The following is a 55,915-nucleotide window of genomic DNA, read 5'->3' as shown; positions in this document are numbered from 1 at the left end:
CCGTAACCGCCGGAGGGGGCGGGCGCGGGGGCACCGCCGCCCGTCGGGTCGACGACCGCCTCGATCTTCCACTGGACGCTGAACTGCTCGGCCAGCGCCTGCCGCAGCACGTCCTCGCTGCCGCTGCTCGCGAAGTTGTCCCGCGCGCCCGCGTTGACGAAACCGACTTGGAGGGTGGTGCCGTCGAAGCCGGTGACCTGGGCGTTCTGGCTGAGCAGGATCCAGGTGAAGCGGCGGCGGTTCTTCACCGCCTCCAGGATGTTCGGCCACAGCTGGCGGGGATCGAGTCCGCCACCCGCGGGGGCGGGTGCGGCTGCGGGGGCAGCCGGAGCGGTGGCCCGGGCGGCGGGTGCGCTTCCCGGCCCGCCCACCGGGGCGCCTGCCGCTGCCGCGCCGGTCCCGGGCGCGGGTTGACCGCCGCCCGGTGCCGCCGCCGTGGGCCAGCCGCCGGGCCGCCTGGTCCCGGCACCGGCCGACGCGGCCGTGGGCCAGGCACCGGGCGCACCGCCCGCGGACGGACCGGCAGGCGGAGCCGCCGGGGTCGGGGAGGCGGCAGGCGGGGGCGGCGGGCCCGCGGGCGCCTCCTGGGTACGGTCACCGGCCCCAGGGGCGGCCGGAGCCTCCGGAGCCGCGGAGGCCGCGGGAGCCACGGGGGCGGCCTCCGGCCGGGCCGAGCTGCCGGGCCCGCCCGAAACACCGGCAGCACCTGGAGCACCGGGCACCGCCTGGGCACCCGAGGCACCCTGCGTACCCGGCGCACCCTGCGCCCCCTGGCCGCCCTGGGGCCCGGCGGTTCGTACCGCCGCCCTGGCCGCCGCGGGGCCTGCTCCGGACGGCACCGGACCCACGGCGGCGACCGGACCGGCTCCGCCGTGCGCCTCGGGCCCGGGCACGTAGCCCATCGCGGGCGCTCCCGCGCCTGTGCTGAAGCTCACGCCCCGCTCGATCCGGTCGAGGCGGGCCATCACGGACCGCTCGTCGCCGTACGCGGCGGGCAGCAGCACGCGCGCGCAGATCAGTTCGAGCTGGAGGCGGGGCGAGGTGGCGCCGCGCATCTCGGTCAGGCCCTCGTTGACCAGGTCGGCGGCGCGGCTCAGTTCGGCGGGTCCGAAGGAGGCGGCCTGGGCCTGCATGCGTTCGATCACGTCGGCGGGGGCGTCGATGAGCCCCTTCTCGGCCGCGTCGGGCACGGCGGCGAGGATCACCAGGTCCCGCAGCCGCTCCAGCAGGTCGGCGACGAAGCGCCGCGGGTCGTTGCCGCCCTCGATGACGCGGTCGACGACCTCGAAGGCGTCCGCGCCCTCCCCGGACGAGAACGCCTCGACGACGGAGTCCAGCAGCGAGCCGTCGGTGTACCCGAGGAGGGAGGTGGCCATGGCGTACGTCACACCGGCCTCTCCCGCACCGGCGAGCAGCTGGTCCATGACGGACATGGAGTCACGCACGGAACCGGCTCCGGCCCGCACGACCAGCGGGAGCACCCCGTCCTCGACGGGGATGTCCTCCTTCTGGCACACCTCGCCCAGGTAGTCCCGCAGGGTTCCCGGGGGGACCAGCCGGAAGGGGTAGTGGTGGGTCCGCGAGCGGATCGTCCCGATGACCTTCTCGGGCTCGGTGGTCGCGAAGATGAACTTCAGATGCTCCGGCGGCTCCTCCACCACCTTGAGCAGCGCGTTGAAGCCCGCCGACGTGACCATGTGGGCCTCGTCGATGATGTAGATCTTGTAGCGGCTGCGAGCGGGCCCGAAGAAGGCCTTCTCCCGCAGGTCACGGGCGTCGTCCACACCGCCGTGCGAAGCGGCGTCGATCTCGATGACGTCGATGGAACCGGGGCCGTTGCGCGCCAGGTCCCGGCAGGAGTCGCACGTGCCGCAGGGCGTGGGCGTCGGGCCGTTCTCGCAGTTCAGGCAGCGGGCGAGAATCCGCGCGCTGGTCGTCTTGCCGCACCCGCGCGGACCGCTGAACAGGTACGCGTGGTTGACCCGGTTGTTCCGCAGCGCCTGCTGCAGCGGGTCGGTGACATGCTCCTGCCCGATGACCTCGGCGAAGGACTCCGGTCGGTAGCGGCGGTACAGCGCGAGAGACGACACGCATACGAGGTTATAGGCGCCCACTGACAACCGGCCCGGCCCGCGGAACCCGCCGCCCCACGCAAGCGCCCCCCACGCACCCGCCAGAGCCGACCTACCCTTGCTGCCTTCCGGCCCTGGGGGAGTTCAGTCAGATAGCGCCGCGTGAGGGGCTGCCGAAAGACTACCCGATCCCGGGGCCGGGGAACGAGTTCGCGAGCACTCCTCCGCGTCATGTAATGTTTCCGGCGGAGGATTCGCCTAGAGGCCTAGGGCGCACGCTTGGAAAGCGTGTTGGGGGCAACCCCTCACGAGTTCGAATCTCGTATCCTCCGCCAGTGCCTCACCGGGCACGATGTCGAAGGGCCCCCTGGAAACAGGGGGCCCTTCGTCGTTGTCCTCAGACTGATCTGGTCGATGACCCTGTCCGGCATCCCGAGCAGCATGAGCACGGCGCCCGCGGTGTGCCGTGCGCCGTGCAGTCGCCCGTCCCGGACGCCGGCGTCTCCCAGCAGCCGCTTCCCGTCGTGGCAGTCCGTTCCCGGTGTCCGCTCCGCCCCGGTCTCCGACGCCCCCGACGCCCCGGACGGCCCGGTCCACCTGGCCCGCCCTGCCCGCCCCACCCGTCTCACCCGTCTCACCCGTCCGCGGACGGAAGACTTCCTTGCGGCCGTCCGGGACGTGGTGACCGACTCGGGGGAGAGAGGCGAGCTCCTCAGGGGGGAGGTGGGCCCCCCAGAGGGGAGGTTCGCCCCTCAGGCGGAAGGCGAGGCGGACGCGCGGGAGGGCGGGGCGGAAGCCGATGGCCTCGGCTCGTCCCGGGCGGGGTCCGGCGGGAAGGGGCGGCGCACGCGGTGGCGGGGGGCCGTGCGGCGGGGCGGACGGGTCAGGGTGATCTGGCGTACGAGCTGCTGGAAGCAGGCCAGGGACGCCAGGCCCGGCAGGGCCGCCGCCGCCATGTCCACGATCGTCTTGGGCGCCTGGACCACGCACAGGAGCATCGCGATGGACGAGAAGAGCAGCACCACGCACCACGAGTGGACGGCACGGCGGCGGTGCAGTGCGGCGCGCAGCACGGACAGCGAGGCCACCAGCCAGGGCCCGTACACCAGCAGCGGCCACCACGACGCGAGGCCGTCCTGCATCCGGGCGACGGCCACGAGGCGCAGCGGGTCGTAGGCGACCATGCCGCCGAAGAAGCTCACCGTGGAGGCGGTCACCGCCGCCAGGGCGCCGAGGACATGGCTGGCGGTGCGCACGCCGCTCGGCCGCCTGCGTTCACGGACTTTCCGGTGTCCCCGTGAGCCGGCCCGCAGGGGAGGAAGTTCCGCCGTGATTTCCTGAAGGTTCTCCAATGGCGTGTTCGGCGTTCCGCGGGAGGGCTTCACTTCGTGCGGTTCCGCCGCATTTCCCGCATTTTCCGTGCTTCCCATTGCCATCGGGGCCGCCGGGTCCGCCGAGTTCGTCGATGGCGCCGGGAATTCGGCCTCTACGGGATTTTGTGGCGACTGTCGCTCCATGGCGTCCTGGAGCATGAAAGCCAGTTCCTCGGCCGGGTCCCACGCCGAGTCCGGTGGGACCAGGGGGCCGAGGGTGCCCGAGAAGAACTGGGTGGGGGCCCGGTGCCGGCCGGTGCCGGTACGGGGGCGGGGCTCGTCGAAACCTGCCGGTTCCGCGTAGGGATAATCGGGGGAGTAGCCCGGACGTCGGTCGATACGTTCGTCATACATGCCGCGACCCGGCTATTCGGGCCGCGAGAAGACGGGGCGGCCGTCCGAGCCGACCCAGCGGCGGGCGAGGTCGGCTTCGAGTGCGCTCATCGCGTCCAGGAAATCCCGCAGCAGCGATTCGGTGGCCTTCAGTGCGACGGGGGAACCGCCCCTGCTCAGGGTGCCGTTGACGCCGGACGGCGAGCGCACGGGGGCGGGTAGGTAGGTGTAGGGACCCAACGCCACCGCGTGCCCGGCACTCGCGTCCTCGCGCTCGCGGCCCACGAGCAGACCCAAGTACCCTTCCCTGGATGCCTTAGTCATATCCCGACTAACGCCACCCGACTTCCCCGGATGCGCGGCAAACGGGTGAAGGAATTCCCTGATTAGACCTATATGTGCGATCGGATGCTTCATCCGTTCAGCCGACGAGATGGACGTCCGGCGCCGGCTCCTCGACGGTCGGGTCCCCCTCGATCGGCCGGGTATTGTTCTTCAGCACCGCAACCATGTGCCGACGGCGACGCAATTCCTCGGCGTCGACCCGCCACATTCTGCACTGGTAGGGCGGCATGAGAATAGAGCCTGCGGTGCAGGCTGAAGCACACACGACCAGCGTCCAAAGGGTGAAGTTCCACATGATTTTTCTCCGTTGGCGCGGCGGCGCGACACCCGCATAACGCCCCGGAATATGCAAGGTTACGGAACAGGAACAAAAAAGCCTCAGGTGGCCCAATTGACGGCTCGGCGAAACGTGTTCGCCCAATACGACTAATTCTTGATCCATACGGTCCTCCCCGCACTCGCCTGCTCCGGCTCCGACCCCCGCACCGTCACCCTCGCGATCCCGGCCCCGGCGATCGGAACGGTGAGGGGGCCGCCGTCCGGGCCGAGGACGACGACCTCCACGGCGTTCTGGCCGACCCTGCCCGGGCCCAGGGTGAACTGCACGCTGCCGCGACCGCCCGGCGCGCCGGCGCCGAACGGGACGCCCGCGCCGGCCGCGCCCGGCAGGACGTGGCGCCAGGACATACGGACGCGTACGGCGAATCGCTCACCACAACCCGTGCGGGCCGTCCTCCGGAGGGCGATCATCGGGACATGAACGTCACCGTGCACCTCGCCCAGGACCCCGACGCCGACGCGCTCCTGGGCCGCAGTCCGCTCGCCGCACTGGTCGGGATGCTGCTGGACCAGCAGATTCCGATGGAGTGGGCGTTCAAGGGACCGGCCACGATCGCCCAGCGCATGGGCACCGGCGACCTGGACGCGCACGAGATCGTGGCGTTCGACCCGGAGACCTTCGCCCGTCTGCTGTCGGACAAGCCCGCCGTGCACCGCTACCCGGGGTCGATGGCCAAGAGGATCCAGCAGCTGTGCCACTACCTCGTCGAGCACTACGACGGCGATCCCGAGGCTCTGTGGCGGGACGTGGCCGACGGACCGGAACTGCTGCGCCGCCTGGAGGAACTGCCCGGCTTCGGCAAGCAGAAGGCGCAGATCTTCCTCGCGCTGCTCGGCAAGCAGCTCGGGGTCCGCCCCGAGGGCTGGCGGGAGGCCGCCGGGGCGTACGGCGAACCGGAGGCCTTCCGGTCCGTCGCCGACATCACCGGCCCCGAGTCGCTCGCCAAGGTGCGGGCGCACAAGCAGGAGATGAAGGCCGCGGCGAAGGCGGCGAAATCCGCCGGTAAGTGACGCGAGGAGGCGGCGCTCCGTCAGCCGTACGGCCTACAGCGGTGGCGACCGGCCCGCGCCCGGTCCCAGCATGGACCATGACCGAGCCACCGAGCGACGGCCCCGGCGGGCCGGGCTACGACGACCGCCGCGTCCACGCGATGCGAGACCCACGAAACCCCCGAGATCCACACGAGCCACGGGAGCCAGGGGAGTCACGGGAGCCACAGGGCCCCGGAAGCGGCCGGGACCCCCGCGACCCACGTGAACCACAGGCCCCTGGGGGGCCCGGCGGCGCCGGGAGCGCCGGGAGCCCGCAGACGACGCCTCCGCCGCGCACCGATCCCCGCTACGAACCAGCGCTGGAAGGGCCCCTGCACCTGCTCTCCCGCGCCGCCTGGCAGGCAGTCCTCGCCACCGGGGTGGCCGCCCTCGTCCTGGGCATCCTCGTGCTGCTCTGGCCGAGTGCCTCGCTGCTGGCCGCCGGGATCCTCTTCGGCGTCTACCTCGTCGTCAGCGGGGTGCTCCAACTGGTCTCCGCCTTCGGCACGCACAAGTCGACGGCGCTGCGCGTGCTGGCCTTCGTCAGCGGCGCCCTGTCGATCCTGCTGGGCCTGTTCTGTTTCCGCGGCGCCATGCAGTCGATCCTCCTGCTGGCCCTCTGGATCGGCATCGGCTGGCTGATCCGCGGGATCACGCAGACGATCGCCGCCGTGCACGACCGTACGGCGCCCGCCCGCGGCTGGCAGATCTTCCTCGGCGTGCTCACCTTCATCGCCGGGATCGTGCTGATCGACTCGCCGCTCGCGTCGGTCGCCGTCCTCACCCTGCTGGGTGGCTGGTGGCTGGTCGTGGTCGGCGTCATGGAGATCGTCACCGCCTTCCGCATCCGCCGCCACGCCCAGCACGTGCCGCGCACCGTCTGAGACGTCAGCACGGCGCCCGGCGCCTACGCCGCCGCCCCGAGCGGGACGCCCACCACCGGCCCCCGCCGCCACCCGCGACCGCCACCCGCGACCGCGAAGGCGGCTGAGTCCGCGGGGTCCTTTGCGGGCCGGGCGTCGGGGTGCCGGCGCGCAGGGCGTGCTGGACGCGGTTGACGAGCTGGCCGAGGACGTCGGCGGGCACGTCCTTCGGGGTCTGGGTCACGAAGAAGACGCCGACGCCCTTGGAGCGGATGAGGCGCACCGTCTGCGTGATCGACTCCAGGAACGCCTTCGAGGCGTCGTCGAAGAGCAGGTGCGCCTCGTCGAAGAAGAACACCAGCTTGGGCTTGTCGGCGTCACCGACCTCCGGCAGGTCGTGGAAGAGGTCGGCGAGCAGCCACATCAGGAAGGTCGAGAAGAGCCGCGGCCGGTCCTGCACGGCGGGCAGTTCGAGGACGGAGACGATGCCGCGGCCGTCGGCCGCCGTACGCAGGAACTCGCTCGTGTCGAACTCCGGTTCGCCGAGGAAGTCCGCCATGCCCTGCGCCTCCAAGGCGGTCAGGGACCGCAGGATCACCCCGGCCGTCGCGGTCGACAGCCCGCCGATGCCCCGCAGTTCCTGTTTCCCCTCCTCGGAGGTCAGGAAGGCGACGACCGCCCTGAGGTCCTTCAGGTCGATCAGTTCCAGCCCCTTGGTGTCGGCGTAGTGGAAGATCAGCGCGAGCGACTGCTCCTGGGTCTGGTTGAGTTCGAGCACCTTGGACAGGAGGACCGGGCCGAAACTGGTGACCGTGGCACGCAGCGGTACGCCGTGTCCCGTGCCGCCGAGCGCGTAGAACTCGGCGGGGAAGCCGGCCGGCGTCCACTCCTGGCGCACCTCGGCGGCCCGCGACCTGATCCGGTCGTTCGCCGCGCCGGGCACCGAGACGCCCGACAGGTCGCCCTTGACGTCGGCGAGGAAGACGGGCACGCCCTGGGCCGAGAGCTGTTCGGCCACGAGTTGGAGCGTCTTGGTCTTGCCGGTGCCGGTGGCGCCGGCGACCAGCCCATGGCGGTTGAGCATCGCCAGCGGGATACGGACCTGGGCTTCGGGCAGGCAGTCGCCGCCCCAGATGAGGGCGCCCAGGTCGAGCGCGGGACCGGTGAAGGCGTATCCGGAGGCGATCCGCCGGGCCTCGGGCGGGAGCTCGGGGTCCTCGCCCGGCGCCCCGGGCGCGGTCTCGCTGTCGCTCATCTCAAGCCCCTGTTCAGCCCGTGGTCCCGATTCGCCCGGTTTGCCGCGGCTTTTCCAGCGTCGCACTGCGCTGCCGAGGCTGCGCCCGCAAGCTCTGGGCCGGTAGGCTTTCCGTGTGATCTTCAAGCGCATCGGAAACGGCCGGCCGTACCCCGACCACGGCCGGGAGAGCACCCGGCAGTGGGCGGACGTCGCGCCGCGCCCGGTCCGCCTCGATCAGCTCGTGACGACCAAGCAGCAGCTCGACCTGGAGACCCTCCTGGCGGAGGACTCGACCTTCTACGGCGACCTCTTCGCGCACGTCGTGAAGTGGCAGGGCGACCTGTACCTGGAGGACGGGCTCCACCGCGCGGTGCGGGCGGCGCTGCAGCAGCGCCAGGTGCTGCACGCGCGCGTGCTCGAACTGGGCTGAGCCGGCCGGACCTCCCCTCCGGACCGATCCGCGTCTTCGGCCCCACGACCCGGGTCTCCGGCCCGGGCCGGGCCCGGCCCCGACCGCGGCCTGCCGGGTAACGGTTTGGACCTTTCGGGTTCTACTGGGCGATATCCAATGATCATCTAGTAGGAATCGCCGCCCCGGCGCACTACGCTGCGCCCATGAGCATGCTGACTCCCCCCGGCATGGGCGGGAAGTACCGGATCACCGGGAACAAGTACCCGCGGATGCGCCGGCCCCGGCGGCACGGCAGGCTCGCGTTCGTGGCCGCCGCCTCCGTCGTCGCGCTCGGGGTGATCGGCTGGGGCACGCTGCAGCTCATCGACGTCTTCACCGGCGGTGACACGAAGGCCTCGGCGGCCGGTGCCAGGACGCACTGCGCGACCGGCGCGGCGGCCAGGCCCGGTCCCTCCCCGGCGGCCACGGCCCGGGCGCTGCCCAAGCCGGGCGGGATCACGGTCAACGTCCTCAACGCCACGCCGCGCGGCGGACTGGCCAAGCAGACCGCCGACGAGCTGAAGAAGCGCGGCTTCCGCATCGGTCACGTGGGCAACGCGGCCAAGGAGTTCGACAAGAAGGTCAAGGGCGCGGGGCTGCTCGTGGGTCCCGCGTCGGCCCTCGACAGCTCGCTTCCCGTGCTCGCCACCCAGCTCCCGGGGGCCCAGAGCCGTACCGACACACGCAAGGGCACCGACGTGGACCTGATCATCGGCGACGGGTTCAAGCAGCTGGCGTCGCGGCCGGCCGCCGACAAGGCGCTGGCCGCCCTGGCCGCGCCGAAGCAGCCGGCCGGCACACCGCAGAAGGGCTGCTGAGGCGAACGGCCGGCCACCGGCGGACGGGGCCGGCCCCTTCTTACCGCGGCCCCGCGCCCCGGCGTCCGGTTACTCGGCCGCGCCGTACATCCGGTCGCCCGCGTCGCCGAGGCCCGGGATGATGTAGCCCTGCTCGTTCAGGTGTTCGTCGACCGACGCCGTCACGACCGTCACCGGGGTGCCCGCGAGGTCGCGTTCCATGACGGCGACACCCTCCGGGGCGGCCAGCAGCACCACCGCCGTCACGTCGTCGGCGCCGCGCTTGATCAGCTCCTGGATGGCCGCGACCAGCGTGCCGCCGGTGGCGAGCATCGGGTCGAGGACGTAGACCTGACGGCCGGAGAGGTCCTCCGGCATGCGCGTGGCGTACGTGGAGGCCTGCAGCGTCTCCTCGTTGCGGATCATGCCCAGGAAGCCCACCTCGGCGGTCGGCAGCAGCCGCACCATGCCGTCCAGCATGCCGAGCCCGGCGCGCAGGATCGGCACGACCAGCGGGCGCGGGTGGGAGAGCTTGACGCCGGTGGTCTGCGCGACCGGCGTGGAGATGTCGACCTGTTCCGTCCGCACGTCCCGCGTCGCCTCGTAGGCGAGCAGGGTGACCAGCTCGTCGGCGAGCCGGCGGAAGGTCGCGGAGTCGGTGCGCCGGTCGCGCAGAGTGGTGAGCTTGTGGGCGACCAGGGGGTGGTCGACGACGTGGAGACGCATGTGCCAACAGTAACCGGGCGCTGAAGGCGGCCGCCCGCCCGCCACCGTCCTCGCGGCGACGGCGCCCGCGCCCGCCCCCTCCTGCGCCGCCGTGGCATCAAACCCGCCGCCCGGGGGAAAGCGGTAGGGACGGACGGGGGTGGTGGACCGATGCCTGACCGGCAATCCCGCAAGCATCCGTCGCCGGGCACACGGCCCGACGCGGCGGACACACCGGCGACGACGGCGCCCACGGAGACCGCCAGGACCACGGCCGGCGGGGCGGCCACGCGTACCGGTGGAGCGGGGGACACCGGTGCGGCCGGCGGCCCCGCCGCGGCCCCGGCACGCAGGAGCCGCCCGGAGGCGGGCGGCACGCGCCGCGCCGGGCTCCGCCGGAACAGCGGCGCCGGCACCGGCGACCCCGACGGGACCCGCATCGGCACCGGCCTCCGCCCCGACCCGAGCACCGGCACGGACCCCGGCCCCCACACCGACCCGGAGACCGAACGCCGCCGGCGCCGCGCCCAGTTCCTGCGCGACCTCGCCGAGGCCCGCGAGCTGCGCGACCGCGTCCAGCCCCGGCGTGCCAAGGCGGCCCGGCTGCGGCACGCGATGCGGATGCGTACGTTCCGCTGGTAGGACGGCCCGACGGGACCGCGCCGGGGAGGAGCCGGCGCCGAGGGCGCGGGAGAGACCGGGGAAGAAAGGAAACCCGCGCCGACGTTCCGTGGTGGGCCTGCGTGGCCGCCGGGCAAAGCCGCGTACGATCCGCAGGTGGCGGCAACGAGTGCGCTGGTGAGTCCTTTACCGACGAGCCGCAAAACAGCCGGACACAGGGAGCCGAAGACGTCCCCTGAACGCCTTGTTTCTGTCACGATTCCGAGTGGGTGGGGCTCGGAGCCCAGCTCTTCCCGCCCAGAACCTCCGCCGGGGGGACCCCCAACCGGCACGCCTAAGACCAGTGGGAGAGTCACGGTGTACTTCGCCGCACTGCTCGCGCGCACCGAAGACGGGTGGGAAGCGAGCGACACGGAGCTCGACGATGTGGAGACGCTGTCCGACCTGGCAGAACTGGCCCGTGAGTCCTCCGCCGAGGACGACACGGTGCTCGTCCTCATCGAGCAGGAGGACGCGTGGTTCGGTGTCGTCCGCGTGGACGGCGAGGACGACCCTCGCATCTACGTCTCGGACGCCGCCGCCGCGGCCCGCAGTTCGTACGGCGAGATCCTGCTCACCGACGAACTGCTCGGCCGGGAGCCCGGTGACGACGGCCCCGATCTCGACGCCCTCGACCTCGACGGCACGGAGGACGGCGAGCCCGCCTCCGGCGAGGACGACGAGGAGGAGCCCGGTTCCGCCGAGGCCATCACGCACAGCCCCTTGGGCGACGGCGAGATCCTCGACGACCTGGGCATCAGCGAGAAGGAGCTGCGCGCCCTGGACGCGGAGGACGCGCTGAGCGCGATCGCCGAGGTCCTGGGCGCCGCGGAGGTCCTGGAGACCGTCCGCTGACCCCGGCCCCGAACCCGGAACCGACCGACGACATGCCGCACCCGGCCGGGCCGCCCCGCCCGGCCGGCACGTCCTTTGCCGGCACGTCCGGCCCCGACGCGTCCGTTCCCGGCGCGCCGGGGCGGCCGTCCGGCGTGCCCGACCCGGTCCGCGACCGCTGGCGGGACGCGATGCGGCTCGCCCTGGAGCAGGCCGGAGCGGCCGTCCGGGGCGGGGACGTGCCCGTCGGTGCCGTCGTGCTGTCCGGCGACGGCACGACCGTGCTCGGCGCCGGACACAACGAGCGCGAGGCGACCGGCGATCCGACCGCCCACGCGGAGGTCCTCGCCATCCGGCGGGCCGCCGAGCGGGTGGGCCGGTGGCGGCTGTCCGGCTGCACGCTGGTGGTCACGCTGGAGCCGTGCACGATGTGCGCGGGGGCGGCCGTCCTCTCCCGCGTCGACCGGATCGTCTACGGCGCCCGCGACGAGAAGGCGGGTGCCGCGGGCTCGCTCTGGGACGTCGTACGCGACCGGCGGCTGAACCACCGGCCCGAGGTGATCGCAGGCGTGCTCGCCGAGGACTGCGCCGGACTCCTCACCGACTTCTTCCGCACCCGCTGACCCGCCTTCGTCCGGCACCCGTCGGCCCGCCTTCGTTCCGCACCCGCCGACCGCTTTCGTTCCGCGGCCCGCCGGCCCGCCGGCTCGCCGCCACGACCGTCGGAGGACGGTCACCGGGCCGCCGGGCGACGGGCCGCCGGACCGGCCGGGAAACGGATTTCGGACCACGGCCCCCCGTGTTGTAGGGTCTCTCTCGGTAGCGTGTCCGAGCGGCCGAAGGAGCTCGCCTCGAAAGCGAGTGTGGCGCAAGTCACCGAGGGTTCAAATCCCTCCGCTACCGCTTGTGAAGGGCCCCGTCCATCGGACGGGGCCCTTCGTGCGATCATCGTGCGATCATCGACGGCGCTCGGCTCGCAGCGGTCGACGACGGGGCGGCCGGCGGCAGGGGCAACCAGCGACAGGGGGAGACCGCGATGGCGGTGAACGCCAAGAAGATCGTCTTCTATGTGCTCGTGGTCTTCGTGCTGTACGTGATCATCACCGACCCGGCCAAGGCCGCCGACTACGTCCAGATAGGCTTCGAGGGCATATCGAACGCCGCCAAGGCCATCGGCGACTTCATGACGTGGGCCGCGAACGGAGGAAAGTGATGATCCGACACCTGGTCCTCTTCAAGCTCGACGAGGGCGTCCGGCGCGACGATCCGCGGGTCGAGGAGGGCGTGCGGGCGTTTCGGGCCCTGGGCGGCCAGATCGAGGACCTGCGCTTCTGGGAGTGCGGCTGGAACATCAGCGACCGGCCCATCGCCCACGACTTCGCGATCAACTCGGCGGTCGAGGACACCGGCGCCCTGAAGCGCTACCTGGAGCACCCGGCGCACCAGGCGGGCGTGGCCCTGTGGCGGGAGTTCGCCACCTGGGTGATCGCGGACTACGAGTTCTAGACGTACGGCCACACGGAGCCGTGCCAGGCCCCGCACCGGGATGGTGCGGGGCTTTGTCGCAGCTATACGCACCTTTAGAGCTAATTCATTCCTCAACACGTGCATATGCGGTGCTTGAACACTTAGCTCATGTCTTGTGATGCTATGACCGCTTTTGACGGATGAGTTGATCGACGAAGAGGTGGCGTTGACCGTGTCGGCCAGTACTGCGCCGCCCCAGGAGGAAGCTCCCGCGCCCGCCTCCGCCCCGGCCCCGGAGAAGCGGCGCGGCGCCGACACCCGGGCCCTCACGCAGGTGCTCTTCACCCAACTGAAGGAGCTGGAACCGGGCACGGCGGAGTACGCCCGCGTGCGCGGGGCGCTCATCGAGGCCAACCTCCCGCTCGTGCGCTACGCGGCCGCCCGCTTCCGCTCCCGCAACGAGCCGATGGAGGACGTCGTCCAGGTCGGCACGATCGGGCTCATCAACGCCATCGACCGCTTCGACCCCGACCGGGGCGTGCAGTTCCCCACCTTCGCCATGCCGACGGTCGTCGGCGAGATCAAGCGGTACTTCCGCGACAACGTCCGCACCGTCCACGTCCCACGCCGGCTGCACGAGCTGTGGGTGCAGGTCAACAGCGCGACGGAGGATCTGACGACCGCCTTCGGGCGCTCCCCCTCGACCGCCGAGATCGCCGAGCGGCTGCGCATCGGCGAGGACGAGGTGCTGTCCTGCATCGAGGCCGGACGGTCGTACCACGCGACCTCGCTGGAGGCCGCGCAGGAGGGCGACGGGCTGCCAGGACTGCTCGACCGGCTCGGCTACGAGGACCCGGCGCTCGACGGCGTGGAACACCGCGACCTGGTCCGCCACCTCCTCGTCCAGCTCCCCGAGCGGGAGCAGAGAATCCTGCTGCTGCGCTACTACAGCAATCTCACCCAGTCGCAGATCAGTGCGGAACTCGGCGTCTCCCAGATGCACGTCTCGCGCCTACTCGCGCGTAGCTTCCAGCGACTGCGATCCGCAAACAGGATCGAGGCGTAACCGTCACGAGCGAATCGCTCACCAGGGCGGATCCCGACATCTTCGGCCCGAAAGGCCGTCAGACCCCTTTCTGCCAGGGCTGATTCGCATATCGGATGTCGACATGTCACTACAGCGTGTTGCCGACATGTGACATTCTGCGGGAAGCGCGTTTGCCGTGGCTTCGGCTCCGGTATTCAGGTGAAGGCTGAGTTCTCCTCGTCAGAGAGCGCGGCCACGACCGTCCCGCGACCCAGAGGGGGTGGCATGTCCGCAGAACAGGGCAGCTCCGAGGTGCTGACGCTCACCAAGAGCGAGGCGCCTTCCCCGGCGCTCGAGCCGATCGACGCCCTCGACGACGTGACGGCCCTTCCGGCCGTCCCGGCTCCGGCCCCGGCGTCCGACGCCTCGGCAGCCATCGACACCCGCACCCTGTCCCGCTCCCTGTTCCTGCGGCTCGCCGTGCTCGACGAGAACAGCCCCGAGCGTGCCTACGTCCGGGACACCCTGATCGAGCTGAACCTCCCGCTCGTCCGCTACGCGGCCGCCCGCTTCCGCTCGCGCAACGAGCCGATGGAGGACATCGTCCAGGTCGGCACCATCGGCCTGATCAAGGCGATCGACCGCTTCGACTGCGAACGCGGCGTGGAGTTCCCGACCTTCGCGATGCCGACGGTGGTCGGCGAGATCAAGCGCTTCTTCCGGGACACCTCGTGGTCCGTGCGGGTGCCCCGGCGGCTCCAGGAGCTGCGCCTCGCGCTGACGAAGGCCAGCGACGAGCTGTCGCAGAAGCTGGACCGGTCGCCGACCGTCGGCGAACTCGCGTCCGTGCTCGGGGTGTCGGAGGAGGACGTCGTCGACGGCCTCGCCGTGGGCAACGCCTACACGGCCTCCTCGCTCGACTCCCCGGCCCCCGAGGACGACGGCGGCGAGGGATCGCTCGCCGACCGCCTCGGCTACGAGGACACGGCGCTGGAGGGCGTGGAGTACCGCGAGTCGCTCAAGCCGCTGCTCGCCAAGCTGCCGCCGCGCGAGCGCCGGATCATCATGCTGCGCTTCTTCGCCAACATGACGCAGTCGCAGATCGGCGAGGAGGTCGGCATCTCGCAGATGCACGTCTCCCGGCTGCTGACGCGGACCCTGGCCCAGCTGCGCGACGGGCTCATCTCCGACTGACCCGGACCACCCCTGGCGTGCCGATGGCCGCCGAGGCGCCGCACGGCGCGTCGGCGGCCATCACGCTGTCCCGCCACGTCCTCGACGCCCGTCGGCGTCCTCTCCCCCGCTTCCGTCCGCGCTCGAACAGTTTCCGTCCGCGCTCGAACGGCTTCGGCGCCTACTTCAACGCGAGCCAGGCGACGGCCGCGACGACGATCACGGCGACGACGACACCGACGATCAGACCGACCCGCGGGCCGGCGGGCGCCGCCTGCTGCTGCCTCGCCTGGGGAGCGGCCTCGTCGACGAACGCGCGGAACATCTGGGTGCTGCCGGCGGGGTCGTGGTGGCCCTGGGGGCCCTGGGTGTTAGCCATGCCCCGAGACCCTAGCGAAAACGCCGGGCGCTCCCCAAGTGGGGGCCCGTTTCGTCCCGTTGCGGAAGGCACGGCCGGGCCGGTGACACCGCCCCGGCGGCCGGTTTGCCCCGTCCTGGGGTGAACGGCGCACCCCGGCGCCCACCTCACCCACCGTCACCTGCGTATTTACGCTCGCAATACTTGCCTTTGCCAAGTTTTTGCGCCGGCCGACCCCGGTTTGTTTGCCTGCAGCAACCAACCGAACGTATGGTTGCCCCAAGCAACGATTACGGGAGGTGCGATGGCCGAGCAGGCGCAGTACGAGGAGCTTGCGCGTCAGCTCAGTGCCGTCGGCGCCGTGAAACGGGACATGGGGCGGATCCTGCCGCCCGACTGCCCGGCCGGCTCCGCCGCCGTGCTGACGCTGCTGGGCCGTCACGGGGACATGCGCATGAGCAAGCTCGCCGAGCTGCTCGCCGTGGACCTGTCGGTGACCAGCCGCCATGTCGCGCACGTCGCCGCCCGCGGCTGGATCGACCGGCTGCCGGACCCCGCGGACAAGCGCTCGCGCATCCTGCGCCTGACGCCCGCCGGCCTCGACCGGCTCGACGACCTGTCCCGGCGGACCACGCACCTGCTCGCGGAACGGCTGAGCGACTGGACCGACGACGAGGTCGGCCAGCTCATCCGGCTGATGACCCGGCTGCGCGACAGCTTCGGCGACTGCCGGTCCACCCCGGTCCGGCTCCCCGAACCCGTACTCGAAGAGACCACCCGTACACCCGCAAGCACGTAAGCAAAGGAAGCCCATGGCAACGACCACACCAGCCGGTGTGCGGGCTCACGCCAAGCACGGGGGCGCGTCCCCGGACGGCGCTCCGATGTCGCACCGGCAGATCATGGAGGCGCTCTCCGGGCTGCTGCTCGGCATGTTCGTGGCGATCCTGTCGTCCACGATCGTCTCCAACGCACTGCCGAAGATCATCGGTGACCTCGGCGGCGGCCAGTCGGCCTACACCTGGGTGGTCACCGCCGCCCTGCTGTCGATGACCGCCTCCACTCCGCTGTGGGGCAAGCTCGCCGACCTGTACAGCAAGAAGGCGCTCGTCCAGATAGCCCTGATCATCTACGTCGTGGCGTCGATGGCGGCCGGGCTCTCGCAGAACCCCGGCATGCTGATCGTCTGCCGCGTGGTCCAGGGCATCGGCACCGGCGGTCTGTCCGCCCTGGCGCAGATCGTCATGGCCGCGATGATCTCCCCCCGTGAGCGTGGGCGTTACTCCGGCTACCTCGGCGCGACGTTCGCCGTCGCCACCGTCGGCGGTCCGCTGCTCGGCGGTGTCATCACCGACACCTCCTGGCTGGGCTGGCGCTGGTGCTTCTACGTCGGCGTGCCCTTCGCGATCCTCGCGCTGATCGTCCTGCAGAAGACCCTGCACCTGCCCGTCGTCAAGCGGAACGTGAAGGTCGACTGGTCCGGCGCCACCCTGGTCGCCGCGGCCGTCTCACTGCTGCTGATCTGGGTCACCTTCGCCGGTGACAAGTACGACTGGCTGTCGTGGCAGACCGGCGCCATGGTGGGCGGCTCGGTCGTGCTCGCGCTGCTGTTCGTGCTGGTCGAGTCCAAGGCCACCGAGCCGATCATCCCGCTGCGGCTGTTCCGCAACCGCACGATCACGCTGGCGTCCCTCGCCTCGCTCTTCGTCGGTATCGCGATGTTCACCGGCACGGTGTTCTTCAGCCAGTACTTCCAGCTGGCCCGGGGCAAGACCCCGACCATGTCGGGTGTCCTGACCATCCCGATGATCGGCGGCCTGTTCGTGGCCTCCACCGTCTCCGGCCAGTTCATCACCCGCACCGGGCGCTGGAAGGCGTGGCTGGTCAGCGGTGGCGTCCTGGTGACCGCCGGCCTCGGCCTGCTGGGCACCATCCGGTACGACACGGCGTACTGGAAGATGGCGATCTTCATGGCCCTGCTGGGCCTCGGCATCGGCATGATGATGCAGAACCTGGTGCTGTGCACGCAGAACCAGGTCGACCCGGGCGACCTCGGTTCGGCCAGCTCCACGGTCACCTTCTTCCGTTCCCTCGGCGGTGCGGTCGGCGTCTCGGCGCTCGGTGCCGTGCTGGCCAACCGGATCACCCACTACGTCAAGGACGGCCTGGCCGCCCTCGACCCGAAGTACCAGGCCGCCATGGGCTCTTCCGGCTCCAGCAGCAGCATCCCGGACGTCGCCAAGCTCCCGGCGCCGCTGCGCACGGTCGTGGAGGGCGCCTACGGGCACGGCATCGCCGACATCTTCCTGATCGCCGGCGCCATGGCGGCCATCGCCTTCCTGATCACGCTGTTCATCAAGGAGGTCCCGCTGCGGACCCGCGGCGGCCTCGCGCAGGCCGCCGAGGGCGAGCCCGCGCCGGTGGACCCGGTGGCGGCCCCGGCCGTCGCCGAGGCCCAGGAGCAGGCCGCCGTCTTGGCCGCCGACCAGTTCTCGGCCCCGGCCGAGGACAAGGCGCCCAGCTGGGCGTCGGCCGCCTCCACCACCGAGGCCGCTCCGGCGGGCACCCAGCGCCTCGCGGCCGTCGCCACGGTGGCTCCCGACGCCCAGGCCTCCGGTCCGGGCGGGGTCCCGGTGCGCGGCTTCGTCCGGGGCGCCGAGGGCGCGCCGGTGCCGCAGGCCGCGGTGACGCTGATCTCGCTGGCGGGCCGCCAGCTGGGCCGCTCGGTCGCGCAGGGCGACGGCGCCTACACGGTGGACGCGCCCACAGCGGGCTCCTACGTCCTGATCGCCTCCGCCGACGGCTTCCAGCCGCAGGCGTCCACCATCGTCGTCAACGACGAGCCGGTGGCGTACGACATCCTGCTCAGCGGCACCAGCGGACTGAGCGGTGTGGTGCGGGGCGCGGAGACCACGCTGCCGGTCAAGGACGCCATGGTGATCGTCACCGATGTGCGCGGCGACCTGCTGGCCACCGGGACCACCGGTGAGCAGGGCGAGTTCTCCTTCGCCGAGCTGGTGCCGGGCGTGGTGACCGTCGCGGTGAACGCCGCCGGGTACCGGCCGCGGGCCCTGCCCGTCGAGGTGGGCGGCGCCGGTGTCACCCGCATCGAGGTCGACCTCGACTCCGGTGCGCAGCTCCAGGGTGTCGTCCGGGCGCCGCACGGCCCCCTCGCCGACGCCCGCGTGACGCTCGTCGACGCGGCGGGCAACGTGGTCGGCACCGCCACCACGGGTACGGACGGGGCGTACGCCTTCACCGACCTCAACAGCGGCGAGTACACCGTCATCGCGACGGGCTACCCGCCGGTGGCGACGGCCCTGACGGTCTCCGGCCGCGGCGTCGACGACCACGACATCACGCTCGCCCACCCCGGCGAGTAGTTCGAACCCGGCCCGTGGCGGGGCGCGCTCCCCAGCGGAGGCGCCCCTGCCGCGGGCCGGTCACTTTCCGACCAGTTTGTCAGGCTTTTCAGGGAGAAAACGGGATGGGACTGACCGCGAGGATCCGCACCCGGGACGGATGGGCCGTGTCGCACGCGGTCGTCACGGTGACCGACATGACCGGCACGCAGGTGCTGCGCGCCGAGGCCGACCACGAGGGCGCCGTACGGGACACCACCGAGCTGACGCCCGGGGCGTACACCGTCATCGTCACCGCCGTCGGGTACGCGCCCGCCGCGTCCAGCGCGATCGTGACCGCCAGCGGCCGGGCCGAGGTGGGCACGGTCACGCTGGCCCGCCAGGGCGGCACCGAGCTGCCGCCGCCGGGGCCGTGGACCATCGACCCCGCGCACTCCTCGGTCGCCGCGGTCGCGCAGCACCTGGGGATCTCCAGCGTGCACGGCCGGTTCACGGAGTTCGGCGGCACCATCGAGATCGCCCCGGACGACGTCACCAAGTCGCGGGTGGAGGCGGTCATCCGGGCCGGCTCCATCGACACGGGCAACGGGATGCGCGACGGGCACCTGAAGTCCGGGGACTTCCTCGACGTCGAGCAGTACCCGGAGATCACCTTCCGCTCCACCGGCCTGACCGCGGCCGGTTCGGACCGCTGGATGGTCAGCGGCGAGCTGACGATGCACGGTGTGGTCCGCCCGGTCGACCTCGACCTCGCCTACCTCGGCACCGGCGCCGACCCGTGGGGCGGCACCCGCGCCGCCTTCCGCGCCACCACCGAACTGCGCCGCGAGGACTTCGCCATGAACTACAACCAGGTCCTCCAGGCGGGCATCGCCGCCATCGGCACCACCCTGCGGGTGGAACTGGACATCCAGGCGGTCCAGGGCGAGTCCCTGCCCGCGGCCTGACGGTCTCCGGCACCCGGGCCGCCCCCGCCGCCCGTCGTCACGTGCCGTTCTTCGTGTCGACGATGCGGCGGGCCAGGTCGCGCAGTTTGACGTTCTCCCGCTGCGAGGCGCGCACGAGGCTGTCGAAGGCCTCGGCCGCGTCGATGTCCAGGCGTTCCATGAGGATGCCGGTGGCCTGGCCGATCAGGTCGCGGGTGCGCATCGCCTCGGTGAGCTGCTCGCGTACGGTCGCCGAGTCCAGGGCGAGACTCACGTGCGCGGTGAACAGCCGGCCGACCCGGGTCGCCGCCGCGTCGAAGGCGCGCGGCTTGCCGGAGTAGGCCGTGAGCACGGTCAGCCGCCGCTTCTCGGCGCGCAGCCGCAGCGCGAGCGCCGAGCGCAGCCCCGCACCGGCCAGTGCCGCGCAGCCCTCCTCGGTCTCGCTGTCGGTCACCCGCACCACGGGCGCGTGCCACAGCCCGTCCCAGTACGGCGTCGGCTCACGGCCGTCGCCCTGCAAGGCACCGGCGGCGCGGACGACGTCGTCGCTCCAGGCGACGGCCTGGCGCGGGCCACCGCGCTCGGTCACCGAGATGTCCGCGTGCTCGGCGCCCGGCAGCAGGTGCACCGCGAGCCGGACGGCGGTGCGCATGGTGCTGTGCGGGCTGTCCGTGTCGTGCAGTTGCTGAGCCGCGACCGTCAGGGCTTCGGACAGCTCGATGTCCCCCGGAAAACGGGGCAATTCAGAAAAGTCGGACGCAGGCACCACGAACCTCTTCGGCATGCACGGCATTACGGCCATGCGCAGGAGAGCTCCGCAGCACATTCCCGACTGCGAGCACAGGACGAACAGAACCTTATCTCGTCTTTCCAGGTGTCTTACGCCTGGTGGACGCTCGGCCCCGGCCTCTGGGAACCGCCGCTCGGCAGTGGTGCAATGGAGGACGACGGGTCAGGAAGCGGCCCCGTCCAGCGTCTGTCCGGCGGACAGGCCTGGGCCGGACGGATGTCTGCCTACTTGCAGGTGAGTGCCATGACCCACTTCCCGAGCCCGTGCCGGGTGCGTGACACGCCCGCACGCGCACTGCTCGTCCTGCCACCGGAGATCGACCTGTCCAACGCCCCCGCGCTCTGCTCCCGGGTGCTCTCCTTCGCGACCGCCCGCGCTACGCGGTTGCGCCTGCTGGTCCTGGACCTCACCCACACCGACTTCATGGACTCCCAGGGCGCCCGTCTCGTGATCGACGTACGCGACCGGCTGCCCCCGCCCGTCCGGCTCCGGGTGGCGGCGGTCCCGTACGGCATCCCCCGCCGCGTCCTGGAGGTCACCGGCGTGCGCCGGGACGTTCCCGTGTACGACGACGCGGAGCAGGCGCTGCGACGCTGAGCGGGGGCGGACGCGGTCTTGGGTGAGCCGTCCGGTGGTAGGCACGAGGGGGACACCCGCCGGACCGCCGCCGGCGGCCGACAGGACCTAGGCTGCCCGCATGGCACCCAGCATCGCGACCAACACGCGCGTCTCGCGCGAGGAACTCCTCGACTTCGTCCGCCCGCGCCACCGCGCCCTGCTGATGACCCGGCGCGCCGACGGCGGCCCACAGGCCTCCCCGCTGACCTGCGGCGTGGACGACTCCGGGCGGATCGTCGTCTCCACCTACCCGGAGCGGGCCAAGACCCGCAACGCCAAGCGGGACGCCCGCGTGAGCCTCGTCGTGCTCAGCGACGAGTGGAACGGGCCATGGGTGCAGATCGACGGCACGGCCGAGGTCGTCGACGTCCCCGACTCCGTCGAACCGCTCGTGGAGTACTACCGCAACATCGCGGGCGAGCACCCGGACTGGGACGAGTACCGGCAGGCGATGCTCGACCAGGGGAAGTCGATCATCCGCGTCACACCGGAGCGTTGGGGTCCGGTCTCCACCGGCGGATTCCCGGCCCGGCCGGCCCCCGAGGAGCAGTAGCGGGCGCGACGGCGGGGCTCAGCCCCGGGCGACCATGGCCTCGATGCCCGCGATCAGCAGGTCCAGCGCGAAGGTGAAGTCCCGGTCGAGCATCTCCGCGACCGTGTCACCGCCGCGGGCGTCCATGAGCTCCTTGGACTCCCGCAGGAAGTCCGCCGTCGGCCCGTGCTCCAGCACCGAGCGCATCGCCTGCCCGTAGTAGTCGTCCGGGCTCATGCCGCTGTCCGCTGTCCGGGACAGGAACTGGCCCTCGATCGTGCCGTAGCCGTAGACGAACTGGAAGACGGCCGAGATGGCGCTCGTCACCCGGTGCGCGGGCAGCCCGGTGCGGCGGATGACGCGCTGCACCGTGTGCGAGAAGGCCAGGTGGTTCGGGCCGATGTTCAGGTAGCGGCCGGCCAGCGGGGAAAGCCAGGGGTGGCGCACCAGCTGCGCCCGGTACGCGGCGGCCAGCCCGCGCAGCTGCTCGCGCCAGTCGGTGTCCGCGTCCGGCGCGGGCAGCGCGAACTCGCCGAAGGCGGCGTCGAGGGCGAGTTCGAGGAGGTCGTCCTTGGTGTCCACGTACCAGTACACGGACATCGCGGTGACGTTCAGCTCGGCGGCGAGCCGGCGCATGGAGAACTTGGCCAGCCCCTCGGCGTCCAGCAGCCGCACCGTGGCCTCGGTGATCCGGTCCCGGTCCAGACCCGACGGCTGTCCGCCCCCGCGCCCGCCCCGGCGTTCCTTGCCCGCCAGCCAGACGCTGGTACGGGCCGCGCCCCTGGCCCCGGCTTCCTTCACCATGGCGCACCTTCCTCAGTTCTCCCGACGCCGGTCATGCTAGATCCTGTCCAACGGATCAAGCTCCGCCGGTCTCGGCAGCCGCCGCCTGCGAGTCTGCCCGCTCGGCCCTGCGCAGCAACGCGGCGGCCAGCAGGCCGCCGAGCAGCACCGCGACGGCCCCGACCAGCTGGCTGGTCGACAGCCCCGACGAGTAGGCGTCCAGGACCCGCCCCTTCTCTGCCGGGTCGTGCGCGGCGGCCAGCGCGGCGGGCAGGGAGGTCGCGGCCACCGGGACCAACGCCGCGAACCGTGAGGTCAGCACCGCTCCCAGCACGGCCACCCCGAGCCCGTTGCCGAACTCCGACAGGGTGCCGTTGACGCCCGCTCCGACGCCCGCCTTGTCCGGTGGGATCGCGCTCATGATGGCGTGCGCCATGGCCGGACCGGCGACCGCGGTGCCCGCGCCGATCAGCAGCAGACCGAGGAGCGTACCGGCGTACCCGTGCCCGGCGAAGGTGGCGATCGACACCAGGCCGCCGGAGAGCAGCACCATGCCCAGCAGGATCGAAACCGGCGTACCGAGCCGCACCGTCGCCTTGGCCGCGAGCCCCGAGAAGTTGAGGACCACGACGGTGAGGGCGAGCGGCGCGGTGCGCAGGCCGGCCTCCAGGGGACCGTAGCCGAGCACGAACTGCAGGTGCTGGGTGAGCAGGAACAGCGACCCGCCCATGCCGAAGGCGATCAGCACCGCCCCGGAGACCGCTCCCGTGAAGCGGCGGTCCCGGAAGAAGTGCATGTCGAGCATCGGGTACGGGATCCGGCTCTCGTAGAACGCGAAGGCGGCCAGCACCACCACCGCCACGGCCGCCGTGACCAGCACCCGCGCCGACGTCCAGCCGTGGGCGGGGCCGGAGATGATCGCGTAGACCAGCGCGGCCATGCCGATCGTGGACAGCAGCGCGCCGAGCAGGTCGGGACGGTCGCCCCGGGGGCTCTTGGACTCGGGGACGAGGGCGACGACCGCGACCAGGGCCAGCGCCGCGACCGGCAGGTTGATCAGGAAGATCGCGCCCCACGAGAAGTGGTCGAGGACGAAGCCGCCGATCAGCGGGCCGGTGGCGAAGCCCAGCGCGCTGACCGCGCTCCAGATGCCGATGGCCTTGGGGTGCTCGTCCGGCGTGAAGATCTGCATCACGACGGCGAGCGTGGTGGTCAGCAGCAGCGCGCCGCCGACGCCCATGCCCGCGCGGGCCGCGATCAGCTGGCCGGTGGAGTGGGCGAGTCCGGCGGCCAGCGAGCCGGTGCCGAACAGGGCCAGTCCCGCGATCAGCATCTTCTTGCGGCCGTAGCGGTCGGCCGCGCTGCCCGCGGTCAGCAGCAGCCCGGACTGGACGAGCGAGTAGGCGTTGATCATCCACTGGATGTCGGAGGTGGCCGCGTGCAGCTCGCGGGTGAGCGAGGGGATCGCGACGTTCAGCACGGTGTTGTCGAGCAGCACGGTGAGCTGCGCCAGACAGATGACGCCCAGGATCAGCCAGCGCTGGGAGTGGCCCTGGGGCTGCGGCCGGCTCGGGGCCCCGGTCAGTTCCGGGGAGGCGGTTGACATGCCATACACCGTAGAACTATTCCCATACGGTGTACAAGTACATTTCCGCGCGGGTACGCCGACAGGGGCGGCGGCCGTTCTCCGGCCACCGCCCCTGTCCGGGCCCGTGCGAAACGGCCGTCAGCCGGTGCTGGTCCTCCGGGTCAGGTCGTAGAAGGTGGCCGAACCGGCCGTGACCTTCTTGAAGTTCTTCTCGACCCACGAGGTGATCTGGGAGGCGGTGCCGCTGCCGCCCATGCCGCCGCCCATGCCGCCACCGGCGATGAAGTAGTGGACACGCCCCTGCGTCACGTACTTCTGGAACTGGGCCAGGGTCGGGGACGGGTCGGTGCCGTTGAAGCCGCCGATCGCCATGACCGGGGCACCGGTGGCGAGCTGGTAGCCGGCCGCGTTCTGCGAGCCGATGGAGGCGGCGACCCACGTGTACGCGGACGCGTTGCGCTCCAGCAGCGCCTTGGCCGCCGAGGAGACGCGGGCCCCGTCGAGCAGGCCGCCCATGCCGCCACCGCCGCCCATGCGGCCGCCTTCGCCCGTCCGGGCGCCGGGGCCGGGGAAGTTGTTGCCGTTCTGGCCGTTCTGGCCGTTCTGGCCGTTCTGGCCGGGCATGCCGCCTCCGCCGGGGAAACCGCCGGTGCCGCCGCCTGGGAAGCCGTTGCCGTTCCCGTTGCCGTTCTGACCGTTCTGACCGCCCTGGCCGTTCTGCTGCCCCTGACCGTTCTGCTGGTTCTGGCCCGGCATGCCGCCTCCGCCGAAGCCGCCCCGCACGCCGGGGCCGCCCCGGCCGCCGAAGCCCCGCATGCCCGCGCCCGCCGGACCGGCCGTCGGGATGGAACCGGTGTGCGCCGAACGCACCGTGCTCAGCGTGTACGCCGTCGGTCCGGCGAGGCAGGTGAGAACGCCCGCGGCGGCCACGACGACGGCGAGCCGCCGGCCGATCCGCGCCACGAAGACCAGGCCCAGGGCCGCGGCGAGACCGCCGACCAGGACCAGCCACCTCAGCCACGGCAGGTAGGAGGGCGTGCGGTGGAGCAGGACGTACCCCCACGCGGCGGTCGCCGTGACGGCGGCGGCCAGCACGAGCGGGACCCAGGCCCGGGACCGTTCCCGCCACAGCGCGGTCACGCCCATGCCGACCACGGCGGCGAGGTAGGGCGCGAGGGCGACCGTGTAGTACTGGTGGAAGATGCCCGCCATGTAACTGAAGACGCCCAGGGTCATCAGCAGCGAGCCGCCCCAGGCGAGGAAGGCGCCGCGGGCGAGGAAGGCGTCGCGCGTGAGGTCGGCGCGCCGGGCCTTCCCGGTCAGGACCAGACCGGCGACCAACAGGATCAGCGCGGCCGGCAGCAGCCAGGAGATCTGGCCGCCGATCTCGGAATTGAACATCCGGTCCCAGCCCGTCTCGCCCCACTGGCCCGAGCCGCCGCCGCGTCCGCCCGGGCCGCCACCGCCGCCGACGCTGCCGGTCTCGTCGCCGTTGATCCGGCCGAGGCCGTTGTAGCCGAAGGTCAGGTTCAGGAAGCTGTTGTTCTGCGAGCCGCCGATGTAGGGCCGCGAGGAGGCGGGCCACAGCTCGACGATCGCCACCCACCAGCCGCCGGAGACGACGACCGCCGCCGTCGCGAGGGCGAGCTGCCCCAGCCGTTTGCGCAGCGCCACGGGCGCGCAGACCCCGTACACGAGAGCCAGCGCGGGCAGGATGAGGAAGGCCTGGAGCGTCTTGGTCAGGAAGGCGAAGCCGACCGCGACGCCCGCCCACAGCAGCCACTTGGTACGCCCGTCCTCCAGGGCGCGGACCACGAAGTGCACGGTGAGCGCCATCAGCAGCGCGAGCAGCGCGTCCGGGTTGTTGAAGCGGAACATCAGCGCTGCCACCGGAGTGAGCGCGAGCACCGCACCCGCGATCAGACCGGCGGCGGACCCGAACCGACGGCGGACGGAGGCGTGGACCACGGCGACCGTGAGCACCCCCATGACCGCTTCGGGGACGAGGACCGCCCACGAGCTGAGGCCGAACAGCCGTACCGACAGCGCCATCGGCCACAGCGCCGCCGGTGGTTTGTCCACGGTGATGGCGTTGCCCGCGTCCAGCGAGCCGAAGAAGAACGCCTTCCAGGAGGCGCTGCCCGCCTGCACCGCCGCCGAGTAGAAGGAGTTGGCGTAGCCGGAGGCGCTCAGGTCGTAGAGGTAGAGCAGGGCGGTGGCGAGCAGCAGGGCGAGGAGGGCGGGGCGTGCCCAGCCCGGGTCCTGCGGCCTGCCCCGCCACAGGCGCCGCGGCAGGGACTGCCCCGGCCCGGCGCCGGGTACGGCGTCCGGCGGCGCGGGGGGCTCGGCCGTCGCGACGGCGCCGAGAGGGGTGGCCGGGGGTGCGGCCGGGGATCCCGTCGCAGATCCGGTCGGGGGTGCGCTCGGGGGTGCGCTCGGGGGTGCGGTCTGGGGCGGGCCCCAGGAGGAGGGTCCCGTACCCGCCTGCCGGCTGCTCCGGTCGTGATCGGTCGTCATCGGAAGTCCTTGGGGTCGGTGGCGTACGGGGCCGGAGTCGGGGCCGGGGCCGGGGCCGGGGCCGGGGCCGGGGCCGGAGTCGGGGCCGGGGGCGAACCGGCGGTCGAAGGGAGGTGGATGTGCGGGTGCGGGTGCGGGTACGGCTCCGGAGGTACCGGCATCGGCGGTACGTCCCGGGCGACGGCCGCCTCCGCGGGCGTACCGGCGGGCAGGTCGTGCCGCTCGGGGAAGACCCAGGCGCGGAAGAGCAGGAAGCGCAGGACGGTGGCCGCGAGGTTGGCCGCCACCAGCACCGCCAGCTCGGTGGAGTGCGCGGGCGAGCTGGTCGCCGCGTTGAGGGCGGCCAGGGAACCGCTGGTCAGCGCGAGGCCGATGGCGAAGACGACCAGACCCTGTGCCTGGTGCCGCACCGCACCGCCCGGCCCGCGCACCCCGAAGGTCAGCCGCCGGTTGGCCGCGGTGTTGGCGACCGCCGAGACCAGCAGGGCGAGCGCGTTGGCGATCTGGGAGCCGGAGAACTGCCGGAAGAGGCTGTAGAGCACCAGGTAGAAGAGCGTGGACAGGACACCGACGACACAGAACCCGACCAGTTGCCGGGCCAGCCCCCCGGGCACGTCCGGCAGGTCCCCCTCGCGCGGGTCGTCCCCGAAGGGGCGGGCGAGCCGGTCCAGCGGCAGCGACCCGGTGGCCAGGGCCTTGCCGACCCGCCACACGCCCTTCAGATCCTCGGTCGCCGTCCGCACGATGTGCACCGTGGAGTCCGGGTCGTCGACCCAGTCGACGGGCACCTCGTGGATGCGCAGACCGGCCCGCTCGGCCACGACCAGCATCTCGGTGTCGAAGAACCACCCGGTGTCCTCCACCAGCGGCAGCAGCACCTGGGCGACGTCACGCCGGATCGCCTTGAAACCGCACTGCGCGTCGGAGAAGCGGGCCTGGAGCGAGCCGCGCAGGATCAGGTTGTACGAGCGGGAGATGAACTCGCGCTTGGCGCCGCGCACCACCCGCGAACTGCGGGCGAGCCGGGAGCCGATCGCCAGGTCGGAGTGGCCGGAGATCAGCGGCGCCACCAGCGGCAGCAGCGCGTTGAGGTCGGTGGAGAGGTCCACGTCCATGTAGGCGAGGACCGGCGCCTCGGAGGCCGACCACACGGCCCGCAGGGCCCGGCCCCGGCCCTTCTGTTCCAGCCGGAAGCTGCTGACCGCGGCCAGTTCCGCGGCCAGTTCCGCCGCGATCCGCGGGGTGCTGTCGGTGGAGGCGTTGTCCGCGACCGTGATGCGGAAGGCGTACGGGAAGGTGCGGGTGAGGTGCTCGTGCAGGCGGAGCACACAGGGCCGGAGGTCCTTCTCCTCGTTGTAGACGGGGATCACCACGTCCAGTACGGGCGTACCGGCATCCATGGCCGGGAGGTGCTCCCGAGCCGGGAGGTTACCGGGGGCAGAGTCGGTTCGCATGGCGGCGACTCTCCTCAACTGCCCTGTCGCACCCATGTGGTGACGCTGTGCTGGGCCTATGAGTAGGACTGGGATCGGGGCAGGGGCTGGGACGGAGACGGGGGCGGGGTCCGGGGGCCGGCCGCCGGCAGGGTGGCGGGCCCGGGCAGGGGGGCGGGCAGGTGCACCGTGAAGGCGGTCCGTCCCGGCACGCTCTCCACGGTGACGGTGCCGCCGTGCGCGGCGGCCACGGCCCGCACGATGGCCAGGCCGAGACCGGTCGAGCCGGTCGCGCGCGTGCGCGCCGAGTCGCCGCGCGCGAACCGCTCGAAGACGTGCGGCAGCAGCTGCCCCGCGATGCCCGGCCCGTCGTCCTCGACGTCCACGCACAGCCAGGCCCCGCCCCGCCGCACGCGCGCGGTCACCGTCGTGCCGGGCGGTGTGTGCGTACGGGCGTTGGCCAGCAGGTTGACCAGGACCTGCTGGAGCCGGGCCGCGTCCGCCGACACCGCGGCCGGACCGTCGGGCAGGTCGAGCCGCCAGATGTGGTCCGGGCCGGCCGCGCGCGCGTCGCTGACGGTGTCCACGACCAGCGGCAGGAGGTCGGTCTGCTCGAACCGCAGCGGGCGGCCCGCGTCCAGCCGGGCGAGCAGCAGCAGGTCCTCCACCAGCAGCGTCATCCGGTCGGCCTCGGACTCGATACGGCCCAGGGCGTGCCGGGTGTCCGGGCCGATCCGCTCACCGCCGCGCCGGGTGAGTTCGGCGTACCCGCGGATCGAGGCGAGCGGGGTGCGCAGTTCGTGGCTGGCGTCCGCGACGAACTGCCGTACCCGCGTCTCGCTCTGCTGCCGGGCGTGCAGCGCGCCGTGGATGTGGTCGAGCATGCGGTTGAGCGCCAGGCCGACCTGTCCGACCTCGGTGCGCGGGTCGGTCTCCGGCGCCGGGACGCGTTCGCTGAGGTTGACCTCGCCGGCGTGCAGGGGGAGTTCGGAGACCCGGGTGGCCGTGGCGGCGACCCGGCGCAGCGGGCGCAGGGCGAAGCCGACGATGGCGGCACCGGCCAGCGAGGCCGCGACGAGACCGGCGACGGTGACGCTGATCTCCACGAGCACGAGGGTGTTGACGGTGTTGTCGACTTCCCCGGTCGGTATGGCCACGTAGAAGGCGCCGTTGGGGCCGGTGGCGTGGACGACGCGGTAGCCGCCCAGGCCGGGGAGGTCGACGGTCTGCTTGTTCTGGTCCTGATCCTGGTCCTGGTCCTGGGGGACGGAGCCGAGCGCGTCGCGCTGGGCCGTCGTGAGGGACTTGGCGTTCACCTGCGGGATGCCGGCGTCGTCCTTGGTCTTCTCGCCGACCACGCCCTCGGTGATGGTGCCGTTCTCGGTCTTCGCGACGACGGTGCCGCCCGGCTGCGGGCCCTTGGTGACGAAGTCGGCGAGACGGATGTCCTTGGGGCCCGGCACGTGGCCCTGCTGGTCGGGGATCCAGGCCTTGCCCCCCTGACCCGGCGGCCGGAACACGCCGGAGGCCCGCGCGGAGACCTCGTTCAACTGGTCGTCGAGCTGCTCGTACAGGTGCGAGCGCAGCGCCAGCGTCGTCACCGTCGCGATCACCGCGCAGACCACGGCGATCAGGACCACGGACGCGACGACGAGCCGCGTCCGCAGGGTGCGCGGCTCGCGCCACCGCCCCGGCGTACGCGGCCGTCGCCGTCCGCTCACGACACCGCGGGCTTGATCAGGTACCCCGCGCCGCGCCGGGTGTGGATCATCGGCTCGCGGCCCGCGTCGATCTTGCGGCGCAGGTAGGAGATGTACAGCTCGACGACGTTGGCCTGACCGCCGAAGTCGTACGACCAGACGCGGTCCAGTATCTGCGCCTTGCTCAGCACGCGCCGCGGGTTGCGCATGAGGAAGCGCAGCAGCTCGAACTCGGTGGCGGTGAGGTGGATGTTGTCCCCGCCGCGCGCGACCTCGTGGCTGTCCTCGTCGAGGGTGAGGTCGCCGACGACGAGGACGCAGTCGGAGCGCCGGTCGGTGGCGCCCGAACGCCGGATCAGCCCGCGCAGCCGTGCGACGACCTCCTCCAGGCTGAACGGCTTGGTCACGTAGTCGTCCCCGCCGGCCGTGAGCCCGGCGATCCGGTCCTCGACGGCGTCCTTGGCGGTCAGGAAGAGGACCGGGACGTCGGGCAGATCACGGCGCAGCCGCCCCAGGACGGTGAGACCGTCCATGTCGGGCAGCATCATGTCGAGCACGACGGCGTCCGGGCGGAACTCGCGCGCGGTCTGCAGGGCACCGACCCCGTCCCCCGCGCTGCGGATCTGCCAGCCCTCGTAGCGCAGGGCCATGGACAGCAGCTCGGTGATCGACAGCTCGTCGTCCACCACCAGCACCCGGACGGGGCTACCGTCCGGCCTCAGCAGTTCGGTGCGCCCCTGGGGCGAAGTCGTGGTCATGACGGCCACCTTGGCGGCACCCTCTGAGAACACACTTTCACGCATCTGTGTTTTCCCTGAGAAACCCACAGGCGCCTCTCAGGAACCGCCTGGGCGGCGCCCGCCCGGCCCGCCGCCCTCCCCCCTCCTGCTCACTCCAGCCCGAAGAGCCGCGCGCCGTTGTCGTGGCAGACCGCGCGCAGCCAGTCGGCGCCGAGGCCGAGCCGCTCCAGCGCGTGCAGCTGCTCGACGTAGGGATAGGGGATGTTGGGGAAGTCCGAGCCGAGCAGGACCCGGTCGCCGAGGGCGGCCAGCCGGGGCAGGGCACGGCGGGGGAACGGGGCGAACCGCTCGCTGAAGTCGGTGAACGCCATGGTCGTGTCCAGCCGCACCTGCGCGTACCGCTCGGCTAGGCCGAGGAAGTCCTCGTACTCCGGCATGCCCATGTGGGCGACGACCAGCCGCAGCCGGGGGTGCCGGGCGAGCACCCGGCCGATCGGCCCGGGGCCGGTGTGCTTGCCGGGCGCGGGCCCCGACCCGCAGTGGATCACGACGGGCACGCCCGCCTCGGCGAGCAGGCCCCAGGCCGGGTCGAGGAGTTCGTCGGCAGGGTCGTACGCGCCGACCTGGACGTGCGCCTTGAAGACGCGCGCGCCGGCCTCGACGGCATTCCTGACGTAGGCGTGGACGCCCTCCTCCGGAAAGAGCGTCGAGGTGTGCAGACAGTCGGGCGTACGGCGGGCGAAGCCGACCGCCCAGCCGTTCAGCCACTCGGCCATGCCGGGCTTGTGCGGGTAGAGCATGGCGGTGAACGCCCGCACCCCGAACTCCCGCAGCCGCGCGATCCGCTGCTGCTCCTCCTCCCGGTAGGTGATGGGCCACTCCAGCCCGCCGGTGAGCGGGCCGAGCCCGTCGAAGTAGTCCCAGACCTTGCGCAGCACCCGCTCGGGCATGAAGTGCGTGTGCACGTCGACGAGTCCCCGCAGACCGGTCCGCTCCAGGAACCGCCGCACTTCGGCCGCCTCCTCGACCGCCGCCGGTGCGGTACGGGACGCAGGCTGTGGCTGATCACTCATGCCGCCCACGATCACCCCGCGGCCGCCCGGACGTCCACCCCCGGCGCCCGGTTCCGTCCCCGGCGTCCGGCTCCGGCGCCCAGTCCCGTCCCCGGCGTCCGGCTTCGGTGCCGGTGCCGGTGCCGGGGGTGGCGGCCCGCCCCGGCACCGGGGCCGGCGGATGCTGTCCGATCACCACCCGGACTCAGAACAGGCCGTCCTGTACTCCGGGTACTCCCCTCGCCGGCCCGGGACTCCGCACCGGCACCGTGAGCCGACCGGCCTCGGCCTCGCCCTCGCCGTGCGCGACCGGACGAAGCTCCCAGCCGGTCATCAGCCGCGTGTCGAGGACGACGACCCCGCCGCCCGTGGCCAGATGCAGGTCCGGCCCGGCGGCGGCCCGGAGCGCACCGCTCACCACCCCGCCCGCGACCAGCTCACTCACCTCCGCGACGGCATCCGGCACCCTCCCGCCGAGCCCGAACACGCCGACGTGGTCCACCGGCCGGAACGGCTCCCGTGCCAACGACTCGGGCCAGCCGGGGAGCGCGCCGGCCCGCCCGTGCAGTTCTCCGATCTCGGCGGCCCGCTCGGCCGGGTCCGGCGGCAGCGCGGAGCGCACGGCCCGCTTCGCGGCGTAGGGGATCCGGTCCGGGACCCCGAGCGCGGCGCGCAGCAGCTCCTCGGTCCGCCGGGCCGCCATCAGCGGCCCGGCGCCCAGCCAGCTGAAGCAGATCGCACCCTGTTCGAGCAGCCGCGCCGGTCCCCGCTCGACCGCGGTGATCCCGACCTTGGTCATGCCGGGCCCGAACCACGCCAGGTACACGCGGTAGGGCCGGGGATCGTCCGCGATCGTGTCGGCGGCCACGGAGTACGCCCGGTCCAGCCGCGCACACTGCTCACACCGCGCCCCCGTGCTCCGCCCGGACACGGCCGCCCGCGCCGGACACGCGTGTCCCCGCGCCCCCACGCAGGTCCGTACTCCCCCTTCCGCGACCGCGAAGGCCACCCGCTTCCCCCACGGCAGCGCGCTCGAGCGCCCGCCCTTCCACGCCAGCACAGGACCGTCCGCCGCCCACCGCAGCCCCGAGCACGTCCACAGCCGATCCATCACTCACGAGCGTACGAGCCACCACTGACAACGGCCCGCCCTCCCGCCACCCGCACGGGCAGAAGCCAAAGGCCCCGCCGGATCAACCGGCGGGGCCTCTGAACTGTGTGCACTCGGCAGGATTCGAACCCGCAACCTTCTGTCGACTGCGTCGGGCTCTTCTGCGTGAAAGGCCGAGCCTGACCTGGGCGGGGCCCCGACGGCGAACTGTCGATCAGCGTGACGCGGGCGGGATGCTCTGCTCGTACTGGAAGACGTTGCAGGGGTCGTACTTCGCCTTGATCTCGCGCAGCCGCTCGAAGTGGCGCCTCCCCCAGTAGGCGGTCTCCCACTCCTGCATGCCGACGTTCGGCACGTTGACGTAGGCGCCGTCCACGAAGCTGCGCATGGCCTGGCTGAATTCGGCGGTCCAGGCCTGGCACGTCGAGGTGAGCGGGTCGCAGACGCCTGGTGTCGTTGAAGGTGTCCCCCAGGCGGCGCCGATCTCGCCGTAGAAGATCGCGTCGCGGTGCACGAACGCGGTGCCGCCGCGGGGCTCCTTCCTGATCGCCCCGCCGAAGGCATCGACGAAGTAGTTGCTGTCCTCCGTGGGAGCGTTCCGCATGTAGTAGCCGATGACGTCGATCGCCTTCTTCGGGAACAGCTTCTTGGCGAACTGCGAGAAGAACTTCACGTTGGCGGGCTCCTGCGAGCGCGGAACCTGGGCTCCGGCAAAGATGGGGCCCCAGTTACCGACCTGCACCTTCACATCGGGCGTGCCGACCGACAGGATCGGGGCCAGCATCTTTCTGGCCTCTGCCTCCGTGCCCTCCGCGAGCCACGCGAACAGCAGGATCTGGGACTTGTGGATCTCGACTTCGGATCCGAGGCGGTTGTCGGCGAACGGTACCGTACGCTGCCATGCATCAAAGATCCCATGCAGGTCCGTAAGGCCGTCCCAGGTCGCCTGCACATAGGCGATGCGCTTGAGCGGGTGCACCTTGTAGGTGAGTTGCGTGACGATTCCGAAGTTTCCGTTTCCCGCCCCGCGGAGCGCCCAGAGCAGGTCTGAGTGGTCCTTCATGTCGGCATGGATCACCTCGGCGCAGTCGCGACCCGACGGGACGACGACCTCGGTCCCGATCAGGCTGTCGCAGGCCATGCCGAGGTAGCGGTTGAGGGGGCCGAGGCCGCCGCCGACCGTCGCACCGACCAAGCCGACGCTGCCCTCGCTTCCGGTCGTGACCGCGAGGTTCTTCTTGGCGAGCGTCGTCACCGCTTCCAACTGGGTCAGGCCGGCGCCGACCGTCGCGATACGAGCGCCGGTGTCGATGTGGACCGACTTGAGCTGGCTGACGTCGATCACGATGCCGTTGTCGATGTTCGACCAGCCCTCCAGGGCGTGGCGGCCGCTGCGTACCCGCAGTGCGACGTTGTGCTGCCGCGCCCAGGTGAGGGCGTTCACCACGTCCTGGGTCTCCTGGGCGAAGACGATGACCAGCGGGTAGTGAGAGAACAGCTGGTCGTAGTCGATGCGGTCATCCGTGTACGAGGCGTCACCGGGGCGGACGACGCGACCGGTCAGCTTCGCCGGCGGACATCGCCACGACCCTTGAGCCGGGTCGCTCGCGGCCAGAAGGCCCGAGGTGCTCGCGGCCGCAGCGTCCGGCGCGCCTGCGGCCGTAAGGCCCGGGACGACGACCGCCCCGGCGCCGGCGGCCGCTGACGCCCTGAGCAGGTAGCGGCGGGAAAAATCGCTCAAGGTCAAGATCCTCTCGATCAGGCTACCCCGGTACGCGGCTGAGGAATCCCTTACCCGCCAGCAGCCGGAAAGTCCTTTGTGGTCGACCCCCGCAAGGTAACGGGGCGACCATTCGGTGTTTCCCGACACGCCAATTGAGAACAATGACGACAGCCTGAAGGAGTAACTCAGCGGGATCCCGTCATAAATATCCCTTGATCCAAACGGACAAAATCCGCGACTGCTCTCAAAGATGACGGGTTCGCCGATCTTGTTAGTCAGATCAGCACCTCGCAATGGCCCGACGAACCCGATGAACCGCCTTTCTGACAAGAATTCGGGAGCGTGCCCCCGTAGTCACCACTCTCCGCCTGGAAAACCCATCTGGTCACTCGCGGGACTCATCGTGCGAACGGTGTGCCGCTGTGCGCACGTGTACGCCGGCTGGTATCGGCCGTTGATGTCAGGCCGCCCGCCAGCTCAACCTTGCGAACAGTCTCGGCAAGCTCACGCGGGCCTCCCGCTTGCAGCGTGGCGAACACCTCGCCCCAGGTAGCCGTGCCGTACTCCGTGACGAGTCTCGACACTCTCGACACGCCATCCGACGTGACGGCCGCGCTCCGTACATCGTCGAGCTTGGTTGCCCCCGTCAGACCGTGGTGCGCGGACTCCGGATCGGCGCCCGCGACCCCGTAGCCGTCTGGGGTGTTACGCACCTCTCTCTGGGCGAGGACCAGACGCTGAAGCGCTGTCCCTCCGCCTCCGCGCGAGAACACCGAAGCCCGGTGCCCCTCCGCGCGCACGGTCCGGTACGTGCACGCTGTTCTGCGCTCCGCAAGCGCTGATCTTCGGCACACCGAAGACTGCGCGGTCCATCCGCACGGTTTCTCTCCCCCGGCGGTGCGTGCAGGCGCTCATGGAACACCGCGAAGCGCACGATCGTGAGCGCAAGATCGTGGGACAGAAGTGGAAGCAGCCGGCGGAGGGACAGCCGGCGGGGCTCGTCTCCACGACCTCCACCAGCAGGGTGATCGATCCGCGCGGGCTGAACAGAATGCTCACGATCCTGTGCCGGGACACCGAGGTCCGGCGGATGAGGGTGCACGACCTGCGCCACACCTGCGCGTCGCTGCTGCTGGCTCAGGGGGTCGATGCGCGGACCATCATGGAAACGCTGGGTCACAGCAAGATCACGATGACGCTGGACACCTACGCGCACGTGAGGGGGACGACGCTCCGGGGCGCCGCCGACCGGATGGACGACGCGTTGGGGCCGGACGAAGACGAGGGGAGCGCGGGGGACGAGACGGCCGCCTGAAGATCTCTCCACAGGACGTTGACGTCACCCATTGATGTCAGAGGCCCCACCGGATCAACCGGCGGGGCCTCTGAGCTGTGTGCACTCGGCAGGATTCGAACCTGCAACCTTCTGATCCGTAGTCAGATGCTCTATCCGTTAAGCTACGAGTGCTTGTTCTGTTTTCTGTCTTCGCTCCCGGCCCTTCCGGCCCGCTCGCGGCGACAGGAAGAACATTACATGACTGCCGCCGTCATGTGAAATCCATTCCCCACACCCGTTGTGACCTGCGGAAACGCGCTCCTGGGGGATACGGAGGGCGGGCGCGGCGGGTCACGGGAACGACGAAGCCCCGGTCCATCGGGACCGGGGCTTCGGTGTTCTCGCGCGGAGGCGGAGGGATTTGAACCCTCGATGGGCTTTAAGGCCCAAACCGCATTAGCAGTGCGGCGCCATAGACCGGACTAGGCGACGCCTCCAGCACAACCGCTCACGCGAGCGCGCGATCGGTGCGTGCAGATGATGACACAGACGAGCGGGGTGTCACCAATCGCCCCCCACGGTACTAGGGAGGCGGGGCCCAGGGCAAAGTCCTTGCCGCGGCGTCGCCGCGACCGGGTTGCACGAAGCAGCCGCGGTGCGCGAAGCAGCATGGGTGCGCGAGGCGACCGCGGTGCGCGAGGCCGCCGGGGCGCAACGTCCCGGCGGGTGGCGCGTTAGTCCGGGCATGGTGCAGGTCAGCTCTTCTTCCCCGGGGCGCTTCCCACAGCGCTCCCCGCGACGGTTCCTCCTCGGCGGCTCGGCCTCCTTCGCCGCCGCCACGGCCGCCGTCGCCTTCGTGGCCCTGTCCGCCGTGTCCGCCGCCGCCTCCGCCGGTGCGCCCCCGCCCGTCCGCGACGAGGACCGGGCCGGCGATCACCTCACCGTCACCGTGCGCCACGCGGGTGGCGGCCGGGACGGGACGTACGAGCTGTACTGCCATCCCCGCGGCGGCAGCCACCCGGACGCGCGGGGCGCCTGCCGGGTGCTCGACCAAACCACGCGCTGGGGCCGGGACACCTTCGCGCCCGTGCCGCACGACAGCGCCTGCACCCTGCAGTACGGCGGTCCGGCCACCGCCCGCGTCACCGGGACCTGGGCGGGACGCCCGGTGGACGCGACGTACGACCGGCGCGACGGCTGCGAGATCGATCGCTGGAACCGGCTCGTACCGGTGCTGCCCGACCTCGGGTCCTGAGCGAAGGCGCGCGTCCGCCGGTTCGGGGGCCCCAGGGCCCGGAACCGGGTGAGGCGGGGGGCACGGAAACCCTCGGGTCTTGCAAAGGCCCCGGGGAGCCGGGCCTCACGAGGTCGAGAACAAGAGGTCGAGGCCGCAAGAGGCCGCAAGAGGTTGCAAGAGGTCGTAAAGGGAGTTCCGCGGTCCGTGAAGGACCTGCGGAGGCCGTGCGAAGCGGAACCGTACGGTCACAGGTTCGACGTCACTTCCCCGTGCGACCTCCCTCGCATCCGGCGTCGCGCGCGCAACCTCAGCGCATAGACTCGCTCGCGTGACACTCCGCGGGCCGGTTGGCAAGATGGCCCCCGCGGTGGGCAAGGTGCGGTAACAGGGAGGAAGCGTCTCGTGAGCAGCAGGCCATCCCGAGGCGCTGCTCGCCTCGCTGCCATACTCGACGCGCTGCCCGACGCGCTGCTGCTGGTCAACGCCAACGGCACCGTCGTCAACGCCAACACCATCGCCCTGGAGGCCTTCGAGACCCCGGGGACCGCACTGGTGGGGCGCGGGCTGCTCGATCTGCTGCCGCACTTCGACTCCAGACTCATCCCCGGCTCCATGCGCCGCCCCGACCACATCGACCCGCGCGCGCGGACCAAGCCGACCCGGATGATCGCGCGGCGCACCGACGGGAGCGAGTTCCCCGTCGAGGTCACGAGCGCGAATCTGCAGAACGGCCAGCAGGCCTACGACGCCTCCGGCTACACCGGCGACGAGCTGCTGATGCTGGTCGTCCGCGATCTGGCGGGCACCGTCGACACCGAGGCCGAACTGGCCCGTTCGCAGCGGCAGACCGAGATGATCCTGCGGGCCGCGGCCGAGGGCGTCGTCGGCACCGACACCGACGGGCGGATCGTGCTCGTCAACCCGGCCGCCGCCCAGATCCTCGGCTACCGGGCCGGGGAACTCGGCGGCCGGGAACTGCACACCCTCGTGCTGCACTCGCGCACCGACGGCTCGCCGTTCCCGTACGAGGAGTCCCCGCTCGCCGACACCCTGCGCTCCGGGCGCAAGCACCGGGTGCGCGGCCAGGTGCTGTGGTCCAAGGCTGGCGACAAGGTGCCCGTCGATCTGACCACGGCGCCCGTGCGCGACGGCGACCAGCTCGTCGGCGCCGTGATGACCTTCACCGACCGGCGCCCCTACGACGCGCTCGTCGAGGAGAGGGCCGCCGCCGAGCAGCGGTACGCGCAGGAGCGGGAGCGGCTCACCGAGGAGCACGCCGCCGCACTCGACGCGCTGCGCCGGCAGCACGCCGCCGAGATCGAGGAGCTGACCGAGCGGCACGCGGAGGAACTGGCCGCGGGCGAGGACCGGTACGCCGCTCTGGGCGAGCGCGAGAAGGACCGCCACGAGGCCCTCGCCGCACGCCACGAGCAGTTGCTGACCCTGCTGGGCGGCTCCCTGCGCGGCCCCCTCGACGAACTGCGCCGCGAGCTGGCGGCCCTCGCCGCCGACGACGCCGGACAGCTGTGGCCCGAGGCCAACCAGGTCCTGCACCACCTCTCCGCCGGCTACTCGCGGATCACCACCCTCATCGACAACGTCCTCGGCTACCAGCGCCTCGACATCGGCAGCGAGGAGATCACCCGGACGAAGGTGATGCTCGACGCCGTCGTCGCCGCCGGTGTCGACGGGGCCGTGGAACTGGTCGGGCCCGGCCGGCTGCAGTTCGCCGTGCACGCGCCGCCCATCGAGGCCGAGGTCGACCCGCGGCGCCTGGCCACCGCGCTCGCGCACCTCGTCGCGGACGTCGCGGGCGTGGACGCGACCGGCAACGCGCCCGTCTCGACGACCGGTTACATGGACAACACCGTGGTGGTCGCGGCGGCCCAGCGCGGCGAGGTCGTACGGATCGAGGTGCGGGGCCCGTACGCCGGGGGGGACCCGGTGCACGAGCCCATCGTGCGCGGCATCGTCCGCGCCCACGGAGGCGTGCTGCAGACGCACCAGGTTCCGGGGACGAACGGCACCGCGTACGTCCTGGAGGTGCCCCTCGGGGGCGGTGCGGGTGCCGTGGCGGCGGGCCTGCCCGGTGTTCTGCAACCGGCCGCCCCGCACACGGCCGCCCTGGGTCCTGCCGGCCCCGCTGCGCCGGGCCCGGCCGAACCGGCCGCCCTCGCGGGCGCGGGGACCGAACCGGGCGCGGGGGCGCAGTCGGGTCCCGGCGGTGGCACGGCCCCCGGCGCGGCCGAAGTCGCCCTCCCCGCGCAGGCCACGGGCGGCGGACGCCGCCGCGCCCGCCGGTCCTCCACGGACGCGTTCCTGGACGGTGACGGCGAAGGAGACTCCTCCGCGACCTCCGGCGCCGGGGTGACACCGACCGGACGCCGCCGCAGGCGTGCGGTCGAGGCGCCGCAGCCCGCACCGGAACCGGAACCGGCCCAGTCCACGGCCACGGCCACGGATGCCTCCGGCGGTACGGGCCGGCGGCGCGGACGGCCCGCCGAGGACCCGGATGTGGCGGAGGGCGCCGTGGTGACGGCGGCCGAGCACGCGGCGGGCACGGCCGCTTCGGGGTCCGGCCTGGGCGGTACGGTGCCGCCGCAGGGCGTACCCGTGCCCGCGCCCGGCGCGCGACAGGTCCGGCACGAGCCCGGAGAGCCCCCCGCGCCGGCTCCTGCGCTGCCCGCGCCCGCGCCCGGTGCCATGCCGGGGCAGGCGCAGGACGCGAGTGCGCCGACCCCCGCGGGCCCCGCGGCACTTCCCGCCCCCGCTTCTGTTTCTTCCGCTTCTGCCGCCGCGGATGCCGGTGACGGTGCCGTGCCGCCGACCGGTCGTCGTCGGCGTGCGCTGGCGGCGGCGAACGAGCGTGCCGCGGCGCAGGAAGCGGCTCCTCGTACGGTCTTCGCGCTGCCGCCCGCCGACGCGGACCGGCCGGCCGCCGCGACCGACGGGCCGCCCGTGCCGCAGCAGCAGGCACAGGCACGGATTCCCGGCCAGGGCGCGCCCGCCGGTGCCGTTCCCGGTCCGGACGAGGGCCGCCACGACGCCGTGGGCCGTGACCAGGCCGAGGACCACACCCCGCCGCAGCCGCATCCCGCGAGTGCACCGACCGGCCGACGGCGGCGGGCGGCCGCCGAGCCGTCCCAGGCCCCGGAGGCACCCGAGGTTCCCCGTGTCCCGGCAGCCCCCGCGGCCCCGGCCGCGCCCACTCCCGCCCCCGGCGCGGGCGTTCCCGTGCCGCCGCCGAACGGCGCCATGGGCTCCGTACCGCCCGCGGCAGTGAGCGGTGTTCCCGCCGCTCCGAACCCGGCTCCCGGCTCCGCCGCCGGTACGCCCGCGCACGGCACGCCCGCGGCACCCGGCCTCCCGGCCCCTGGAACACCGACCGCCGGTACACCGGCCACCGGCACTCCGGCCGCCGGAACCCCGCTGCCGCCCGAACAGCCCGCCGGCCGACCGCCGTTGCCGGGCGCCGGGCCCGCGGCCGGACGGCCCGCTGCCGGGGCCGTCCCGCGTGCGGCCCAGCCGCTGCCCGCCGAGTCCGCCGCACCGGCCGATCCGCACTCGACACAGGGCCGGTCGATCAGCGTACGGACGCTCGGTCAGGGCGTGCCCTTCAGCCGTCAGGCCGCCCAGGTGCAGCAGCCGTCCGCCACCCCGCCGCCGCACGCGGCCAGTGGTTCCGGACGTCGGCGCAAGCTCGGCACGCCACCTGACCCGGCCGCGACGCGCCCGGAGCAGCAGCGCCCCGAGCAGACGGCCCGCCCGCACCCGCCGGCGGCCGAACGGCCCGCCTCCCAGCCGTCGCCCGCCGCACCCGCCGCTCCTCCCGGGGCCCCCGCGGCCCCCGCGGCCCCCGGCGCGGCGGCTCAGCCGCCCCAGCCTCCCCTGGCGGGGCAGCCGCGGCTCGCGCAGCCGTCCGAGGGCGCCGGACGGTCGTACGCCATAGGCGCACCGGACGAGAACGCCGCCGAGGGCCCCGAACCGCTGGACGGGCCGGGCGGTGCCGTCGAGGTGGCGGACACCCCGCGCCCGCAGCCGATGGACGACGAACTGCCGCCGGAGCCGCTGGACAACCCGCGTCGGCTGCTCGTCTGGCCGGCCCCGGACGTCACCACCCAGCAGGCGCTCAACGACCGCGGCTACCGTCCCGTCATCGTGCACTCGCGCGAGGAGGTCGCCGCGCAGATCGCGGCCTTCCCCGCCGCGCTGTTCGTCGACCCGCTGACCGGCCCGATCACACGCACCGCGTTGCAGTCGCTGCGTCAGGCGGCGGTCGCCGCGGAGGTTCCGGTGCTGGTCACGGCCGGACTCGGGCAGGCGACCCGGGAGGCGGCGTACGGCGCGGACCCGGCGGTTCTGCTGAAGGCGCTCGCGCCGCGCGACAGCGAGCAGCACCCGCCGCGCGTCCTGCTGATCGAGGAGCACGCGGAGATCGCGCTGGCGCTGACCGCGACGCTGGAACGGCGCGGGATGCAGGTGGCGCGGGCCGCGAGCGACACCGACGCGGTCACGCTGGCGGGGCAGTTCCGGCCGAACCTGGTGGTGATGGACCTGATGCAGGTGCACCGCCGACGGGCCGGGATCCTCGACTGGCTGCGGGCGAACGGGCAGCTCAACCGCACCCCGCTGGTCGTCTACACGGCCGCCGTCGACCAGGCGGACCTGCCGCGGCTGGCGTCCGGGGAGACGGTGCTGTTCCTCGCGGAACGCTCCACCAGCACCGAGGTGCAGACCCGGATCGTCGACCTGCTGGCCCGGATCGGCACCAACTGACGTTTTCGGGCGGGGCCGGACGGTCCCGCGCGCGCGGTCAGTTCGCGACGAGCCTGCGGGCCGCCTCCTTGATCGAGGCCCGCAGCCGTTCCTCCGCGAAGTCGTCGGCCCCGACCATGATCCGCTTGATCTGCGGGACGACGACGGCCCAGTCGGCCAGCGCGACGAGCAGGAACATCAGGTCCGGGGCGGGGATCACGTCGCTGATGACACCCCGCTCCTGACCGTCCTTGATCGCGGCGACCTTGCGGCCGTAGTGGTCCTGGCGCTCCGCCTCGTCGGGCAGTTCGGCGGCGCCGTACTCGATGCCCTCCCAGAACAGCAGGCGCAGGATCTCGGGATGGGCTGCGTGGTAGTCGAGCAGGCGGTCGATGTAGCCCTCTATGTCGTCAGCGTCGACCGGCACGGCCGCCGCGAGGTCGACCATGCAGCGGCCGAGGACGTGGGAGAACAGCTGCGCCTTGTTGCCGAAGTAGGCGTAGATCAGCTGCTTGTTGGCCTTGGCCTGGGCGGCGATGCGGTCGATGCGGGCTCCCGCGATGCCGTGCCGGGCGAACTCGGCGACTGCCGCCTCGAAGATGCGGGCCTTGGTGGCCTCGGGGTCCCTGACTGCCATGGGGCAAGCGTACCGCTCTGGCAACCAACTGTTTGGTTGACAGGAATCAATCACCGGTTCAGACTGTTACACGGTCCAACCAACCAGTTGGTTGCAGACACGTCCGCCCCGGAGGTCCCGCACCATGCCATCGTCCCCGACCCCCACCACGGCCGCCGCCACCACGGCCACCCCCACCACAACGACCGCGCCCGCCGCGACCGCTCCCACCCCTCTCCCCGGCCCCGCTCCCGCGCACCGGCGCGGCCTCGGCCCCAACGCCTTCCTGGCCCTCATCGCCCTGTGCACCGCGATCACCGCGGGGAACATCTACCTCGCGGCCCCGCTGCTCCCCCTCATAGCCCGCGACTTCGGTGCGACGCCCTCGGGGGTGGCATGGATCGCCTCCGTGGCCCAGTTCGGGTACGCGGCCGGGTTGCTCTTCTTCGCCCCGCTCGGCGACCGGGTCAACCGGCGCCCGCTGGTGGCCGTCCTGTCCGTGGCGACGACGGCCGCACTGCTCGTCGCGGCGGTCGCCCCCGGCACCGGCGCACTCGCCGCCGCCGTCTTCGTCGCGTCCGCCGCGACCGTCGTGCCGCAACTGCTCGTCCCGCTGGTCGTCGAACGCGCCCCCGCCGACCGCCGCGCGCGGCACGTCGCCGCCGTGATCGCGGGCCTGTTCACCGGCATCGTCGCCGCGCGCGTCGTCGGCGCGCTGGCCGGACAGGCGTTCGGCTGGCGATGGGTGTTCGTCGGCGCGTCCGCGCTGACCCTGGCGCTCGGTCTGGCGACGGCCCTCGCCCTGCCGCCGGAGGGCCGCCGTGGCTCCGGCCCGCTGCTGTCCGGCATCACCGCCCTGCCCGGACTCGTCCGCCGCTCACCCGACCTGTGGCGCGCGAGCGTGCGGCAGGCGGGCATGTTCGGCGCCTGGAGCGCCCTGTGGACCTCGCTCGCGCTGCTGCTCACCGGCCCGTCGTACGGCCTGTCGATCGCGACCGCCGGGCTCTTCGGCCTCTTCGGGCTGGCGGCGAGCGCGGTGGCGCCGCTCGCGGGCGGGCTGGTCGACCGGTTCGGCGCCGGCAAGGTCGTACGGTCCGCCTACATCCTGGCCGCCGTGTCCGTGCCGCTGTTCTGGCTGGGCGGGCACACCATCGTGGCGCTGTTCGTGGCCGCGGTCGCGATCCACGCGGCCCTGGTCGCCTCCCACGTCGCCAACCAGACCCTGGCGCTGACCACCACGTCCAGCCCGGCGACCGCCAACACGGCCTACGTCGTCTCGGGCTTCGCCGGCGCCGCGCTGGCCTCGTCCGTGGCGGCCCCCGCCTTCGCCCACTGGGGCTGGACCGGGGTGTGCGCGGTGGCCGCGCTCTGGCTGGTGGTGGGCTGGGTCGCGACGGCCGTACGGCGATGAGGCACCGCCCCGCCACCGCGAGCCACCCGTCACCGCCGCAGGCCGCCACTCCCCGGCGCGCCCGCGACCGCGCCCTCGTACTCGCCCGCGACCGCTTCCTCGTACTCGCCCGCGTCCTCAGAGGCTCGTCACATCCAGCTCCCCGGCGGCGTACTGCCTGCGCAGCACCTTCTTGTCGAACTTCCCCACGCTGGTCTTCGGCACCGCGGTGACGACCGTCCAGCGCTCCGGGAGCTGCCACTTGGCGATCTTCCCCTCCTCGGAGAGGAAGGCGCGCAGCGTCTCGAAGTCGGCGGCGGCGCCCTCCTTGAGGACGACGGTGGCCAGCGGGCGCTCGCCCCACTTGTCGTCGGGGACGGCGACGACGGCCGCCTCGGCCACGTCCGGGTGGGCCATCAGGGCGTTCTCCAGGCCGACCGAGGAGATCCACTCGCCGCCGGACTTGATGACGTCCTTGGCACGGTCGGTGAGGGTGAGGAAGCCGTCCGGACTGATGGTGCCGACGTCCCCGGTCTTCAGCCAGCCGTCCTGGCTGAACTTGTCGGCCGGGCGCAGGGGTTCGGCGTCGGGACCGTTGTAGTAGGCGCCGGCGATCCACGGGCCGCGTACCTCAAGCTCACCCGCCGACTCTCCGTCCCAGGGGAGGCGTTCGCCGCCGGGGCCGGTCAGGCGCGCCTCGACGCCGGCCGGGAAGCGGCCCTGGGTGAGGCGGTAGGCGAACTCCTCGTCCGTACCGGTCGTATACGCCGGGGGACGGGCCACCGTGCCCAGCGGGGACGTCTCCGTCATGCCCCAGGCATGGCAGACCCGCATGCCGAGCCGGTCGAAGGCCTCCATGAGGGAGGGCGGGCACGCCGCGCCGCCGATGGTGACCTGGGTGAGGGAGGAGACGTCGCGGGGGCGTGCGGTCAGCTCCCCGAGCAGGCCCTGCCAGATGGTGGGGACGGCGGCGGCGTGCGTCGGCCGTTCGCGCTCGATCATCTCGGCGAGCGGGGCGGGCTGCAGGAAGCGGTCGGGCATCAGCATGTTGACGCCGGTCATGAAGGTGGCGTGCGGCAGACCCCAGGCGTTGACGTGGAACTGGGGGACGACGACGAGCGAGGTGTCCTGGTCGGTCAGGCCCATGGACTGCGCCATGTTGACCTGCATGGAGTGCAGGTAGATCGAACGGTGGCTGTAGACCACGCCCTTGGGGTCGCCCGTGGTGCCGGAGGTGTAGCACAGGGCGGCGGCCCGGCGCTCGTCCAGCTCCGGCCAGTCGTACGTCACCGGCTTGTCGCTGATCAGCTCTTCGTACTCGTGCACCCGGACGGACCCGCCGTCGAGCGGGGTGCGGTCCCCGGGGCCCGAGACGACGACGTGCTCGACCGTCGCCAGGTGCGGCAGCAGGGGGGCGAGCAGCGGCACGAGGGAGCCGTTGACGATGATCACGCGGTCGGCGGCGTGGTTGACGATCCAGGTCAGCTGCTCGGCCGGCAGGCGCAGGTTGAGCGTGTGCAGCACGGCGCCCATGGCGGGGACGGCGAGGTACGCCTCGACGTGCTCGCAGTTGTTCCACATGAGCGTTCCGACGCGATCGTCCTCGCGGACGCCGAGGTCGTCGCGCAGGGCGTTCGCCAGCCGTACCGCCCGGGTGCCCGCCTCGGCGAAGCTGCGGCGCCGCGGGTCGCCCTCCCCGGTCCAGGTGGTGATCTGGGACCGTCCGTGCACCAGCTTCCCGTGTTCGAGGATGCGGGTGACGGTCAGCGGTACGTCCTGCATGGTGCTCAGCACGGCGTCCTCCCGGGGCGGCATGACCTACGCGGCAGTAGGGTGTGCGCCGATTCTGCGCACATACCGCGCGGTATGTCACTAGCCCGGGTGATCGATCAGCTGTGCGTCCGCGTGGAGGGGGAGGACGGAGGGTCGCTGGGTACTGCGCGGGGCGCCTCGGTGTACGAGGGACGCGCGGGGCGCCTCGGTGTACGGCCGATCGCAGGGGGCGCGGGTACGGCCCCTCACAGGTGGGCGCGGCGAACGGTGGATCGCAGGTGGCCGCGGCGGACGGCCGAGCGTGGGCGGCCGTGGCGGACGGCCGAGCGTGGGCGGCCGTGGCGGACGGTCAGCGTGGACGGACGCGGCGGACGGTCAGCGTGGACGGACGCGGCGGACGGCCGAGCGTGGACGGACGCGGCGGACGGCCGAGCGTGGACGGACGCGGCGGACGGCCGAGCGTGGACGGACGCGGCGGACGGTCAGCGCACGCGCCCGAGGTCGGGGTCCTCACGGAGCTTGCCGAGCGCACGCGAGACCGCCGACTTCACGGTGCCCACGGACACGCCGAGCACCTCGGCCGTCTGCACCTCGGAGAGGTCCTCGTAATACCTGAGGACGACCATCGCCCGCTGCCGGGCGGGCAGCTTCGTGATCGCCCGCCACATGGCGTCGCGCAGCGCCTGCTGCTCGGCCGGGTCGAACGCGCCGGCCACGGGCTCCGGTTCGGGCAGCTCGTCGCAGGAGAACTCGTCGACCTTGCGCTTGCGCCACTGCGACGTACGGGTGTTCAGCAGCGCACGGCGGACGTACCCGTCGAGCGCCCGGTGGTCCTCGATCCGCTCCCAGGCGACGTACGTCTTGGTGAGCGCGGTCTGGAGCAGGTCCTCCGCGTCGCACGGGTTCGCGGTCAGCGACCGCGCGGTGCGCAGCAGCACCGGCTGGCGGGCCCGCACGTACGAGGCGAACGACGGATACGCCGGGCTGTGGGTTGCCGGGACGGCGGCTGTCGACGCGCTGGTGCAGACGGGAGTGGTCATGCCCTCCACGCTAGGAGCGCTCACCCCGTCGGCGGATCGGCCGCAGGTCCCGAAGCGGGGTCCGCCTCAGGTTGTAGGGGTGGGGTTGACCGCACCTCCTGAAGGTGGACGAGGAGGGGGAGCGGGGTGCGGGTTCACCCCTGGGTGGTACGGATCGCGCGGCGCGCGGGTCGGGTGGCGCCGGTGGTCCGGTGGGGCAGGCGAGCCAGCCGGTGCCTACGACCGCCTTCACTCATCTCCTTTCGCCTGCGCCAACGCCTGCGCGGCGGTGCCGAAGCACCGCCGCGCAGATGTGTGTTGCATCCCCACAAGCACACCCACAGGACCTCAGGGCCGGCGGCTCCCCAATGTGCGCGCCGGCCCGCCCCGGCTCACCAGAGGTGGGTGAAGTGGACGGCGACGTTGCTGTTGCCCTGCTGGATCGCCGTGAACGCGGAGCCGTTGACCTGGGCGGTGTTGCTCTGGTTCGAGGCGCCGGAACCGACCGCCTGCTGCCCTGTGGTGGACGAGTTGCCGCTGTTGTTGTGGCCGACTCCGCTGCCGACGATACCGGCGACACCCGCGTTCGATCCGGTGCCCGCCAGGGCGCCGGTGTCCGCCGCCGCGATGCCGGTGAAGAGCGCTGCCACGAGCGGGACGGCGGTGACGGCGGCGAGAACGCGGGCGGTACGGATGCTTGCCATATTGCTCCTCCAGTAAGAGGTACGCACCGGCTGCCTGCCGGAAGTACGTGAAGCTGCGTGAAGCTACCTGAACTACGGCTTTCACCAGGGGAGTCGGCCGACCGCCCCAGCGGTTTCCCACGACGTCGCAAGATCAGAGTTGCCCACGGAACCCCGGCGGACCACCCCGGTAGGACCGATTCGCACGCAAGCGTGAGGACAAGTCGATAAACCCCTTTCACCACCTTTGCCGCCTCCAACGCCCCGACTGGCACGAGAGCACCCCCCGCCGGCTCAAGCACGGCAAGAGGTGAAGCGTTCCGGCAAGCGCCCGGCGGAAACCGGCCGAAACGCGCGCCCCCAGCACGCCACACACCCGCCCCCTTCCCTCACTAGAACACTCGTACGAATATAGATGCATGGCCACCACCGACCGGCAGGCCACGACACTGGCCCTCGCCCATGCCCTGTCAGCCGCCGAACGCGGCCTGGCCGTCATCCCCCTGTCCCGGACGAAGCTCCCGGCCCTGCGCTCCCCGCACCGCGACGACCCCGCCCCGGCCCGCCCGCCCTGCCACGGCGCGTGCGGCCGATTCGGCCACGGGGTGTACGACGCCTCCACCGACCCCGTCCGCATCCGCGAGTTGTTCGCCGCGGCTCCCCGGGCCACCGGCTACGGCATCGCCTGCGGTCTGCCTCCCTACCATCTGATCGGCATCGACCTCGACACCAAGACCGGGACGGACTCGGCGGCGGCCCTGCGCGCCCTGGCCCGGCGCCACCGCTTCACCCTCCCCGCGACGGTCGTCGTCCTGACCCCCAGCGGAGGCCGGCACCTGTGGCTGAGTGGTCCGCCGGACGTCGTGGTCCCCAACTCCGCCGGGCGCCTCGCCCCCGGCATCGACATCCGGGGCGCCGGCGGCTACCTGGTCGGCCCTGGCTCCCGCACCGACCACGGCACGTACGCCACCGCCCCGGGCACCGCCCACCTGCCCCCGGCGCCCTGCCCGCCGCCCCTCCTGCGCCTGCTCCTCCCCCCGCCCCGCACGCCCCGCGGCCCCCTCCCCCCGGACACCGAACGACACGGCCACGGCCTCATCCAGTTCGTCCTCGGCGCCCGCGAGGGCCAGCGCAACACCCGCCTGTTCTGGGCAGCCTGCCGCGCCTACGAGAACGGCATCGGCCCGGCCCTGCACGCCGCCCTCCTGGACGCGGCCCGCACCACCGGCCTCCCCGAACACGAGGCCCGCGCCACCCTCACCTCGGCAGCCCACCTGACGGGCCACCACCCGTGACCGCCCCTCGGTAAACACCCGGCAACAGCGCCCAGCACAACGGCCCCTGACCGTATCGCCTGGTCAGGGGCCGTGCGTTCAAGCGGTGGGTGTGGGATTTGAACCCACGGTGACTCGCGCCACGACGGTTTTCAAGACCGTTCCCTTAGGCCGCTCGGGCAACCCACCTTCGCGCCCGCCCACCAGGGGCGGAGCGGGTACAGCGTACCGGCCTCGCGCGTTTCGCGGACGCCGTGGGGCGGGAAGCGGGCGATGGCTCGTCGCCGTCAGCCGGCGCTGTCGCCGACGCGGGAGCCGAGGACGACCTCGGTCGTGTGCTCCTTGCCGTCGCGCTTGTAGGTGACCTTCACCTTGTCGCCGGGCTTGTGGGTCCAGATCTCGCCGATGAGGGTGGGGCCGGAGTCGACCACCGTGTCGTCGAGCTCGGTGATGACGTCGCCGGGCTTGAGGCCGGCCTTGTCTGCGGGGCCGCCCGCCTCCACCGCGGCGGAGCCGCTCACGCCCTGGTCCGTGATCTTCGCGCCGCTCGCACCCTCCACCAGGGAGACCGACGCGCCGATCTTGGCGTAGACCGGCTTACCGGTCTTGATCAGCTGCTGGGCGACGTACTTGGCCTGGTTGATGGGGATGGCGAAGCCCAGGCCGATCGAACCGGACTGGCCGGAACCGCCCATACCGCCGCCGCTGCCGGAGGACTGGATCGCGGAGTTGATGCCGATCACCGCGCCGCGCGCGTCGAGCAGCGGACCGCCGGAGTTGCCCGGGTTGATGGAGGCGTCCGTCTGCAGGGCGCTCATGTAGGACGCCTTGCTGTCGCTGCTGCCGTCACTGGAGGCGACCGGGCGGTTCTTGGCACTGATGATGCCCGTCGTCACCGTGTTCGACAGGCCGAAGGGGGCGCCGATGGCGATCGTCTCGTCGCCCACGGCCACCTTGTCGGAGTCGCCGAGCGCGAGCGGCTTGAGGTCGGAGGGGGCGTTCTTGAGCTTGATCACCGCGACGTCGTACCCCTGGGCGTGGCCGACGATCTCGGCGTCGTACTTCCTGCCGTCGGGGAAGGTCGCGGTGAGCTTGCCACCGTCGACGGCGTCCGCCACAACGTGGTTGTTGGTGACGATGTGGCCCTGGGTGTCGAACACGAATCCGGTGCCGGTGCCGCCCTGGCCGTTGGTGCTCTCGGCCTCGATGGTGACGGTGCTCGGCAGCGCCTTGGCGGCCACGCCCGCGATCGAGTTCGGGTCGCGCTTGACCTGGGAGGCGCCGGAGTCGGAGGCGGCGACCGTGGTGGAACCGCCGTCGCCGTTCTTGGCGAGGGTGTATCCGAGGCCGCCGCCCAGGCCGCCGGCGACCAGCGCGGCCACCAGGACAGCGGCGATCAGGCCGCCGCGCCGGCCGCGGGGCTTGGGCGCGGGCTGCTGGTACGTCGCGCCCCAGCCGGCCCCTGAGCCGGTGCCCGCACCCGCGCCGCCGTCCGCGTAGGCGGGCACGGCGGGGGGCTGGGGCGGCGGCCAGGAACCGTCGACGGGCGCGCCGCCGGGGCCGCCCTGCGGGGCCTGCGGGTGCTGGAAACCGGACGAGGCGTACGGCTGTGCGGGCGGGGCGCCCGTATCACCGGGCGTTCCAGGCTGCGGGCCCGCGGGGGCGGGCGCCTGCCCCGCGGATGCGCCCTCCTGCTGCGGGGCGCCCGGGACGTGCGGGGGCGTACTGGGCGGTGGGGGGGTGGGTGCACCGCCCTGGGGAGCGGGCGGCTGCGGGGAAGCTGCGGGGGTCTCCACCGGCACGGGAGGTGCGGACGGGGCCGGGGGTACCTCGGTGCCCTCGTTCTCGGTGCTCACAGCTCTTCTCCTCGATCCACGGCTGTTGTAGTCGGTCGCACTCGGTCACGCTCGTCCAGGCTGCCGACGACCCGGCGTGCTCCAGCTGTGCATGCGCATCTGTATGTCGTCAGCTTTTCCCACGAGCCGTCAGAGCACCATAAGCCGTGGCTGTGGGTACGACAGGATTCTTTATATGGGTCATCTCTCTTTAAACGGACACATTAGCGACACTCGTCCGCCGCCATGCCACCCCGCGGCGGTGGCACCATGACGCGGTGACCCACGCACGGCAGCATCACATCCAGGTCGTCGCACACCGCGGAGCCTCCGAGGCCGCACCGGAGCACACCCTCGCCGCCTACCGGACGGCCATCGAGGACGGCGCGGACGCCCTCGAGTGCGACGTACGCCTGACCGCGGACGGCCACCTCGTGTGCGTGCACGACCGCCGCGTCAACCGTACGTCCAACGGCCGCGGCGCGGTGTCCGCCCTGGAACTCGCCGACCTCGCCGCGCTGGACTTCGGCACCTGGCGCTCCCGCGCCTCCTGGCGGGGCCGCGACGAGGAGCCCGACTGGGTCGTCCGGCCCGAGGACCCCGAGGACACCTCCGTCCTCACCCTGGAGCGCCTGCTGGAACTCGTCGCCGACGCGGGCCGGCGGGTGGAGCTGGCCATCGAGACGAAACATCCCACGCGGTGGGCCGGTCAGGTCGAGGAGCGGCTGCTCGCCCTGCTGAAGCGGTTCGGCCTGGACGCCCCCGCCTCCCCCGCCGAGTCGCCGGTGCGCGTGATGAGCTTCTCGGCACGCTCCCTGCACCGGGTACGGGCGGCCTCCCCGATGCTGCCCACGGTCTACCTGATGCAGTTCGTCTCCCCGCGGCTGCGGGACGGGCGGCTCCCCGCGGGCGTCCGGATCGCGGGCCCGTCGATGCGCATCGTGCGCAGCCATCCGGCCTATGTCGAACGGCTGAAAAGAGTCGGTCACCAGGTGCACGTGTGGACGGTGAACGAGCCCGAGGACGTCGCCCTCTGCGTGGATCTGGGCGTCGACGCCATCATCACCAACCGCCCGGGGGCGGTTCTGCGGCAGCTCGGCCGCTGAGGGCCACCGCGCCGGTACGGGGCCCTGTCCGGGCGCGAGCGTCCGCAGCCGATCCGGGCTCCGGCGCGGGGCGGACCCCGGCCTTCGGTTCCGGCTGCGCGTCGCGCGTCCGGCTCCCGCCGTGTCTCGGGCTCCCGTCCCCGGCCCCGACTCCCGCCGCGGCTCGACTCCGGCGACACCGTCGAAATTCGGCCATGCCGTCACAGGGAGTGCTCCGGCGCGTCCGGCGCGTGTTCGATCGTTGCGAATGCGTCTCCGGGCGGCGAATGGCCGGTTTCCGGTTCAGGCCAATGGGGCATCCACACCGTGGCGTGGGGCGAAGGAGGTCTCGGGGGTGGCGTTTGTGGTGGCACAGGAGGTGCCCACGTCGTCGTGCATGGCCGTACCCCATGGCCCTGCGGGCGTGGGGGAAGCAAGGCACCGGATGCGCGTGCAACTGCGCGGCGGTGGCGTGGCGGAATCGGTCATCGACGATGCCGTTCTGATCCTTTCCGAACTTTTGAGCAATGCCTGCAAGCACGGGCGACCACTCGACGGCGCCCTGTCCGGCGACGGTGATGTGCGGGCCGCCTGGCGCGTCGACGCGGGCGGCCGGCTGGTGGTCGAGGTGACGGACGGCGGCGGCCCGACCCGCCCGGCCCCCGCCACCCCGTCCGTCACCGCGCACGGCGGCCGGGGGCTGAACATCATCTCTGCGCTCAGCGACGACTGGGGCGTGCGGGACGACGTACGTGGCGAGGTCACCGTGTGGGTGGTCGTCCACGACGATGTGTACGACCCGGACGCCGGTCACCGCCGCGACGACTTCGCCACGCGCGTCGGCGCACCGGCGGTGGCGGCCCTGCCCGAACTGGACTTCGCGGACGCCTTCGACGACCTGGACTGACGCGCGCGGGACGAGCCAGGCCAGGCAGCCGGGCACCAGGCGGACGGGCAGGCAGGCAGGCAGGCAGGCAGGCAGCGGAGGAAAGTCCCCCTGCCCGGCAGCCGGCCCGGCCCGTTCGCCCGCGCCGACGGCCGGTTCGCCTACGCGTACGGTGCGGGCCAGGGGCCGCCCAGGGACACGCCCGTCTCCGGTGCGCACGGTCGCGCCCCCTCGCCGAGCACAGCCCCGCGTCGTCCACAACGCCCTTCCCGTCCACAGCTTCCCGTCGTCGAGGGTGTGAACGACTAGGCTCGCGCCCGTACAAGACGAGCCGTAACCGGGAGACACCCAGATGGCCAAGAAGCGACCCCAGACGAAGGCCAAGCGCCCGCAGCTCACGGACGGAGAGATCCCGGTGGTCGGCGCCCGCGAGCCGTGTCCCTGCGGCAGCGGCCGGCGCTACAAGGCCTGCCACGGCCGGACCGCCGCCCACGCGGCGACCGAGCTGGTGCAGCGGCCGTTCGAGGGCCTGCCCGGCGAGTGCGACTGGGTCGCGCTGCGCGAGCTGGTCCCCGCCGCCACGGCGGAGCTGACGCTCAAGGACGGCCTGCCCGAGGGCGTGCCGTCGGTCCGGCTCGCCACCGTCCTGCCGATGGCCTGGCCCGCGCTGCGCCGCGACGACGGCTCGGTGCTCATCGGCCTGCAGAACGACACGGCCTCCGGCGACATCAGCCGCGACCTCGCCGACACCCTCCGGCGCGCCCTGGCGGCCGAGCCCGGCAACCCGGTGCAGGGCCGTCGCGCCCCGGCCGACGGGCCCCGCCTGCAGGACCTGCTCGACCTGGAGGCCCCCTTCGAGCCGGTGGTGCACGAGGGCTTCGAGTTCTGGGTCCCGGACGCGGAGAACGCGACGGCGGAGGTCACCGCCTCCCTGGAGCGGGCCAACGCCGCGGCCATCCCGACCGTGCGCCTGCAGGGCGTCGACGCGGCGTACTGGTGCCGGACCCCGGAGAAGAACCACCTGCGCTGGGTCATGCCGCACCCGGAGGAGCACCTTCTGGACGCTCTCGCGCGGCTGCACGCGGCGGGCACCTCCAGCCTCGGCGAAGGCACCCGCCTGGTCGGTTCCTTCCGCGCCCACGGCCTGACGGTGCCCGTCTGGGACCTGCCCAGCGAGTTCGGCGCCCAGGACGCGGAGAAGCCGGCCGCCGAGTTCGCCGAACGGCTGGCCGCGGCGCTGAGGAGCGACGCGCCGCTGACCACCGAGGAGCGCCGTGCCCGAGGCGGCCTGACCAACCGGCAGGTCACCCTCAGCTGAGCAGCGGGGCGAGGGCCGTGCTGACCGACCGGTCAGCCGGATCCCCACGCGCGGAACAGGCGGCTCCAATTCCAACTCCCCGTCCGCGCAGGCGAGTCGGCGTGACCGGAAAGACGGCCCCCGAGGTGACTGGAAAGCCGGGATCGAATTTGCGAACCGCCGATCTCTTGTTACCGTTCCCGTAGCCCGGTTGCTGGTGCATCCCCCGTCGCCAGCAACCGGGTCTTTCCATGTGCGCCGCCGTTCACCGACCGCAGTCGGCTGTCAACTCCCCGTTCCGGCAGGCGAGTTGCTCCCCGCGCGCAGCAGCAGCGTCCCGTCGCCGGCACGCCCCGCGGCTCCCCCGGGGCCCGTACGCCCCGCGAACTCGGCGACGGCCGTGTAGGCGCTCGGCGCGCCGCTGGTACGCTCCCGCGGCGTCTCGCACGTCTCCGGCTCGTCGTCGCCGTCCAGGGCGCAGTGAGTGCGCACGGTGCGATCGCCCGGGCCCATGAGGGTCAGGTCGGCGTCCAGGGACTCGCCGGTCGCGTTGCGGTAGTAGGTGCGCGCCCAGGTGTCGGCACCCTGGGTGAGCACACAGGTCTGCGCCTCGACACCGCCGGGCGAGGAGACCTCGACGCCGCAGTGGGCGGCGGTCGCCAGCCCCAGGCCCAGCAACAACGGGGTGCGGGAGGGCGCGGCGGACGGCACCTTGCCGTCGCCCCTCGGCTGGGGGCGCGCGGCGGACGGCGTGCCGGCACCGCCCCGGTCGCCCACCTGCCCCGCGGACGCCACGGTCAGCGGTAGGGCGACCGCACAGGCCGCGACACCCATGAGGGCGAACAGCCGCATCCGCCGGGGATCGACCCGACCCGTCCGCGCGGGCCCGCCCACGCGATCGCACACCCAGCCGGTTTCCCGGCCGTCTCCGTGTCCGCTCGCGCGCCCGCCCCGGTACCCGGGGTCGCGTCCATCCGGGCGCCCGACGTCGCGTTCGCCCGGGCGCTCCCCGGGGCGTTCGCTCGGGTGTCCGCTTCCGTGTCCCTGGGGATGGTGCAGCATAAAGGGAAGATAACGACCAGAACGGACGCTTGTTCTCGGCGCGCCCGATGCCCTCAGAACTCGGGCGCGCTCACACCCTTACGAGTGAGGGCGTCCACCGCCGCGTCCACGACGGCCTCGACGTCGGGCACCCAGGGCGAGGCGGAGCCGGGCAGCGGGGCGCGCTCCCAGCGGATCGGCCCGGCGCCCGTCCGCGAGGGCGGCAGGGCGAGGTAGCCGCCCTCGCCGTGGAAGCGGAGCGAGCCGGGCACGAAGTCCTTGGCGTAGAGGAGTTCGCCGAGCTGCTCCATGGAGTACGGCCTGACGAGGATCGACCAGCGCGTCGGCGAGGCGACGACCGGGCCGAGCCGCATCCCGGCGCGGTCGAGCGCGCGCAAGGCGCGGGCCGCGCCGAGGGCCGGCAGGCTCACCGCGCAGGGCGCCGTGCCGCCGGTGGCCAGGACGATGGGGGCGGCGGGCCGGTTGGTCCACCACCAGCGCACCATCCGGGCATCGGTGGTGGCCGCGAGGAGGCCTGGGTCGAAGGGGTGTGCGCCGGGGACCGTGCACTCCGGGTCGGGGCAGCCGCAGCGGTCGGGCCGCCTCGGGTCCCGTGCCACGCCGGGGAGCACCGGCCACTGCCACTGGGCGGCGAAGGTCAGGGCCGCGTCGATCGGCTCGTGCCTCCCGTCGCTGCGCCGGGACAGGAGCCTGCGTCGCCTTCCGGGGATCTCGCGCATGAGCGCTCGTTCCTTTCCGTTGCACCGCTGGCAACACCGTGGGCCACATCACACCATGTGTCGATCACTTCACTGGGCGTACCTGTTGGCGCATCACACCCCTGCTTTCAGCACGGGGAACCCCTTCGGGCCGGGCACCTGCCGCTTCCGCGGCGGCCCTGCCCCTGCGCGTCCACCAGGAGCACGGGCATGGCGCGGGGTGGCGGAGCATGGCGTTTTGCCGTCGCGCGTTCTGCTCTCCGCCGCCGTCACGCGAGGATGGGGCACGGCCGTCGGTGGATAGGACGCCCGGTTCCGTCACCAGGTTCCGGGCAGTTCCGAACCACCCCTGGTCTTCTCCGAGTACGTACCCATCACGACCGCTGTGACGCTCTGTGGAACGAAACCAGTCGACCGCAATAGGCCGTTACCCGAGGCAGTTTCAAGCCAACTTCGTTGATGCGCAAGAGTTCAGGAGCAAGACCACCGCAGGCTCTCTGACACCAGGAATCCCGGCAGGACAATGCTGGACATCCCCTCACGAGTGCGTGTACATGTGGAGACACTGCCGGCGGCGCAGAATGACATGGGGGTTTGCGATGCTTTTGAGCAGTACGCACCGGTCGGAAAGCCGGACACCATGAACGCCCCTCACCCTCAGAAAGTGGCTGGAATCGATTCAACGGTTCCCGCACCCGCACACACTGTCGCGCCAGCCCCCGCAGCCTCGGACGCCTCCCCCGCCGCCGCCCCGCACAGCGCGCACTCCCCGCACACCGCCCACCCCCCGGGCGCCCTCCTCCAGGACCGGCTCGCGGGCTGGGTCTCCGACCTCACGACCCTGCACGAGCTGACCGAGCGGCTGGCCCGCACCGGCCGGCTCGACACCGCCCTGGGGGAACTGCTGCACGCCGGAGCGGCCCTGGTGGGCGCCCGGCGCGGGCTCGTCGTCCTGGAACCGGACGACGGACTGGGGCCCGACACCACCCTCGGCCTCGGCCTCGCCCGCTCCGACCTCGGCCACATCGAGACCGTCCCGCGCCACGCGATGCCCTACGGCGCCCTCCTGGACACGGCGGCCGGGCTGC

The 55,915-nt window shown here is 72.6% G+C and carries 49 protein-coding genes, 5 tRNA genes, 1 other RNA gene and 2 pseudogenes (2 of these 57 running past the window's edge); 27 read left to right on the top strand and 30 right to left on the bottom strand.

The features are described 5' to 3' along the window. Together ACFC02_RS00555 and ffs are read right to left on the bottom strand one after the other, a co-directional pair. Positions 1–2,090, bottom strand: partial view of a DNA polymerase III subunit gamma and tau gene (locus tag ACFC02_RS00555; RefSeq protein WP_376350153.1) — the 5' portion only. It extends 352 nt beyond the left edge of the window; the window shows 2,090 of its 2,442 coding nt (coding positions 1–2,090); its start codon is at positions 2,088–2,090; the stop codon falls past the left edge of the window. A gap of 58 nt (positions 2,091–2,148) precedes the next feature. Then, positions 2,149–2,247, bottom strand: an RNA gene (gene ffs, locus ACFC02_RS00550) — signal recognition particle sRNA small type. Between the two features lie 72 nt (positions 2,248–2,319). On the opposite strand from ffs, the gene ACFC02_RS00545 reads away from it, so the two are divergent. Further along, positions 2,320–2,407 (top strand) — tRNA-Ser (locus ACFC02_RS00545). Positions 2,408–2,476: 69 nt separating this feature from the next. On the opposite strand, the pseudogene ACFC02_RS00540 reads toward ACFC02_RS00545, so the two are convergent. The 5 genes and pseudogenes from ACFC02_RS00540 to ACFC02_RS00520 form a co-directional block, all read right to left on the bottom strand. Beyond that, positions 2,477–2,614, bottom strand: a pseudogene (locus ACFC02_RS00540) (site-specific integrase); the annotation flags it as partial. A 210-nt stretch (positions 2,615–2,824) separates the two neighbouring features. Beyond that, a complete protein-coding gene (locus tag ACFC02_RS00535) occupies positions 2,825–3,799 on the bottom strand; it encodes a DUF2637 domain-containing protein (protein WP_376350150.1) in 975 nt (324 codons plus the stop codon). A 12-nt stretch (positions 3,800–3,811) separates the two neighbouring features. Next, positions 3,812–4,075: a hypothetical protein gene (locus ACFC02_RS00530; RefSeq protein WP_376350148.1), complete on the bottom strand. Its 264-nt coding sequence runs from the start codon at positions 4,073–4,075 to the stop codon at positions 3,812–3,814. A 124-nt stretch (positions 4,076–4,199) separates the two neighbouring features. Beyond that, positions 4,200–4,565 (bottom strand): hypothetical protein, encoded by a 366-nt coding sequence (locus ACFC02_RS00525; RefSeq protein ID WP_376350145.1) that lies wholly within the window; start codon positions 4,563–4,565, stop codon positions 4,200–4,202. Further along, entirely contained in the window at positions 4,550–4,810 is a 261-nt protein-coding gene (locus ACFC02_RS00520; protein WP_376350142.1) for a hypothetical protein, read from the bottom strand. The genes ACFC02_RS00525 and ACFC02_RS00520 overlap by 16 nt, the downstream gene beginning before the upstream one ends. A 69-nt stretch (positions 4,811–4,879) precedes the next feature. On the opposite strand from ACFC02_RS00520, the gene ACFC02_RS00515 reads away from it, so the two are divergent. After that, a complete protein-coding gene (locus tag ACFC02_RS00515) occupies positions 4,880–5,473 on the top strand; it encodes an HhH-GPD-type base excision DNA repair protein (protein ID WP_376350139.1) in 594 nt (197 codons plus the stop codon). Between the two features lie 77 nt (positions 5,474–5,550). Then, positions 5,551–6,378, top strand: a complete 828-nt coding sequence (locus ACFC02_RS00510) for a DUF308 domain-containing protein (protein ID WP_376350136.1) — start codon at positions 5,551–5,553, stop codon at positions 6,376–6,378. A 136-nt stretch (positions 6,379–6,514) separates the two neighbouring features. On the opposite strand, the pseudogene ACFC02_RS00505 reads toward ACFC02_RS00510, so the two are convergent. Continuing rightward, positions 6,515–7,612, bottom strand: a pseudogene (locus ACFC02_RS00505) (helicase HerA-like domain-containing protein); the annotation flags it as partial. Between the two features lie 115 nt (positions 7,613–7,727). Here ACFC02_RS00505 and ACFC02_RS00500 point away from each other — a divergent pair. After that, entirely contained in the window at positions 7,728–8,024 is a 297-nt protein-coding gene (locus tag ACFC02_RS00500) for a type II toxin-antitoxin system VapB family antitoxin (protein WP_003986294.1), read from the top strand. Between the two features lie 209 nt (positions 8,025–8,233). Continuing rightward, positions 8,234–8,863 (top strand): LytR C-terminal domain-containing protein, encoded by a 630-nt coding sequence (locus tag ACFC02_RS00495; RefSeq protein ID WP_376350263.1) that lies wholly within the window; start codon positions 8,234–8,236, stop codon positions 8,861–8,863. A gap of 69 nt (positions 8,864–8,932) precedes the next feature. Here ACFC02_RS00495 and upp read toward each other — a convergent pair whose 3' ends face one another. Continuing rightward, positions 8,933–9,568, bottom strand: a complete 636-nt coding sequence (upp, locus tag ACFC02_RS00490; RefSeq protein WP_037862716.1) for a uracil phosphoribosyltransferase — start codon at positions 9,566–9,568, stop codon at positions 8,933–8,935. Positions 9,569–9,985: 417 nt separating this feature from the next. On the opposite strand from upp, the gene ACFC02_RS00485 reads away from it, so the two are divergent. From ACFC02_RS00485 to ACFC02_RS00450, 8 genes are all read left to right on the top strand, one after another. Continuing rightward, complete coding sequence (locus tag ACFC02_RS00485) at positions 9,986–10,189, top strand: hypothetical protein (protein ID WP_376350261.1); 204 nt, start codon at positions 9,986–9,988, stop codon at positions 10,187–10,189. A 336-nt stretch (positions 10,190–10,525) separates the two neighbouring features. Beyond that, positions 10,526–11,062 (top strand): hypothetical protein, encoded by a 537-nt coding sequence (locus tag ACFC02_RS00480; protein WP_376350132.1) that lies wholly within the window; start codon positions 10,526–10,528, stop codon positions 11,060–11,062. A gap of 170 nt (positions 11,063–11,232) precedes the next feature. Beyond that, positions 11,233–11,664 carry a tRNA adenosine(34) deaminase TadA gene (gene tadA, locus ACFC02_RS00475; RefSeq protein WP_376350258.1) on the top strand — a complete coding sequence of 144 codons (432 nt, stop codon included), beginning with the start codon at positions 11,233–11,235 and terminating at the stop codon, positions 11,662–11,664. 195 nt (positions 11,665–11,859) lie between these two features. Beyond that, positions 11,860–11,944 (top strand) — tRNA-Ser (locus ACFC02_RS00470). Between the two features lie 133 nt (positions 11,945–12,077). Beyond that, positions 12,078–12,254 carry a hypothetical protein gene (locus ACFC02_RS00465; RefSeq protein ID WP_376350130.1) on the top strand — a complete coding sequence of 59 codons (177 nt, stop codon included), beginning with the start codon at positions 12,078–12,080 and terminating at the stop codon, positions 12,252–12,254. Then, complete coding sequence (locus tag ACFC02_RS00460; protein WP_376350127.1) at positions 12,254–12,547, top strand: Dabb family protein; 294 nt, start codon at positions 12,254–12,256, stop codon at positions 12,545–12,547. Before ACFC02_RS00465 ends, ACFC02_RS00460 begins: the two co-directional genes overlap by 1 nt. Before the next feature lie 154 nt (positions 12,548–12,701). Further along, positions 12,702–13,574 carry an RNA polymerase sigma factor SigF gene (locus ACFC02_RS00455; protein WP_376350124.1) on the top strand — a complete coding sequence of 291 codons (873 nt, stop codon included), beginning with the start codon at positions 12,702–12,704 and terminating at the stop codon, positions 13,572–13,574. A 246-nt stretch (positions 13,575–13,820) separates the two neighbouring features. Next, entirely contained in the window at positions 13,821–14,729 is a 909-nt protein-coding gene (locus tag ACFC02_RS00450; protein WP_376350122.1) for an RNA polymerase sigma factor SigF, read from the top strand. A gap of 160 nt (positions 14,730–14,889) precedes the next feature. Here ACFC02_RS00450 and ACFC02_RS00445 read toward each other — a convergent pair whose 3' ends face one another. After that, positions 14,890–15,087, bottom strand: a complete 198-nt coding sequence (locus ACFC02_RS00445; protein ID WP_376350119.1) for a hypothetical protein — start codon at positions 15,085–15,087, stop codon at positions 14,890–14,892. A 283-nt stretch (positions 15,088–15,370) separates the two neighbouring features. Here ACFC02_RS00445 and ACFC02_RS00440 point away from each other — a divergent pair, with 283 nt between their 5' ends. The 3 genes from ACFC02_RS00440 to ACFC02_RS00430 all read left to right on the top strand — a co-directional run bounded on the left by ACFC02_RS00440 (position 15,371) and on the right by ACFC02_RS00430 (position 19,375). Continuing rightward, entirely contained in the window at positions 15,371–15,865 is a 495-nt protein-coding gene (locus ACFC02_RS00440; protein WP_376350116.1) for a MarR family winged helix-turn-helix transcriptional regulator, read from the top strand. 13 nt (positions 15,866–15,878) lie between these two features. Then, a complete protein-coding gene (locus ACFC02_RS00435) occupies positions 15,879–18,449 on the top strand; it encodes an MFS transporter (protein WP_376350113.1) in 2,571 nt (856 codons plus the stop codon). 104 nt (positions 18,450–18,553) lie between these two features. Next, on the top strand, positions 18,554–19,375 hold the full coding sequence (locus ACFC02_RS00430; protein ID WP_376350110.1) for a YceI family protein: 822 nt from the start codon (positions 18,554–18,556) through the stop codon (positions 19,373–19,375). Positions 19,376–19,412: 37 nt separating this feature from the next. Here the strand turns inward: ACFC02_RS00430 and ACFC02_RS00425 are convergent, their stop codons facing one another. After that, positions 19,413–20,138 (bottom strand): GAF and ANTAR domain-containing protein, encoded by a 726-nt coding sequence (locus tag ACFC02_RS00425; RefSeq protein WP_376350108.1) that lies wholly within the window; start codon positions 20,136–20,138, stop codon positions 19,413–19,415. 249 nt (positions 20,139–20,387) lie between these two features. Here ACFC02_RS00425 and ACFC02_RS00420 point away from each other — a divergent pair, with 249 nt between their 5' ends. Both ACFC02_RS00420 and ACFC02_RS00415 read left to right on the top strand, forming a co-directional pair. Beyond that, on the top strand, positions 20,388–20,741 hold the full coding sequence (locus ACFC02_RS00420) for an STAS domain-containing protein (RefSeq protein WP_376350105.1): 354 nt from the start codon (positions 20,388–20,390) through the stop codon (positions 20,739–20,741). 100 nt (positions 20,742–20,841) lie between these two features. After that, positions 20,842–21,315: a PPOX class F420-dependent oxidoreductase gene (locus tag ACFC02_RS00415; protein ID WP_376350102.1), complete on the top strand. Its 474-nt coding sequence runs from the start codon at positions 20,842–20,844 to the stop codon at positions 21,313–21,315. Between the two features lie 18 nt (positions 21,316–21,333). On the opposite strand, the gene ACFC02_RS00410 is transcribed toward ACFC02_RS00415, so the two are convergent. From ACFC02_RS00410 to ACFC02_RS00370, 9 genes are all read right to left on the bottom strand, one after another. Further along, positions 21,334–22,098 carry a TetR/AcrR family transcriptional regulator gene (locus ACFC02_RS00410; protein ID WP_376350099.1) on the bottom strand — a complete coding sequence of 255 codons (765 nt, stop codon included), beginning with the start codon at positions 22,096–22,098 and terminating at the stop codon, positions 21,334–21,336. A 55-nt stretch (positions 22,099–22,153) separates the two neighbouring features. Beyond that, positions 22,154–23,683 (bottom strand): MFS transporter, encoded by a 1,530-nt coding sequence (locus tag ACFC02_RS00405; RefSeq protein WP_376350097.1) that lies wholly within the window; start codon positions 23,681–23,683, stop codon positions 22,154–22,156. Between the two features lie 120 nt (positions 23,684–23,803). Then, positions 23,804–26,182 (bottom strand): glycosyltransferase family 39 protein, encoded by a 2,379-nt coding sequence (locus ACFC02_RS00400; RefSeq protein ID WP_376350094.1) that lies wholly within the window; start codon positions 26,180–26,182, stop codon positions 23,804–23,806. Next, positions 26,179–27,636, bottom strand: coding sequence for a glycosyltransferase (locus tag ACFC02_RS00395; protein ID WP_376350092.1), 1,458 nt, complete (start codon positions 27,634–27,636; stop codon positions 26,179–26,181). Before ACFC02_RS00395 ends, ACFC02_RS00400 begins: the two co-directional genes overlap by 4 nt. Before the next feature lie 56 nt (positions 27,637–27,692). Continuing rightward, positions 27,693–29,336 (bottom strand): sensor histidine kinase, encoded by a 1,644-nt coding sequence (locus tag ACFC02_RS00390; RefSeq protein WP_376350090.1) that lies wholly within the window; start codon positions 29,334–29,336, stop codon positions 27,693–27,695. Then, a complete protein-coding gene (locus tag ACFC02_RS00385; RefSeq protein WP_376350086.1) occupies positions 29,333–30,073 on the bottom strand; it encodes a response regulator transcription factor in 741 nt (246 codons plus the stop codon). The genes ACFC02_RS00390 and ACFC02_RS00385 overlap by 4 nt, the downstream gene beginning before the upstream one ends. 131 nt (positions 30,074–30,204) lie before the next feature. Then, complete coding sequence (locus tag ACFC02_RS00380; protein WP_376350083.1) at positions 30,205–31,128, bottom strand: amidohydrolase family protein; 924 nt, start codon at positions 31,126–31,128, stop codon at positions 30,205–30,207. A gap of 184 nt (positions 31,129–31,312) precedes the next feature. Then, entirely contained in the window at positions 31,313–32,218 is a 906-nt protein-coding gene (locus ACFC02_RS00375) for a DUF2797 domain-containing protein (RefSeq protein WP_376350080.1), read from the bottom strand. A gap of 214 nt (positions 32,219–32,432) precedes the next feature. Beyond that, on the bottom strand, positions 32,433–34,088 hold the full coding sequence (locus tag ACFC02_RS00370; protein ID WP_376350077.1) for an FAD-binding oxidoreductase: 1,656 nt from the start codon (positions 34,086–34,088) through the stop codon (positions 32,433–32,435). Between the two features lie 766 nt (positions 34,089–34,854). Between ACFC02_RS00370 and ACFC02_RS00365 the strand changes: the two genes are divergently transcribed. After that, positions 34,855–35,256: a tyrosine-type recombinase/integrase gene (locus ACFC02_RS00365; protein WP_376350074.1), complete on the top strand. Its 402-nt coding sequence runs from the start codon at positions 34,855–34,857 to the stop codon at positions 35,254–35,256. An 80-nt stretch (positions 35,257–35,336) separates the two neighbouring features. Here ACFC02_RS00365 and ACFC02_RS00360 read toward each other — a convergent pair. Then, positions 35,337–35,409 (bottom strand) — tRNA-Arg (locus ACFC02_RS00360). A 214-nt stretch (positions 35,410–35,623) separates the two neighbouring features. Then, positions 35,624–35,714 (bottom strand) — tRNA-Ser (locus tag ACFC02_RS00355). Positions 35,715–35,962: 248 nt separating this feature from the next. Between ACFC02_RS00355 and ACFC02_RS00350 the strand changes: the two genes are divergently transcribed. Both ACFC02_RS00350 and ACFC02_RS00345 read left to right on the top strand, forming a co-directional pair. Further along, positions 35,963–36,472 (top strand): SSI family serine proteinase inhibitor, encoded by a 510-nt coding sequence (locus ACFC02_RS00350; RefSeq protein ID WP_376350071.1) that lies wholly within the window; start codon positions 35,963–35,965, stop codon positions 36,470–36,472. A 384-nt stretch (positions 36,473–36,856) separates the two neighbouring features. After that, entirely contained in the window at positions 36,857–41,230 is a 4,374-nt protein-coding gene (locus ACFC02_RS00345) for a PAS domain-containing protein (protein ID WP_376350068.1), read from the top strand. A 37-nt stretch (positions 41,231–41,267) separates the two neighbouring features. Here the strand turns inward: ACFC02_RS00345 and ACFC02_RS00340 are convergent, their stop codons facing one another. Further along, positions 41,268–41,846, bottom strand: a complete 579-nt coding sequence (locus tag ACFC02_RS00340) for a TetR family transcriptional regulator (protein ID WP_376350065.1) — start codon at positions 41,844–41,846, stop codon at positions 41,268–41,270. 124 nt (positions 41,847–41,970) lie between these two features. Here ACFC02_RS00340 and ACFC02_RS00335 point away from each other — a divergent pair, with 124 nt between their 5' ends. Then, complete coding sequence (locus ACFC02_RS00335; protein WP_376350063.1) at positions 41,971–43,236, top strand: MFS transporter; 1,266 nt, start codon at positions 41,971–41,973, stop codon at positions 43,234–43,236. A gap of 117 nt (positions 43,237–43,353) precedes the next feature. On the opposite strand, the gene ACFC02_RS00330 is transcribed toward ACFC02_RS00335, so the two are convergent. From ACFC02_RS00330 to ACFC02_RS00320, 3 genes are all read right to left on the bottom strand, one after another. Then, positions 43,354–45,030, bottom strand: coding sequence for a long-chain fatty acid--CoA ligase (locus tag ACFC02_RS00330; protein ID WP_376350060.1), 1,677 nt, complete (start codon positions 45,028–45,030; stop codon positions 43,354–43,356). Positions 45,031–45,470: 440 nt separating this feature from the next. Continuing rightward, positions 45,471–46,028 carry a SigE family RNA polymerase sigma factor gene (locus tag ACFC02_RS00325; RefSeq protein WP_376350058.1) on the bottom strand — a complete coding sequence of 186 codons (558 nt, stop codon included), beginning with the start codon at positions 46,026–46,028 and terminating at the stop codon, positions 45,471–45,473. A gap of 371 nt (positions 46,029–46,399) precedes the next feature. Next, positions 46,400–46,711, bottom strand: coding sequence for a hypothetical protein (locus tag ACFC02_RS00320; protein WP_376350055.1), 312 nt, complete (start codon positions 46,709–46,711; stop codon positions 46,400–46,402). Between the two features lie 398 nt (positions 46,712–47,109). Here ACFC02_RS00320 and ACFC02_RS00315 point away from each other — a divergent pair, with 398 nt between their 5' ends. Then, complete coding sequence (locus ACFC02_RS00315) at positions 47,110–47,985, top strand: bifunctional DNA primase/polymerase (RefSeq protein WP_376350052.1); 876 nt, start codon at positions 47,110–47,112, stop codon at positions 47,983–47,985. A gap of 83 nt (positions 47,986–48,068) precedes the next feature. Here the strand turns inward: ACFC02_RS00315 and ACFC02_RS00310 are convergent. Further along, a tRNA-Ser gene (locus ACFC02_RS00310) sits at positions 48,069–48,153 on the bottom strand. A gap of 98 nt (positions 48,154–48,251) precedes the next feature. Further along, positions 48,252–49,820 carry a S1C family serine protease gene (locus ACFC02_RS00305; RefSeq protein WP_376350049.1) on the bottom strand — a complete coding sequence of 523 codons (1,569 nt, stop codon included), beginning with the start codon at positions 49,818–49,820 and terminating at the stop codon, positions 48,252–48,254. 257 nt (positions 49,821–50,077) lie between these two features. Between ACFC02_RS00305 and ACFC02_RS00300 the strand changes: the two genes are divergently transcribed. The 3 genes from ACFC02_RS00300 to ACFC02_RS00290 all read left to right on the top strand — a co-directional run bounded on the left by ACFC02_RS00300 (position 50,078) and on the right by ACFC02_RS00290 (position 53,088). Further along, positions 50,078–50,905, top strand: coding sequence for a glycerophosphodiester phosphodiesterase (locus ACFC02_RS00300; RefSeq protein ID WP_376350046.1), 828 nt, complete (start codon positions 50,078–50,080; stop codon positions 50,903–50,905). Positions 50,906–51,152: 247 nt separating this feature from the next. Next, positions 51,153–51,791 (top strand): ATP-binding protein, encoded by a 639-nt coding sequence (locus ACFC02_RS00295; protein WP_376350043.1) that lies wholly within the window; start codon positions 51,153–51,155, stop codon positions 51,789–51,791. Positions 51,792–52,122: 331 nt separating this feature from the next. Then, a complete protein-coding gene (locus ACFC02_RS00290) occupies positions 52,123–53,088 on the top strand; it encodes a DUF5926 family protein (RefSeq protein WP_376350040.1) in 966 nt (321 codons plus the stop codon). Positions 53,089–53,352: 264 nt separating this feature from the next. On the opposite strand, the gene ACFC02_RS00285 is transcribed toward ACFC02_RS00290, so the two are convergent. Together ACFC02_RS00285 and ACFC02_RS00280 are read right to left on the bottom strand one after the other, a co-directional pair. Then, entirely contained in the window at positions 53,353–53,919 is a 567-nt protein-coding gene (locus ACFC02_RS00285) for a hypothetical protein (protein ID WP_376350038.1), read from the bottom strand. Positions 53,920–54,182: 263 nt separating this feature from the next. After that, positions 54,183–54,848: a bifunctional DNA primase/polymerase gene (locus tag ACFC02_RS00280; RefSeq protein WP_376350035.1), complete on the bottom strand. Its 666-nt coding sequence runs from the start codon at positions 54,846–54,848 to the stop codon at positions 54,183–54,185. Positions 54,849–55,350: 502 nt separating this feature from the next. On the opposite strand from ACFC02_RS00280, the gene ACFC02_RS00275 reads away from it, so the two are divergent. After that, positions 55,351–55,915, top strand: the 5' end (the start) of a protein-coding gene (locus tag ACFC02_RS00275) for a PP2C family protein-serine/threonine phosphatase (protein ID WP_376350032.1). The gene runs 983 nt beyond the window's last position; the window shows 565 of its 1,548 coding nt (coding positions 1–565); its start codon is at positions 55,351–55,353; the stop codon falls past the right edge of the window.

It is taken from the genome of Streptomyces sp. NPDC056160 (assembly GCF_042268205.1).
Taxonomy (GTDB): Bacteria; Actinomycetota; Actinomycetes; order Streptomycetales; family Streptomycetaceae; genus Streptomyces.
This window is presented reverse-complemented; position numbering and strand designations above follow the sequence as displayed.

Excerpts from the sequence above, each read along its gene's own strand:
- ACFC02_RS00525 (WP_376350145.1), bottom strand. The coding sequence starts at position 4,565 with ATGGATCAAGAATTAGTCGTATTGGGCGAACACGTTTCGCCGAGCCGT.
- ACFC02_RS00315 (WP_376350052.1), top strand. The coding sequence starts at position 47,110 with ATGGCCACCACCGACCGGCAGGCCACGACACTGGCCCTCGCCCATGCC.
- ACFC02_RS00410 (WP_376350099.1), bottom strand. The coding sequence starts at position 22,098 with ATGGTGAAGGAAGCCGGGGCCAGGGGCGCGGCCCGTACCAGCGTCTGG.
- ACFC02_RS00350 (WP_376350071.1), top strand. The coding sequence starts at position 35,963 with ATGGTGCAGGTCAGCTCTTCTTCCCCGGGGCGCTTCCCACAGCGCTCC.
- ACFC02_RS00365 (WP_376350074.1), top strand. The coding sequence starts at position 34,855 with ATGGAACACCGCGAAGCGCACGATCGTGAGCGCAAGATCGTGGGACAG.
- ACFC02_RS00395 (WP_376350092.1), bottom strand. The coding sequence starts at position 27,636 with ATGCGAACCGACTCTGCCCCCGGTAACCTCCCGGCTCGGGAGCACCTC.
- ACFC02_RS00285 (WP_376350038.1), bottom strand. The coding sequence starts at position 53,919 with ATGCGGCTGTTCGCCCTCATGGGTGTCGCGGCCTGTGCGGTCGCCCTA.
- upp (WP_037862716.1), bottom strand. The coding sequence starts at position 9,568 with ATGCGTCTCCACGTCGTCGACCACCCCCTGGTCGCCCACAAGCTCACC.
- ACFC02_RS00415 (WP_376350102.1), top strand. The coding sequence starts at position 20,842 with ATGGCACCCAGCATCGCGACCAACACGCGCGTCTCGCGCGAGGAACTC.
- ACFC02_RS00495 (WP_376350263.1), top strand. The coding sequence starts at position 8,234 with ATGGGCGGGAAGTACCGGATCACCGGGAACAAGTACCCGCGGATGCGC.
- ACFC02_RS00535 (WP_376350150.1), bottom strand. The coding sequence starts at position 3,799 with ATGTATGACGAACGTATCGACCGACGTCCGGGCTACTCCCCCGATTAT.
- ACFC02_RS00405 (WP_376350097.1), bottom strand. The coding sequence starts at position 23,683 with ATGTCAACCGCCTCCCCGGAACTGACCGGGGCCCCGAGCCGGCCGCAG.
- ACFC02_RS00420 (WP_376350105.1), top strand. The coding sequence starts at position 20,388 with ATGACCCACTTCCCGAGCCCGTGCCGGGTGCGTGACACGCCCGCACGC.
- tadA (WP_376350258.1), top strand. The coding sequence starts at position 11,233 with ATGCGGCTCGCCCTGGAGCAGGCCGGAGCGGCCGTCCGGGGCGGGGAC.
- ACFC02_RS00450 (WP_376350122.1), top strand. The coding sequence starts at position 13,821 with ATGTCCGCAGAACAGGGCAGCTCCGAGGTGCTGACGCTCACCAAGAGC.
- ACFC02_RS00400 (WP_376350094.1), bottom strand. The coding sequence starts at position 26,182 with ATGACGACCGATCACGACCGGAGCAGCCGGCAGGCGGGTACGGGACCC.
- ACFC02_RS00440 (WP_376350116.1), top strand. The coding sequence starts at position 15,371 with ATGGCCGAGCAGGCGCAGTACGAGGAGCTTGCGCGTCAGCTCAGTGCC.
- ACFC02_RS00460 (WP_376350127.1), top strand. The coding sequence starts at position 12,254 with ATGATCCGACACCTGGTCCTCTTCAAGCTCGACGAGGGCGTCCGGCGC.
- ACFC02_RS00430 (WP_376350110.1), top strand. The coding sequence starts at position 18,554 with ATGGGACTGACCGCGAGGATCCGCACCCGGGACGGATGGGCCGTGTCG.
- ACFC02_RS00335 (WP_376350063.1), top strand. The coding sequence starts at position 41,971 with ATGCCATCGTCCCCGACCCCCACCACGGCCGCCGCCACCACGGCCACC.
- ACFC02_RS00280 (WP_376350035.1), bottom strand. The coding sequence starts at position 54,848 with ATGCGCGAGATCCCCGGAAGGCGACGCAGGCTCCTGTCCCGGCGCAGC.
- ACFC02_RS00295 (WP_376350043.1), top strand. The coding sequence starts at position 51,153 with ATGCGTCTCCGGGCGGCGAATGGCCGGTTTCCGGTTCAGGCCAATGGG.
- ACFC02_RS00510 (WP_376350136.1), top strand. The coding sequence starts at position 5,551 with ATGACCGAGCCACCGAGCGACGGCCCCGGCGGGCCGGGCTACGACGAC.
- ACFC02_RS00435 (WP_376350113.1), top strand. The coding sequence starts at position 15,879 with ATGGCAACGACCACACCAGCCGGTGTGCGGGCTCACGCCAAGCACGGG.
- ACFC02_RS00375 (WP_376350080.1), bottom strand. The coding sequence starts at position 32,218 with ATGGATCGGCTGTGGACGTGCTCGGGGCTGCGGTGGGCGGCGGACGGT.
- ACFC02_RS00290 (WP_376350040.1), top strand. The coding sequence starts at position 52,123 with ATGGCCAAGAAGCGACCCCAGACGAAGGCCAAGCGCCCGCAGCTCACG.
- ACFC02_RS00515 (WP_376350139.1), top strand. The coding sequence starts at position 4,880 with ATGAACGTCACCGTGCACCTCGCCCAGGACCCCGACGCCGACGCGCTC.
- ACFC02_RS00445 (WP_376350119.1), bottom strand. The coding sequence starts at position 15,087 with ATGGCTAACACCCAGGGCCCCCAGGGCCACCACGACCCCGCCGGCAGC.
- ACFC02_RS00325 (WP_376350058.1), bottom strand. The coding sequence starts at position 46,028 with ATGACCACTCCCGTCTGCACCAGCGCGTCGACAGCCGCCGTCCCGGCA.
- ACFC02_RS00380 (WP_376350083.1), bottom strand. The coding sequence starts at position 31,128 with ATGAGTGATCAGCCACAGCCTGCGTCCCGTACCGCACCGGCGGCGGTC.
- ACFC02_RS00330 (WP_376350060.1), bottom strand. The coding sequence starts at position 45,030 with ATGCCGCCCCGGGAGGACGCCGTGCTGAGCACCATGCAGGACGTACCG.
- ACFC02_RS00340 (WP_376350065.1), bottom strand. The coding sequence starts at position 41,846 with ATGGCAGTCAGGGACCCCGAGGCCACCAAGGCCCGCATCTTCGAGGCG.
- ACFC02_RS00425 (WP_376350108.1), bottom strand. The coding sequence starts at position 20,138 with ATGCCGAAGAGGTTCGTGGTGCCTGCGTCCGACTTTTCTGAATTGCCC.
- ACFC02_RS00320 (WP_376350055.1), bottom strand. The coding sequence starts at position 46,711 with ATGGCAAGCATCCGTACCGCCCGCGTTCTCGCCGCCGTCACCGCCGTC.
- ACFC02_RS00385 (WP_376350086.1), bottom strand. The coding sequence starts at position 30,073 with ATGACCACGACTTCGCCCCAGGGGCGCACCGAACTGCTGAGGCCGGAC.
- ACFC02_RS00520 (WP_376350142.1), bottom strand. The coding sequence starts at position 4,810 with ATGTCCTGGCGCCACGTCCTGCCGGGCGCGGCCGGCGCGGGCGTCCCG.
- ACFC02_RS00465 (WP_376350130.1), top strand. The coding sequence starts at position 12,078 with ATGGCGGTGAACGCCAAGAAGATCGTCTTCTATGTGCTCGTGGTCTTC.